This window comes from Ruminococcus sp. AF17-1AC (assembly GCF_003461385.1).
In the GTDB taxonomy this organism is placed as follows: Bacteria; Bacillota; Clostridia; order Oscillospirales; family Ruminococcaceae; genus Hominimerdicola; species Hominimerdicola aceti.
In genome coordinates this window covers 111,979-169,649 of the sequence record NZ_QTWZ01000004.1, presented here as the reverse complement: position 1 = coordinate 169,649, position 57,671 = coordinate 111,979, and the positions used below count along the sequence as shown (strand labels likewise).

The 57,671-nt window shown below is 43.8% G+C and carries 48 protein-coding genes, 2 tRNA genes and 1 other RNA gene (1 of these 51 running past the window's edge); 15 read left to right on the top strand and 36 right to left on the bottom strand.

Annotated elements, in window-relative coordinates; translation table 11 throughout:
* The 10 genes from DWW81_RS04585 to DWW81_RS04540 all read right to left on the bottom strand — a co-directional run.
* Positions 1 to 961: the beginning of a right-handed parallel beta-helix repeat-containing protein gene (locus tag DWW81_RS04585; protein ID WP_117896862.1), read on the bottom strand. The gene continues 1,823 nt to the left of window position 1, outside the view; 961 of the gene's 2,784 nt are visible here — the first part of the coding sequence; it begins with the start codon at positions 959 to 961; its stop codon lies off the left edge, out of view.
* 205 nt (positions 962 to 1,166) lie between these two features.
* Positions 1,167 to 1,976, bottom strand: a complete 810-nt coding sequence (locus tag DWW81_RS04580) for an RnfABCDGE type electron transport complex subunit B (RefSeq protein ID WP_117896861.1) — start codon at positions 1,974 to 1,976, stop codon at positions 1,167 to 1,169.
* 22 nt (positions 1,977 to 1,998) lie between these two features.
* Entirely contained in the window at positions 1,999 to 3,270 is a 1,272-nt protein-coding gene (locus tag DWW81_RS04575) for a 2-hydroxyacyl-CoA dehydratase (protein WP_117896860.1), read from the bottom strand.
* Positions 3,271 to 3,285: 15 nt separating this feature from the next.
* Positions 3,286 to 3,855: an RnfABCDGE type electron transport complex subunit A gene (locus tag DWW81_RS04570; protein WP_117896859.1), complete on the bottom strand. Its 570-nt coding sequence runs from the start codon at positions 3,853 to 3,855 to the stop codon at positions 3,286 to 3,288.
* A gap of 2 nt (positions 3,856 to 3,857) precedes the next feature.
* On the bottom strand, positions 3,858 to 4,541 hold the full coding sequence (locus DWW81_RS04565) for an electron transport complex subunit E (RefSeq protein WP_022288500.1): 684 nt from the start codon (positions 4,539 to 4,541) through the stop codon (positions 3,858 to 3,860).
* Positions 4,534 to 5,094 (bottom strand): FMN-binding protein, encoded by a 561-nt coding sequence (locus DWW81_RS04560; protein ID WP_022288501.1) that lies wholly within the window; start codon positions 5,092 to 5,094, stop codon positions 4,534 to 4,536. The genes DWW81_RS04565 and DWW81_RS04560 overlap by 8 nt, the downstream gene beginning before the upstream one ends.
* Positions 5,091 to 6,032, bottom strand: a complete 942-nt coding sequence (locus DWW81_RS04555) for an RnfABCDGE type electron transport complex subunit D (RefSeq protein ID WP_117896858.1) — start codon at positions 6,030 to 6,032, stop codon at positions 5,091 to 5,093. The genes DWW81_RS04560 and DWW81_RS04555 overlap by 4 nt, the downstream gene beginning before the upstream one ends.
* Positions 6,033 to 6,046: 14 nt before the next feature.
* Positions 6,047 to 7,351 (bottom strand): electron transport complex subunit RsxC, encoded by a 1,305-nt coding sequence (rsxC, locus tag DWW81_RS04550; protein ID WP_117896857.1) that lies wholly within the window; start codon positions 7,349 to 7,351, stop codon positions 6,047 to 6,049.
* A gap of 27 nt (positions 7,352 to 7,378) precedes the next feature.
* Entirely contained in the window at positions 7,379 to 8,377 is a 999-nt protein-coding gene (locus DWW81_RS04545; protein WP_117896856.1) for an FAD:protein FMN transferase, read from the bottom strand.
* Positions 8,378 to 8,452: 75 nt separating this feature from the next.
* The gene (locus DWW81_RS04540) at positions 8,453 to 9,046 is read right to left on the bottom strand and encodes a helix-turn-helix transcriptional regulator (protein ID WP_117896855.1); all 594 of its coding nucleotides are present in this window, start codon (positions 9,044 to 9,046) and stop codon (positions 8,453 to 8,455) included.
* 173 nt (positions 9,047 to 9,219) lie between these two features.
* On the opposite strand from DWW81_RS04540, the gene DWW81_RS04535 reads away from it, so the two are divergent.
* Genes DWW81_RS04535 through DWW81_RS04525 form a run of 3 tightly spaced genes read left to right on the top strand, consistent with a single transcriptional unit; the run spans position 9,220 to position 11,597 of the window.
* Entirely contained in the window at positions 9,220 to 9,891 is a 672-nt protein-coding gene (locus DWW81_RS04535; RefSeq protein ID WP_117896854.1) for a histidine phosphatase family protein, read from the top strand.
* 30 nt (positions 9,892 to 9,921) lie between these two features.
* Entirely contained in the window at positions 9,922 to 10,755 is an 834-nt protein-coding gene (locus tag DWW81_RS04530) for a hypothetical protein (RefSeq protein WP_117896853.1), read from the top strand.
* Entirely contained in the window at positions 10,752 to 11,597 is an 846-nt protein-coding gene (locus tag DWW81_RS04525) for an RluA family pseudouridine synthase (RefSeq protein ID WP_242989563.1), read from the top strand. The genes DWW81_RS04530 and DWW81_RS04525 overlap by 4 nt, the downstream gene beginning before the upstream one ends.
* Here DWW81_RS04525 and DWW81_RS04520 read toward each other — a convergent pair.
* From DWW81_RS04520 to DWW81_RS04510, 3 genes are read right to left on the bottom strand one after another with little or no spacing between them, the layout of a single operon-like run.
* A complete protein-coding gene (locus tag DWW81_RS04520; protein WP_117864908.1) occupies positions 11,578 to 12,723 on the bottom strand; it encodes a Ger(x)C family spore germination C-terminal domain-containing protein in 1,146 nt (381 codons plus the stop codon). The two genes, DWW81_RS04525 and DWW81_RS04520, sit on opposite strands and share 20 nt — an antisense overlap.
* Entirely contained in the window at positions 12,710 to 13,777 is a 1,068-nt protein-coding gene (locus DWW81_RS04515) for a GerAB/ArcD/ProY family transporter (protein WP_117896851.1), read from the bottom strand. Before DWW81_RS04515 ends, DWW81_RS04520 begins: the two co-directional genes overlap by 14 nt.
* The gene (locus DWW81_RS04510; protein WP_181982664.1) at positions 13,774 to 15,273 is read right to left on the bottom strand and encodes a spore germination protein; all 1,500 of its coding nucleotides are present in this window, start codon (positions 15,271 to 15,273) and stop codon (positions 13,774 to 13,776) included. The genes DWW81_RS04515 and DWW81_RS04510 overlap by 4 nt, the downstream gene beginning before the upstream one ends.
* Before the next feature lie 110 nt (positions 15,274 to 15,383).
* Between DWW81_RS04510 and DWW81_RS04505 the strand changes: the two genes are divergently transcribed.
* The 3 genes from DWW81_RS04505 to DWW81_RS04495 all read left to right on the top strand — a co-directional run bounded on the left by DWW81_RS04505 (position 15,384) and on the right by DWW81_RS04495 (position 18,701).
* The gene (locus DWW81_RS04505; RefSeq protein ID WP_117896849.1) at positions 15,384 to 16,070 is read left to right on the top strand and encodes a DUF421 domain-containing protein; all 687 of its coding nucleotides are present in this window, start codon (positions 15,384 to 15,386) and stop codon (positions 16,068 to 16,070) included.
* A 13-nt stretch (positions 16,071 to 16,083) separates the two neighbouring features.
* The gene (locus DWW81_RS04500; RefSeq protein WP_022288515.1) at positions 16,084 to 16,458 is read left to right on the top strand and encodes a DUF4363 family protein; all 375 of its coding nucleotides are present in this window, start codon (positions 16,084 to 16,086) and stop codon (positions 16,456 to 16,458) included.
* A gap of 203 nt (positions 16,459 to 16,661) precedes the next feature.
* A complete protein-coding gene (locus tag DWW81_RS04495; protein WP_117896848.1) occupies positions 16,662 to 18,701 on the top strand; it encodes a zinc ribbon domain-containing protein in 2,040 nt (679 codons plus the stop codon).
* 154 nt (positions 18,702 to 18,855) lie between these two features.
* Here DWW81_RS04495 and DWW81_RS04490 read toward each other — a convergent pair whose 3' ends face one another.
* Positions 18,856 to 19,275, bottom strand: a complete 420-nt coding sequence (locus tag DWW81_RS04490; RefSeq protein ID WP_051706344.1) for a hypothetical protein — start codon at positions 19,273 to 19,275, stop codon at positions 18,856 to 18,858.
* Between the two features lie 60 nt (positions 19,276 to 19,335).
* Between DWW81_RS04490 and DWW81_RS04485 the strand changes: the two genes are divergently transcribed.
* From DWW81_RS04485 to DWW81_RS04475, 3 genes are all read left to right on the top strand, one after another.
* Positions 19,336 to 20,085, top strand: coding sequence for a serine/threonine-protein kinase (locus DWW81_RS04485; RefSeq protein ID WP_181982663.1), 750 nt, complete (start codon positions 19,336 to 19,338; stop codon positions 20,083 to 20,085).
* Entirely contained in the window at positions 20,082 to 21,086 is a 1,005-nt protein-coding gene (locus tag DWW81_RS04480; RefSeq protein WP_117896846.1) for a hypothetical protein, read from the top strand. Before DWW81_RS04485 ends, DWW81_RS04480 begins: the two co-directional genes overlap by 4 nt.
* Positions 21,087 to 21,180: 94 nt before the next feature.
* Complete coding sequence (locus tag DWW81_RS04475) at positions 21,181 to 22,173, top strand: M15 family metallopeptidase (RefSeq protein WP_242989562.1); 993 nt, start codon at positions 21,181 to 21,183, stop codon at positions 22,171 to 22,173.
* 101 nt (positions 22,174 to 22,274) lie between these two features.
* Here the strand turns inward: DWW81_RS04475 and DWW81_RS04470 are convergent, their stop codons facing one another.
* Positions 22,275 to 23,309: a hypothetical protein gene (locus DWW81_RS04470; protein WP_117896845.1), complete on the bottom strand. Its 1,035-nt coding sequence runs from the start codon at positions 23,307 to 23,309 to the stop codon at positions 22,275 to 22,277.
* Between the two features lie 197 nt (positions 23,310 to 23,506).
* On the opposite strand from DWW81_RS04470, the gene pap reads away from it, so the two are divergent.
* Positions 23,507 to 25,018, top strand: coding sequence for a polyphosphate:AMP phosphotransferase (gene pap, locus DWW81_RS04465; protein WP_117896844.1), 1,512 nt, complete (start codon positions 23,507 to 23,509; stop codon positions 25,016 to 25,018).
* Positions 25,019 to 25,067: 49 nt separating this feature from the next.
* Here the strand turns inward: pap and DWW81_RS13195 are convergent, their stop codons facing one another.
* On the bottom strand, positions 25,068 to 25,223 hold the full coding sequence (locus tag DWW81_RS13195; protein ID WP_022288524.1) for a hypothetical protein: 156 nt from the start codon (positions 25,221 to 25,223) through the stop codon (positions 25,068 to 25,070).
* Between the two features lie 231 nt (positions 25,224 to 25,454).
* Here DWW81_RS13195 and DWW81_RS04460 point away from each other — a divergent pair, with 231 nt between their 5' ends.
* The gene (locus tag DWW81_RS04460; protein ID WP_117896843.1) at positions 25,455 to 27,809 is read left to right on the top strand and encodes an ATP-dependent Clp protease ATP-binding subunit; all 2,355 of its coding nucleotides are present in this window, start codon (positions 25,455 to 25,457) and stop codon (positions 27,807 to 27,809) included.
* A gap of 100 nt (positions 27,810 to 27,909) precedes the next feature.
* Positions 27,910 to 28,779, top strand: coding sequence for a DegV family protein (locus tag DWW81_RS04455; RefSeq protein ID WP_117896842.1), 870 nt, complete (start codon positions 27,910 to 27,912; stop codon positions 28,777 to 28,779).
* A gap of 60 nt (positions 28,780 to 28,839) precedes the next feature.
* Here the strand turns inward: DWW81_RS04455 and DWW81_RS04450 are convergent, their stop codons facing one another.
* The 3 genes from DWW81_RS04450 to rnpB form a co-directional block, all read right to left on the bottom strand.
* Positions 28,840 to 30,801: a cellulase family glycosylhydrolase gene (locus DWW81_RS04450; RefSeq protein WP_117896841.1), complete on the bottom strand. Its 1,962-nt coding sequence runs from the start codon at positions 30,799 to 30,801 to the stop codon at positions 28,840 to 28,842.
* 87 nt (positions 30,802 to 30,888) lie between these two features.
* On the bottom strand, positions 30,889 to 33,051 hold the full coding sequence (locus DWW81_RS04445; RefSeq protein WP_117896840.1) for a bifunctional diguanylate cyclase/phosphodiesterase: 2,163 nt from the start codon (positions 33,049 to 33,051) through the stop codon (positions 30,889 to 30,891).
* A gap of 179 nt (positions 33,052 to 33,230) precedes the next feature.
* An RNA gene (gene rnpB / locus DWW81_RS04440) (RNase P RNA component class A) lies at positions 33,231 to 33,577 on the bottom strand.
* A 224-nt stretch (positions 33,578 to 33,801) separates the two neighbouring features.
* On the opposite strand from rnpB, the gene DWW81_RS04435 reads away from it, so the two are divergent.
* The 3 genes from DWW81_RS04435 to DWW81_RS04425 all read left to right on the top strand — a co-directional run bounded on the left by DWW81_RS04435 (position 33,802) and on the right by DWW81_RS04425 (position 37,257).
* On the top strand, positions 33,802 to 34,104 hold the full coding sequence (locus tag DWW81_RS04435) for a hypothetical protein (RefSeq protein WP_147338960.1): 303 nt from the start codon (positions 33,802 to 33,804) through the stop codon (positions 34,102 to 34,104).
* 139 nt (positions 34,105 to 34,243) lie between these two features.
* A complete protein-coding gene (locus DWW81_RS04430; RefSeq protein ID WP_117896838.1) occupies positions 34,244 to 36,973 on the top strand; it encodes a glycosyl hydrolase in 2,730 nt (909 codons plus the stop codon).
* 104 nt (positions 36,974 to 37,077) lie between these two features.
* The gene (locus DWW81_RS04425; RefSeq protein ID WP_117896837.1) at positions 37,078 to 37,257 is read left to right on the top strand and encodes a hypothetical protein; all 180 of its coding nucleotides are present in this window, start codon (positions 37,078 to 37,080) and stop codon (positions 37,255 to 37,257) included.
* Between the two features lie 69 nt (positions 37,258 to 37,326).
* Here the strand turns inward: DWW81_RS04425 and DWW81_RS04420 are convergent, their stop codons facing one another.
* From DWW81_RS04420 to DWW81_RS04340, 17 genes are all read right to left on the bottom strand, one after another.
* Entirely contained in the window at positions 37,327 to 38,163 is an 837-nt protein-coding gene (locus DWW81_RS04420) for a MerR family transcriptional regulator (protein WP_117896836.1), read from the bottom strand.
* Between the two features lie 29 nt (positions 38,164 to 38,192).
* Complete coding sequence (locus tag DWW81_RS04415) at positions 38,193 to 39,854, bottom strand: ammonium transporter (protein WP_117896835.1); 1,662 nt, start codon at positions 39,852 to 39,854, stop codon at positions 38,193 to 38,195.
* A 78-nt stretch (positions 39,855 to 39,932) separates the two neighbouring features.
* Positions 39,933 to 41,555, bottom strand: a complete 1,623-nt coding sequence (locus DWW81_RS04410; RefSeq protein ID WP_117896834.1) for an ABC transporter substrate-binding protein — start codon at positions 41,553 to 41,555, stop codon at positions 39,933 to 39,935.
* A gap of 32 nt (positions 41,556 to 41,587) precedes the next feature.
* Positions 41,588 to 42,583, bottom strand: coding sequence for an ABC transporter ATP-binding protein (locus tag DWW81_RS04405; protein WP_117896833.1), 996 nt, complete (start codon positions 42,581 to 42,583; stop codon positions 41,588 to 41,590).
* Complete coding sequence (locus DWW81_RS04400) at positions 42,576 to 43,577, bottom strand: ABC transporter ATP-binding protein (protein ID WP_117859516.1); 1,002 nt, start codon at positions 43,575 to 43,577, stop codon at positions 42,576 to 42,578. Before DWW81_RS04400 ends, DWW81_RS04405 begins: the two co-directional genes overlap by 8 nt.
* Positions 43,578 to 43,596: 19 nt before the next feature.
* Positions 43,597 to 44,499, bottom strand: coding sequence for an ABC transporter permease (locus DWW81_RS04395; RefSeq protein WP_117896832.1), 903 nt, complete (start codon positions 44,497 to 44,499; stop codon positions 43,597 to 43,599).
* A gap of 13 nt (positions 44,500 to 44,512) precedes the next feature.
* Positions 44,513 to 45,436, bottom strand: a complete 924-nt coding sequence (locus DWW81_RS04390) for an ABC transporter permease (RefSeq protein WP_181982939.1) — start codon at positions 45,434 to 45,436, stop codon at positions 44,513 to 44,515.
* A 401-nt stretch (positions 45,437 to 45,837) separates the two neighbouring features.
* The gene (locus DWW81_RS04385) at positions 45,838 to 47,235 is read right to left on the bottom strand and encodes an MATE family efflux transporter (RefSeq protein ID WP_181982662.1); all 1,398 of its coding nucleotides are present in this window, start codon (positions 47,233 to 47,235) and stop codon (positions 45,838 to 45,840) included.
* Between the two features lie 32 nt (positions 47,236 to 47,267).
* Positions 47,268 to 48,182 (bottom strand): arginase family protein, encoded by a 915-nt coding sequence (locus DWW81_RS04380; RefSeq protein ID WP_117896829.1) that lies wholly within the window; start codon positions 48,180 to 48,182, stop codon positions 47,268 to 47,270.
* A 21-nt stretch (positions 48,183 to 48,203) separates the two neighbouring features.
* Positions 48,204 to 49,166, bottom strand: coding sequence for an agmatinase (gene speB, locus DWW81_RS04375; protein ID WP_117896828.1), 963 nt, complete (start codon positions 49,164 to 49,166; stop codon positions 48,204 to 48,206).
* Entirely contained in the window at positions 49,159 to 50,121 is a 963-nt protein-coding gene (gene speB, locus DWW81_RS04370; RefSeq protein WP_117896827.1) for an agmatinase, read from the bottom strand. The genes speB (DWW81_RS04375) and speB (DWW81_RS04370) overlap by 8 nt, the downstream gene beginning before the upstream one ends.
* A 246-nt stretch (positions 50,122 to 50,367) precedes the next feature.
* A complete protein-coding gene (gene ppdK / locus DWW81_RS04365) occupies positions 50,368 to 52,998 on the bottom strand; it encodes a pyruvate, phosphate dikinase (RefSeq protein WP_022288531.1) in 2,631 nt (876 codons plus the stop codon).
* Positions 52,999 to 53,766: 768 nt separating this feature from the next.
* Positions 53,767 to 54,993 (bottom strand): class I SAM-dependent rRNA methyltransferase, encoded by a 1,227-nt coding sequence (locus DWW81_RS04360; RefSeq protein WP_117896826.1) that lies wholly within the window; start codon positions 54,991 to 54,993, stop codon positions 53,767 to 53,769.
* 256 nt (positions 54,994 to 55,249) lie between these two features.
* The gene (locus DWW81_RS04355) at positions 55,250 to 55,918 is read right to left on the bottom strand and encodes a M23 family metallopeptidase (RefSeq protein ID WP_117857602.1); all 669 of its coding nucleotides are present in this window, start codon (positions 55,916 to 55,918) and stop codon (positions 55,250 to 55,252) included.
* 279 nt (positions 55,919 to 56,197) lie between these two features.
* Positions 56,198 to 57,211 carry a helix-turn-helix transcriptional regulator gene (locus DWW81_RS04350; RefSeq protein WP_117896825.1) on the bottom strand — a complete coding sequence of 338 codons (1,014 nt, stop codon included), beginning with the start codon at positions 57,209 to 57,211 and terminating at the stop codon, positions 56,198 to 56,200.
* A gap of 298 nt (positions 57,212 to 57,509) precedes the next feature.
* A tRNA-Gly gene (locus DWW81_RS04345) sits at positions 57,510 to 57,585 on the bottom strand.
* A gap of 3 nt (positions 57,586 to 57,588) precedes the next feature.
* Positions 57,589 to 57,664, bottom strand: a tRNA-Phe gene (locus DWW81_RS04340).
* Positions 57,665 to 57,671: the final 7 nt, after the last annotated feature.

Sequence of the window (57,671 nt, the reverse complement as noted above, 5' to 3'; positions counted from 1 at the left end):
CACAGTTTGTGATAGTGTTATTTGTTATGGTACAATTCTTGTAATTGTACATTATCATTGCCATATCGTCGAGATTCTCAAAAACATTGCCTTCGATAAGGATATCTGTGTAATAGATACCAAGAGTGGCGGAATGAGAACCAAAACCTCTGCAAATGCCTGAGAAAAGATTATTCTTTATGACCACATTTTCACATGATGTATCATCAAAAGGCGCATAGCCTGCAAAAACTCTGCTGTTGTTCATGCAATCAAGCTGAATGGCTTCTTTTTTCCTGTAGCCTGTATATCCTGTAAAAGTACAGCCCTCTATGGTGACGTCAGCCGCACCGCCTATCTCCATATGATGACCGTTCTCGTTATTTTTGACGTGCATATCTTTCAGGAGAATATTTCTGCAATGTGCAAATCTGATATTTGAAAAATCTGCGGTATTTGGCCACTGGTCTGTGTTTCCGTTCCAAAGCCCGCCCTCAACGATAACATTTTTAACGCCGTCATAGCCGCCGACACCATTATTATCGCACCTGAGCATGGGTCCATAGGAAATGCACCTTTTTATCTCGACGCCCTCTTCACAGTATATCCAAGTATCGCTGTATACCACAAGTGCAGAAGAAATAAGATACGTTCCCTTTGGTATCACGACCTTTGTGAAAATGCCCTGTCCTGAATTTTCCTGTGCAGCGTCAAGTGCCTGCTGTATCTGCTTTTCGGTCATAGCGTTTCCAGTGTTGTCTGCACCGAGATCATCAACCACGTTATAAGTGACGATTTCCATGCCGTCTGTATCAAAATACGCACCTGTCACAGCCGTATCTGCCGCTTCTGCCACCGATGTTATAGCCGTAGAGAAGCCCTCGGGGATCACTGTGATAACGAGCAAGAGCGTTGTCAAAAGTGCCGCTATCCGTCTGAAAACTTTTTTTTCACTGATAATTCTGTAGCCTTTAATGTTCATTCTTCTGTGTTCTCCTTAAAGTTCGGCTATATTTTTCTTGCCGCTGACAATTATTCGTACAAATAGTATTATAAATCATTTATAAGTATCTGTCAACAAATACTAAACTTTTCGTGAACACTGCACAAATTTGGCTGTGTATTTTTGGCACAAAAAAAGCTCCCCTGACGCATAAACGTCAAGAGAGCCTTTAAAGCAAAATATTTTACTGCACTTCCACTTTTTCGCCCATGATAGACCTGATAGCGTGGACACGGCACACCTCTGCACACTTTCCGCAGTTTGTACACTTGTCATAGTCGATAACAGCGTGGTTGTTCTGCACTGTAACGGCACCTGAAGGACAGTTTTTCTCGCAAAGCTTACAGCCTATACAGCCGTTAGGACAAACAGACCTTGTCACTCTGCCCACATCTCTTGATGAACAGCAGATATCCACAGCCTGAGAGATCCTTCTCACTGCGATAAGACCATTTGGACAGGCTTTTGCACAAAGCCCACAGCCCATGCACTTTGCTTTGTCGATAACGGCAATGCCGTCAACGATAGATATTGCCCCCTGAGAGCAGACCTTGATACAATCGCCGTAGCCTAAACAGCCGCTTGTGCAAAGCTTGCTTCCGTCATAAAACCTGTTGCACGCTGCACAGCTCTGAATGCCGTCAAAATCGTATTTATGCGGTGTATGAGAGCAATCTCCCGAACAGCGCACGAAAGCCACCTGTGGCTCTGTTACAGTCACTTCAACGCCCATTATCTCGGCTATCTTCTTTGCAGCAGCCTCGCCTCCCGGACGGCAAAGGTTACATTCCGCACCCTTGTTCACGATAGCGTCGGCATAGTCTGCACAGCCTGAAAAGCCACAAGCGCCACAGTTTGCCTGCGGAAGTGCTTCTGCGATAGCGTCAACACGCTCATCCACCTCAACGGCAAAAACTTTTGAAGCCACCGTCAGCAGAACGCCTGCCAATATGCCCAAAGCGGCAAATATAGCCAAAGGGATCAAATATTCCATATCATTCTCCTCTTTCAGAATTTCAGTTTTTGTTGTGTTTTATTATATTATTATCCATAAAATCAAGGGTCATCTTAATGCGGTTTTTGATATTAACGTCCGCTGTTCCCGAATCGTGATCTACCGCCGTTATGATGCTGTCTGGGTAGAGCTTTTTTATACGCTTTATTATGCCTCTTGCACAGGTGTGGCTCACAAGGCAGCCAAACGGCAACAGCATCACAACACCTTTGCAGCCGTTTTTCAACGCTGAACACATTTCTGCACCGATAAGCCAGCCGTCCCCCATTGTTTCGCCAAGGCAGCCAAAGTTTTCACCGTAGCTTTTCAAGGATCTATAGTCTTCCATAGGCTCGAAACCGTTTTGTACAAGTGCAGAATTCATTTTGCACCAAAGCGTTTTCATATAGGCAATAAGGACTTTTGCTCCCACACCTGCCAAGGTTTTTCTTCCGTAAATGTTATCATCATTTGTACAGGAATCGGCAAGGTACATTATGTATGGAACAAAGCCGCTCATATATATCTGACAACCGAGATCACGGAGGTATTTCTCCGTTTCGCCGTTGCCGAGAGCACAGAATTTTATGTAAAGCTCCCCTGTTACGGCGACCTTTTTGACCGATCTGCTTTTATCACAATTTATTGTAGCAAAGCTTTCGCATATCTTGCGGAATATGACGCACATTGAGATCGGATCGGCTGCTTTGCCATGTTCAAAGAGCCGTGACAGCCTGCTGTTCCATAGGCGGACTTTATCAAGCGTTTCACCCTTTTTTAGTTCATAGGGTGAAAGCTCATTATAAAGATACAAAAGCAAGTCACTGTAATAGATCGCTGCACAAGCCGTCAGCACCATTTTAGGCGTTATGGAAAATCCGCTGTGTTTCTCAACGCCGCTGACATTAAGTGACACCACAGGAACATTTTGCAGACCGGCTTTCAAAAGAGCTTTTCGCAGCAGCATAATGTAATTGCACGCTCTGCACCCTCCTCCTGTTTGAGGCAGCAACAGGGCTGTTTTTGCGGTGTCATATTTGCCGCTTTTCAATGCACATATGAACTGTCCTATTATGAGGTTGCAGGGAAAGCAGACATCATTATTTGAATATTCCCAGCCTGCGTTTATCATTTGTGACCGACTGTATTCGTTCACCCCGATAACGTCGCACTTATATCCGCCGCTAAGAAATGCATATTTAAGCAGCGGAAAGTGGAAGTCAAGCATTGATGGTATCAATATAGTGTGGGTCTTTTTCATCGGCTTTGTAAATTCAACCCTTGATCGTTTCATATCGATAAATTATTATCAGATTATTCCCGAAAAGCCCATAAAGCTTAGCGAAACGATAGACGCCGCAATGAGCGTTGCAGGCACGCCCTTGAAAGTTTCAGGAAAATCGCAGCTTTCTATCCTTGCTCTTACTCCGCTGAAAAGCAAGAGGGCAAGAGTAAACGCAAGTCCTGTTCCAAGTGCGTTTGTAAGGGACTGAAGAAAATTATAGCCGTTGTCTATGTTTCCGATAGTAACACCGAGAACTGCACAGTTGGTTGTGATAAGAGGCAGATAAACGCCCAGTGCCTTATAGAGAGGCGGCATCATCTTTTTCATGACTATCTCAACAAGCTGAACGAACATTGCTATAACAAGTATGAACGCCACTGTTTTAAGATACTCTATGCCAAAATGCTCAAGAAGTCTGTATACAGGATATGTGATAGCTGTTGCGCATATCATAACAAATATTACCGCCGCACCCATTCCCACAGATGATTTCATCTGCTTTGATACGCCAAGGAAAGGACATATTCCCATGAACTGAGAAAGCACAACGTTATTTACGAACACACAGCCGATAAGTATAAGTATGTAGCTCATTTTTATGCCTCCTCACTCTCTGTTCTGCACTGACCCTTGCACAAAGCCGCATTTGGGCAGCCTGAGCAGGAAATCTCCTTTGGCGGCTTCTTATTCGCTATCTTGTTCACAAGTGCGATAAGACAGCCAAGCACGAAAAATCCGCCTGCCGGCATGATGAACACTGTCATGGGATCGTCGCACAGGAAAGGTATCTTGAAACCGAACCATGAGCCTGTTCCTAGTATCTCTCTTATAGATCCCATTGTGAAAAGTGAAAGTGTAAATCCAAGACCCATTCCAAGTCCGTCAAGTATGGACGGGAATATCTTGTTCTTGCTGGCAAAAGCCTCCGCTCTGCCGAGGATAATGCAGTTTACCGTGATAAGGGACAGGAATACGCCTAAGGCACTGTAAAGCTCAGGTATATAGCCTTTCATAAGAAACTCGATAAGAGTAACGAAGCCTGCGATTATTACGATAAAGCAAGGCAGTCTTACAGCCTTTGGGATAACGTTTTTCAAAAGGGATATAACAAAGTTTGAGCAGACAAGCACGAACGTTGTGGCAAGTCCCATTCCGATACCGTTTTTCGCCATTGTTGTGACCGCAAGCGTCGGACACATACCAAGAAGCGTAACAAGCGTCGGGTTTTGCTTTATGATACCCTTTGTAAATTCATACAAATTAGAATTTTTCTCAGCCATTGAGTATCTCCTCCTTATGCTCGTCAAAAAGCTTCACAGCCTTTTTGCACGCAGATTTCATTCCCTTTGAAGAATAGGTGGCAGCAGTAACATTGTCGATAGAATTTTCATCAGTGTCGACACCAAAGCCCTTTAGTTTTGAAAGAAAACTATCGTCCTGCACCTTTGTGCCAAGACCCGGAGTTTCGCCTATAGAGAGAAATTCTATCCCCTCCACAGTTCCCTCGCTGTTTATACCGATAAGCAGATGAAGTCCACCCTTTGAATAGCCGTCCTCAGTTATCTCGATAACGCATCTGCCGTTATCTTTATCTGTGATAATGGAGTTCACGCCCTCTGTATCAAATGTGACAGGGGTCTTGCTGTCACCCTCGCCGTCAAGCATTATCTCATAATCGCCCTTGCCGAATATCTCCTCACAGCCCTTTTTCATATCGTCTGTAAGAACACCTGTATTGTCAACATATGTGGCATTATAGGCAAGCACCAAAAGTCCGCTGACAACTATACATATTATAGTCAGAACCAATGGAGGCATTATTTTATCTTTCATTCAGACTTCGCCTCCTTCTTATTTGTTATAGCCCCTAAAGGCTTTGTTTTTGTTACCATGTCTATGTATGGTGTAAGTATATTCATAAGCAGTATCGAGAATGAAACGCCCTCAGGATAAGAGCCGAAGAAACGTATCACACAAGTGATGATACCACAGCCGATACCGAATATCACCTTGCCTGTTTTTGTAACAGGAGTTGTAACATAGTCAGTTGCCATGAAGAATGCACCGAGCATTACGCCGCCTGCAAGTATCTGATAGATGCCGTCCTCGCCGCAAAGATATGAGAACACGAACACCGTGCCTATAAATGCCAGCGGTGTATGTACTGAGATTATCTTCATCATTATAAGGTATATGCCGCCAATGAGCAGTGCCGCCGCAGACACCTCGCCAAGACAGCCGCCTACTTTTCCAAGGAAAAGATCGAGATAATCGGCAGGGGCGGAATGTGCCGCTGCAAGAGGGGTCGCACCTGTTACGATATTGTCAGGGTCATAGAAAGGCACTACCCAATGGGTCATGTTGCCTGTGAAAGCAAGCATAAGAACTATTCTTCCCACGATAGCAGGGTTGGCAAAATTCTGTCCCAGACCGCCAAAAAGCTGCTTTACGATTACGATAGCAACGAATGTGCCGATAGCAGCCTGCCAGTAAGGCATTGTCACAGGGAGATTGAACGCTAAAAGCATACCGGTCACAAGTGCCGAAACGTCCTTTGTGGAATCAGGTCTTTTCATTATAAGATTGCAAAGTCTTTCCCATATGAGTGCCGTTATCATGCAGAAGCCTGTGAGCATGAGCGCACGTCCGCCGAAAACATAGGCAGACATTGCAAGTGCAGGGCAAAGTGCCACAAGCACATGGGTCATCACCTTAGAGGTAGAAATATTATCCCTTATCTGAGGTGAAGGGCTTACCAGCATTTTTTCCATATTTTCTTACCTCCTTACGTTCTTATGAAAGCTTTTGCAAGCTGATTTTTCTCTGCAAGATCTCTCTTTGCAGGACAGACGTATGAACACGAACCGCAGTTCATGCAAAGACCCACCTTGAGCTTCATAAGAGCCTCTTTGTCACGCCTGTCATAAGCCTTTTCAAGCTCTGTAGGCATAAGATTCAGCGGACAAGCTGAGATACATCTTCCGCACTTTATGCAGTTTGTCTGTGTGCACCTGTCCTCGATACCCTTTTTCTTATCGGTCTTTTCGCCAAATGCAAGAATGGCGTTTGTGGTCTTTGTCACAGGGGTGTCAAGCTCATAAAGGCACATTCCCATCATAGGACCGCCAAAAAGGGCTTTTCTAACCTTTTCTTTATCACAGTCACCGAATTTCAATATATCCTCCGCAGAAGTTCCTATAGGTACTTTCACATTGCATGGAGTAGATACCACGTCACCGTCAACAGTTATACGCTTTGATATGAGTGGCATACCTGTTTTGGAATACTCGCCGATAAAGCCTGCTGTGGTAACGTTCATTACAATAACGCCCTGATCTGACGGAAGCTGACCCTCGCCAACTACACGTCCCGTGGCGTTGAATATTATCACCTTTTCTGCGCCCTGAGGATAGCATGACTTCAGCACCTTTACTTCGATACTTTCATCATCAGCCGACTTTTCACGCATAAGCTTTATAGCCTGCGGCTTGTTGTCCTCGATACCGATAACGACCTTTTTAAGCCCCAGCATATCACGCACGAGCTTTATTCCGCACATAACATCGTCAGCGTTCTCCATCATCTCACGGTAGTCGCTTGTTATGTAAGGCTCACACTCAGCGGCGTTTATAACAAGGGTATCAACCTTGTATTTGTTCTCGTCAAAGTTGAGCTTTATGTGCGTCGGGAAGCCTGCGCCACCCATTCCGCAGCAGCCTGACTGCCTTACGGCTTCGCAAAGGCTCGCTTTGTCTGTTATAACAGGCGGCTTTACGTCAGGTGATACCTCCTGCTCTCCGTCGGTGTCGATCTCCACCATTTTGCACACCTTTCCGCCTGCTGTGAGCAGTTCGGATATCGCCGCCACTGTGCCTGACACAGACGAGTGAACAGGGCATGACATAAAAGCGTTGCTTTCGCCTATGACCTGTCCCACAAGCACTCTGTCACCCTTGGCAACTGTCGGCTCGCAAGGTGCTCCCATGTGCTGTGACATGGATATCTTCACTCTTGCAGGCAGCGGCATGGCGATAGTTTCGCTGTTTTCCGTCCCCTTTTTGTGGGAAAGAAAAATGCTGTTGAGTTTCATAATTTTCCCCCTTATCATACTTTATGACTATTCAAACCTGAATTTATCATCGCTTATACTTATCCTGCCCTTTATACTGTCTGAGCAGTAAACTATGCCATTCTCATCAACGGCAATAACTTCTATATCTTCATCACTGAGCCACCTGTCAAGCTCACCGCTTCCGCCAATAAAAATGCAGGTAGACAGAAAATCGGTTTCAATACCGCTTTGCCCCACAACAGTTACAGAAACAAGGTCTGTTTTACATGGATAACCTGTTGTCAGGTCAAAAATATGGCTCCACTTTTTGCCCTGCGCTTCAAAATAACGCTCATATCCCCCGGAAGTGGAAACAGAGCCGCCGCTGCTTGTGAAGCTAAGGCAGGTGTTATCGTTATCAAAAGGGTCTGTGACCGCAACCTTGAAATCTGTTTTATCCGGCTTCTGCCCGTAAAGAAGCGTTGACGAGCCAAAGCTCACCACCGCACAATCGGCTTTTTCACTATCCAAAAGCTTTTTCACTTCGTCAAGGGCAAAGCCCTTTCCGTCACAGCCCACGTCTATCTGTGTGCCGTTTTCAAGAACACATTCGCTCCCCGAAAGCTTTATATTCTCATATCCCACAGCGGAAAGAGCAGTCTGTATCTCACTTTGCTCTGGAACTCTCGGCTCATCTCCAGTGACGTTCCAAAGTTCCGTCACTGCCCCTGCGGAAATATCCGCTCCGCCGTATTTTTTTGTAAGCTCTATGCTCTTTTCTATAAGCTGTGCAGTTTCCTCAGAAAGCTCAAGCCTGCCGCTCTCATTGAGCCGTGATATCTCCGAGCCTTCCTCATAAGGCGAATAAAGCTTTTCCAAAGCCTTTATCCGCTCTTTCACCGCCTCAGCGTCGCCGCCGTAAACAGCGGCTGTGCATGGGCAATCCATGGCGAAAAATGTCGCTTCATCTGGCTTTTTATCTAAGTGCATCATCACCGCTCCGCACACCATAAGAGCCGCCGCACACGCTGCCGATACAAACAACCGCCTTTCAGGCTTTTTCATTTTTATACCTCACTTGAAATTAGTTTAAAAGTGTGTTATAATATCCGAAGTATGATAACATCGGTATCAAAATTCTTATGTGCAAGCGAGCAAAATGTGTTCGCACTCTTTGATAAACGCCCTCAGTTCAGGATTTTTCCCCACTGAAACCTCGAGCCTGTTCACCTTTTTTCCTGCCATGCCAAGGATCCTGTCAAGGTCTTTAGGCTGAGCGGAAAGATATTTTACACAGCGTTCCATGGTTTCCTCAGTGTCAAGCTCAAAAAGCTTGTGGGAGTTGTGAGGATTTTCAGAGTAAAGCTTTCTCAAAAGCATATAGGTGCATATTTTCACCGCCATGTCCGTCTGAGTTTCAAGACCCTTTATGCCGCTGTCTTTTATAATCTCCCTCAGCAACTCGCTTCCCTCGTCCGGACAGCCTAACGCAGAGTTTTTTTCTCTGACCTTGACTAAACCGAACACATCTTCATAGGAAGCACCGTAAAGCTTTATAAGAGCAATGATGATATTGACGTTCTGCTTTTTGCCGTGTTCAACGGCGGATATGCAAGACTGGCTGGTGCCGACTGCTCTGGCCGCACGGCTTTGTGTATAGCCGCTTTCTATCCTCGCGGCGGTAAGCTTCTCACCTATCCTGAGAGTCAGCTCATCTTTGCTGTCATTGCTCATGTAATATCTCCCATATATAAAATCATATTGGTTTTTCAACCATTATTCTATTATACTATAAATTTATGTATTTGTAAATATAAAATCTATAAAATGACGTATTTAAGTGAAAAAAATTTGTGCAGGTTTTAAAGCACTTATCATAAAAGAAAAAGAAAGCAGGTATTTTAAATATGAAAGGCTACAGAATAGCATTTATCCGTCACGGAATGACGCAGGCAAATCTTGACGGACGTTATATCGGTACTACCGACTTGCCGCTGTGCAGAGAGGGTGCTGACCAGCTTTATGAAAAGATAGAAAAGTATGATTACCCTTCGGTGCAGAAGGTCTACACCTCGCCTTTAAAAAGGTGCAAACAGACTATATCTATACTCCAGCCTAACAGGCTTGTGGCTGAGATGCCTGAGCTTCGTGAAATGGACTTCGGCAAGTTTGAGAACAAGACCGCTGATGAGCTTATGAACGACCCTGATTATGAGCAGTTCATAAAAGGAGGACTTGACAATCCTCCGCCGAACGGTGAGTCAACAAGAGAGGTAATAAACCGCTGTTATGAAGCTCTGAACATCATCATTTCCGATATGATGTACGAGGGTCTTACAAATGTTGCGGTATGCACCCACGGAGGTCTTATAATGAATATGCTGGCAGGCTTCGGCGTGCCGAAAAGGAAGCCTATGGACTACGCCTGCGATTTCGGTGAGGGCTTTGAAGTCATGGTGACAGCTTCCATGTGGCAGCGTTCAAACGCTTTCGAGGTAATAGGAACATATCCGCCAAAATATGAGGAAATGCCTGATTACACTGTTGAGGATTATTATACCGACGAGGAAGATAAGTAAGCAAAAAAAAGAAACGAGGGGGGAAAAGGCTTGACAAACAAAGAGATAAAACGATCGGCAAGAAAAAATATAAGCCAGAACATGGGAAACTGCGTATCGCTCACGGCATTTTTGTTTGCGGTATTTGTATTTCTTGGTCTGTGCGAGCTTGCCCTTTTTATGCTTTTCAAACGCATCGGCTGGGAGTACTTTTTCTCGTGGCAGGGAATAAAAGATCATGTTTCCGTAAGGCTATTCTGGTTTCTTGACCTCATTGTCATTATACCTTTTGCAGCTTTTGAAATGTGGACTGTCCGCAGATTTTTTGTTGATATTGCAAGAGCAGACAGCTATGTGGGATCGAGGCAGTATATAAACTCACATTCTTATGTATATTATTCCCACACCATGTTTTCTTCCATTATAATTAATTCACTGAAATTATTTTCCGCAGTACCTTTCGCTATTTCAACCTACAGCGTGTATTATTGGGGCTGGGTATGCAAGCTCAGCGAGCTTACCTCCGCAGGTCTTCTTTGTTTCATGTTCTCACTCGGTCTGTCTGTTGTGTTTTTCGGACTTATGGTGCATTACTGGATATCTCTTGCCCTTGCGCCATATATAATGACGCTAAACCCACGCACCAACATTTTTGACGCCTGCGATCTTTCTGTAAGGCTCATGGACGGTCAGCACGGCAGATACATCTCGTTCCTGCTGAGCTTTGTTATGTATATCCCCGCACTTCTGTTAGTATATCCTGTTTTTGTCATCTATCCATATTTCAGACTAAGCTATATAGTGTTTTTGCAGGATATAATGGGAAGCTACTGGCAGGACAAAATGCCGTCAATGATAAAACGCTGGAGGAAATACAGCAAATGACTGTGACAATAACAAAAGAAGAAAATGAAAAAGCCCTTGAATGTGTACTGCGTTCAAGGGGCTTTTCAAAAAGGCTCATAACAAGGCTCAAACGCACTGAAAACGGCATAACAAGAAAGGGCGTCCTTATCCGCACTGTTGACCTTGTGTATGAAAATGACATCATCATGATAAACGAGGGTGATGGTGAAGCTCTTGACCCTAATCCTGACCTGAAAGCTGATATCCTCTATGAGGACAGCGAGGTGGTGGTGTTCTCAAAGCCGCCTTTTATGCCCTGCCACCCGTCAATAAAGCATCGTGACGATACGCTGGGAAATCTTTTTGCCGCACTTTATCCAAGCCTCGCTTTTAGACCTGTCAACCGCCTTGACCGCAACACGAGCGGCTGTGTGCTTGTGGCAAAAAGTCAGCGAAGCGCCGCAATGCTCCAAAAAAGCTTTGAAAAGACCTATGTTGGAATAATAAAAGACCTGCCCCACTGCGGCGGGCGTATCTGTGCGCCTATCGCAAGGGAGCAGGAAACTATAATAAAACGCTGTGTGAGGGCTGACGGACAATATTCCGCAACGGATTATCTTGTACGCAAAAGGCTGGGAGATCTTTCTCTTGTGGACTTCTTTCTTGAAACCGGCAGAACGCACCAAATAAGAGTACACACGGCTTTTATGGGCTATCCTCTCCTGGGTGATGACCTTTATGGCGAGGCAAGCCCTCTTATAAGCCGTCAGGCTCTCCACTGCGAGAAAATGACTTTTCAAAGTCCTGAAAACGGCAGGATAGTGACTGTTACCGCACCGCTTCCCGAGGATATGCTTTGTCTTATGACACCCGACAGGTGATATCCGTTTCAAGCTCCACCGAGCCTAGCACTTCATCAAGGCGGTCGGCATACTTCAGATAGCTTTGCGGATATTTGTGACGGAAAAGCCGCCACACATCAAAAATATCCGTCCTGTTCTCATACAGGGCTTTGTTCCACACCCCTGTGATGTTTTCTTCAAGGCGCTGTTTCACAAGTGCCGCCACCTGGTCTGAGCTTTTCTCGTCACGGATATCAAGAGAAGTGTGTGCAAGAACAGTGAGCTTCAATCTGCATACGAGCCTGCCGTTCTCGTTATCAAGCTTCAGGCTGTGGCTGTCAGAGGTTATCCTAACGTCCATGGGGCTTCCATTATATTCGATAATATCAGAATACTGCTCTGCCTTTCCCGTGAGCCACAGACAGCCTGATGCGTCAGCGTGGGAAAGATAGCTCTCAAGTACCGTACCTTTTCGTATAAGGGCGGTCTTTTTTATTTCCAAAAGCGGCTCCTGCTGTTCCGCTGACTTTTCCTCATGGCTCTCCGCAAAATCTCCCAGCGGTTGTTTGATAGAGATAACCGGCATAGCGATATACTGCGGTGATCTTATGCAGGAAAGCAGATCGATAAGGCGGCACTCCACCGTTATGCCGTTTCTCACACCCATTTTTATGACCTGTGTGAAGTTTTCCGAGGACATCGTTCCCCTTGTTAGCTGAACGTTCATAAGCTCCTCTGCGGTATTTTCCGCCAAGCAAAGCTCCACTCCAAGAAAAACATTTTTGTCCTTTATAGCAAAAGAGAACAGCTCCTCCGGAGAGGAAAGATCTATATTTTTATTAAAGCATATTATTTGAAGATGGCCAAAAAAGATCTCCCTGCCTATCTGATACTGACAGCCCTCAATGGCGTCTCGGATACTCCTGCCTTTGCAATTGACAGTCTGTATATTGGACTGGCTCACATCGAGAGGAGTATCAGAACCCATACTCTGGGTCTTAAAGACCTGCAGTGACACATTGTATTCCCCGTTCTCATAGTCAACGCCCATGGCGTGGCAAAGAACACGCTCCTCGATATCCACCTGCCTGCCGAAAGAGGAAGACAACAGCGTCACTGCTGCGATAAAAAGCACAACAGCCACCTGTATCTTACGCTTTTTCATCAGATCTCGCCCCCTTTTTCACAAATATCAGGCATAGAAGCGGTATTACGCCTCCGAGAAATATGAGTGGGATAGGGCTGAGCCCTGCGTATGCGATGCTCTCCCACTTGTGAGGCAAAAGCCAAAAGAGCGTTGCCGCCGCAGGAATCGCCGCTGTTATTATCACGCCCGATCCAGAACCGAGCTTAGGAAAAACATATCTCAGGCATCTGCCTGAACAATGGAAATATACTCCCAGCTTATATACCGAGAGCATTACCCACACGCCCATAACAGCGGCGTCATAGCGTTCTATTATGGCAGTGCGTGAAAATGCCGCAAGTGCGAAGAATGGCAGTTTTGCAAGAAGAGTGTAATCTCCAAGTATCATTGTGATAAAACCTAAGACTATTTCAACAAGGGCAAGCCTTGTGAACAGAAAATACATAGACGTTTTTGCTGCATTGCCCTTTATTGAGGGTAAAAGAAAAGCTATCACTGCAAGATAAGAGCTTCTTGCAAGCTCGCTGACAGCAGAATGAAAAATGCCTTTTCCAACGTTTCTTTCCGCAAGGTGAAAATCAACGAATGTGAAATCTTCAAGAGAGCTTATAACAAGGATGGATGTCACAAAGAGAAAAAGTACAAAAAGCACTGTCCCCGTTTTTCCTATGACCCCAAGGCCTGACATTGCAACATATATCCCGCAGGCGGCAACGCTGAGAACTATCATGAGCCGTGGTATATAATCAGAAAAATAATAATCCATAAAATAGGTGAAGGTGCCGATAACATAAAATGACACTGTAAGAAAATATGCAAGATACATTGTACAAACTCCCCTGCCTGCCCACTTTGAACGGCTCACCACAAGTGTGCATGGGTCATCATTAGGAAAGCGCTTGTGGAAAGCCGCCATACAGCATATCATAGCTATCTGAAAAACTGTAGACAGCACTGTTCCAAGCATAAGCTCCAAAGCGTTTGCGGTGCTTTCAGGGAGAAATGTCATCATCGAAAAGGCTCTTGTACAGATAAGCATTGCAAAAAACTGCGATGGCGTAAGCTTTTTCATTGGCTTCCCCCCTTTTCGTCAAGCTTGTATTCTTTAATGGTGCTGTGAGTTTTCTCATATGACCGAAAGCTCCGCCTTGAAATAACGTCCTTTATACCCTTTGAGAAAAATGGCGTAACAGGAGCGGTGTAAGATACTGCAAGGTCGTCCATGGAGTTTATATTTATCATCAAAAGCACAGTGCAAAGTGCAATGCCATAAAGCCCCGAGCCGCCGCCCACAAGGATATACACTAGCCTTAATATAGCCGTCTGCTGATAAAGGCTCGGTATAACGAACGATGATGTTGTGGTTATCCCCACCACTATAAGCAGAGGTGCGGACACAAGTCCGCTTTTTACGGCAGCGTCGCCTATGATAAGACCGCCCACTATAGAAACAGTGCTTCCCACAGGCTTTGGAAGCCGCAAGCCTGCTTCTTTCATTATCTCAAATAGAAGCATTAGCACAAGCACCTCCACTGTCAAAGGATAAGGCGTTGACTCCTCTGAAACTGCAAGATTCAGAAGAAGCTTCAATGTGAAGACCTCAGGGTGAAAGCTCGCCAGTGCAACATACAGACCCGGAAAAGCCACCGCTAGAAAGAACGCAATATATTTCAGCCACCGCATAAAGGTGACGTAAAAAGGCTTTTCCGCAAAATCGTCCATGGTCTGAAAATTTTCCGCAAAAAGCGATGGGCAGATAAGCACAAATGGCGTGCCGTCCACAAAAACACATATCCTGCCCTGATTTAGCCTTGTGCATATCATATCAGGCCTTTCGGAATAAGCCATTTGTGAAAACACTGACGAACCGAAGCCTTCGTCGATAAAAGGTTCGATATATCCGCTTGTAAGAACAGTATCAAGCTTTATGCCTTTGAGCTGTTTTCTCAGCCTGTCCACAGCGTCTGAGCTTGCCCGGTCGCTCATGTAGACCATGCACACGTCGGTGGAAGAACGCTTTCCTATCTGCATCATCTCAAACCGCAGCGATGGTGTTTTCATTCGTCGGCGCACAAGAGAAATATTAGTTCTTATTGTTTCCGTAAAAGAATCCTGTGCGCACATTATAGTCTGCTCGCTTGCAGGCTCAGAAACCGACCGCTTGTCGTAACCCTGGATGCCGTAAACAACAGCCTTTGAAAGCCCCTCTACAAATATGACCGCAAAGCCCGAAAACAAAAACTGTATGACGTCACCATAATTAAAGACCGTTTTTCTCTCGGCGGCAAGCAGGCTTTCTTTTGTTAGGAAGTCGAATACCTGCTCTGCATTGCCCTTTGACTTTTGTGTAGAAAGCTCCATTATAGGTCTGAAAATAAGCTCTGACATTGCGCTCGTTGAGATCATTCCCTCTATGGATACCAACGCACAGCTTACGGAGCATATCTTCACATTCATTATGTTAAGATCCATTGAATTGCCTGTTATGGTGCGAAGTGAAGTCATGGCAGCGTCAATGGTCTTATCTATCTCAGCGTTTTTGTAGTTTCTGAAATCGGGTGTATTCATTTTGTTTCTCCTACATGAAATTTTGTTGTATTTATTATCTGCGGCTGTTATCAGAATATTCTGCATTAAAGCTGCAAAAAATAGCTTTGACCATATTGGAGGAAAACAAAATGCTGATAGTTTTTTTCAGAGCCGTTATACTTTATATACTCATTGTCATAAGCATACGCCTTATGGGCAAAAGGCAGATAGGCGAATTACAGCCCTCGGAGCTTGTTATAACGCTTCTGCTCTCAAACATCGCCACCCTGCCTATCGAGGATATGACTATACCGATGTCAATGGGCATAGTGCCTATATTCACGCTGGTGTGCCTTGACGTTATACTCTCTCACTGCTCGCTTAAATTCAGAGGACTTAGAAAGCTCATATGCGGCTCTCCGAAAATAGTCGTGTCCCGTGGGATCATAGATCAAAAGCAGCTCAAAGACCTGCGTTTTTCTGCAGACGATCTTTTGGAGTCCCTAAGAAGCATGGGTATATTCGATATAAACGAGGTACAGCTTGCGGTGGTGGAAACAACAGGCAAGATATCGGTCTATCAGAAAGCACAGTTTCGACCTGTGAACAATGGCGGAATGGGCGTAAAAGACTCTCAGACCGACCCTCCGCAGCTCGTTGTCGACAACGGCAGGATAATATACTCCGCCCTTGATCTTATCGGCAAAGACGAAAAGTGGCTCATGAAAAAGCTAGGAGAAAAGGGTATGCCCCTGAAAGATGTTTACATCTGCACCGCTGACCCCTCAGGGCAGATAGTTGCCATAAGAAAAGACAAGGGCAAGAAAAAAGTATAAAGGAGCAAGCTCAATGAAAAGATTGACCGCCTGCATTATTATCCTCACTGTCATAGCCGCCATGTCAGTGTTCTCCGTATTTGCGGTAAAAAAAGAAAACGATAAGTTCATAAGTCTTGTGAACGCCGCTGAAAACAGCTACAGAAATGATGACAGCGACACAGCCCAAAGGCTCGAAGAACTCGAAAATGCCTGGAATAAATATTATGTAAGAATATCATATATAGCACAATCCTGCACACTTGATGATATCTCCTATGCAGTGGCAAAGCTCCCAGCCCTATTGGAAAAGGGCTCTGAGGAATTTTTGTCAGAGTGCGAGAGCATACGCTCATGGACAGAGAAGATATACCACACTCAGTATCCCCATTTATATTCAGTTTTTTAATGTAGAAAAATTGTGTCTAAAACGTTATCAAAGTGTATGATTTTTTATTGCGTTATTGTACAAATCTACAAAAATCATACAGAACAAGGCGGTTTCAACGAGTTTTTCTTGACTTTTCTTTCTGCTAATATTATACTTAGAATGTATGAATAGGATAAAAAATTTTATCCTGTTTAGAAAAGAAGTATCAATGGAGGTATGAAATGAACACTATCAAGTTTTGTGCTAAGTGCGGAGCGCCAATAGGTCCGGAAGAAAAATTCTGTGGCGGCTGCGGTGCGTCTGTCGCCGAAATGGAAGCCGAAGCAGGCATTTCCACACAGCAGGCAGCACCTGCTCAGGCACCCGTTCAGCAGGCTCAGCCTGTACAGCAGCAGGCTCCTCAGTATGACCAGCAGTATGCACAACCAGCAAACAACTACGCTCAGGCAGCAGCTCCTGCGGCTGCAAAGCCAAATCCTTTCGCTAAGCTTGGCGAATGGGTAAAGGGTCACAAGAAAATAACACTTATTGCCGCTGCAGCTCTTATCGTTGTTATCGTTGCGATCATCATTCTGTGCAACATTCTTAAATATCAGGTGATCGACGCAAAGGATCTTTTCAAGTTTGAATTTAAGGGCATTGACGGCTGTGGCTATGTTGAGGCAGAGCTTAACTGCTATGACAAGAGCTACTATTCAATGGCAGACGCTACAAGCGCTCTCGGCGACCTTGCTGACGAAGCAGATCTTGACCTTGGCGATCTTGATGATCTTTCCGACTATGCAAGCTCATCTGACAAGTCATCAAAGGTAAGCAAGTATTTTGCACTTGACAAGAAAACTCTTACAAAAGCATTTAACAAAGCTGATGATTTTACAGAAGCTAAGAAGATGAGAAATGCCCTTCTCAAAACAAATAGCGATGGTGAGTATAAGCTGAAGATCACTTTTGATAAGAAAGCAAACAAGAATCTTAAAAACGGTGACAAGGTAAAATGCACAGTAAAGTACAACGAGGATTCTCTCAAGGACAAGAACATAAAGCTAAAGAACACTGAGTTTGAGGTAACTGTAAAGGATCTTAAAAACGGTGAGGAGATCGACTTCTTCAAGGGCGTTGAGGTCAAGTTCTCAGGCTTTGACGGCAACGGCTCTGCTGACGTTTCATATGACTCAGCATATCCATTTATCTACTATGATTATGACTACAAGTCAGATCTGAAAAACGGCGACAAGTACACTGTTACAGCTAACATAGACGTTTATGGCGCAGAAGAAAGCGGTGACATGACTTGGTTTGAATATGACGACAAGTATTATACATACAAGACAGCCGACGTTAAGGACGGCAAGGTAACAAAGGATTTCACTGTTGAGGGTCTTGAAAAAACTCAGGAGATCGACCCGTTCGAGGGACTTGAATTTGAATGCTCAGGCGGTGTTCCATTTGTAAAACCTTACTCAGTAAAGGACGAGTCTATCCCTGCTGCTCTTAAGGACAATGTTTCTTATTCAGTATCATGCGATGATTATATTGGCATCGGCGGCACATTCAAGGTAACTTGCAGCCCTTATTCCTCACTTGCAAGAAATGGTATCACACTTTCCGGCAAAACTGAAACAAACGATTGGGGCGACACTGTTTATGTTAAGGAAATAACAGTTGACGAAACATTCCCTGCATATGTAACAGCTGACAACGGTAAGGCTGCTATGGACAGCTATCAGTCATATCTCGACGACAAGATCGAAGACATGAGAAAGGATATAAAGGGTCATTACGCTCCATATCCTGCTGACTTTGACGGCAAGGTAACATCTATCGAGTCTTTTGATTACGTTGACACTTATGTTGCATTCACAAACAAGAAGAATTATGATTCTTGGGAGAACACAAATGCACTCTACAATCTTTACAAGATAACTGTAAAGACAGACAAGGAGAAAAAGGCAGTTTCATTCTATGCTTCAATCTACTGCTCAAATATCGTTGCAACAGGTGAAACATTTACTGAAGAGCCTTACTTCTCAACATCTTACTACAACAAAGAAGCAGATTTCAAGAAGAAGGTAATTGAAGCCGAGGGTTACACAACAACTAAGGCTGGTGCGGCTTCAAAGCCTGCAACTGACGATTCTTCATCGGCTGCAGCAAGCGAAGCAACAACCACCACAACTACAACGGCAAAGACCGATTCTTCTGTAGCTGAAACAACTACAACTGCAAAGGATAAGGCAACAACTACAACTCTCGTTCCATAAGAGTTAAATAGAGAGAAACACGCCGCGGAATTTTTCTGCGGCGTGTTTTTATGTCCTGACAACTCTTGAAAACCTTGTCAAAATGTGATATAATATTTGTTACGATAATAAAAAAGCAGCTCCGAAGAGCCGGAGCTGCTTTATGAAACGATCGTTATTTAAGGCACTGTGAACCATTTTCAAAAAGCACTTTGTTGAGCTTTGCCACATCATAGCCTTTGTTTATTGCATCAATGAGTATGCAATCACGGGTGTTTTTAGGATAAAGCTGAGCTTCACCCGCAAGGGTCAGAAGTCGCTGAACGGTATCAATATCGAGCTTCATAGCAAGTGCGATAGCGATTATCTTATCCTTGCTTGGAAGTCTTGCTCCTGCAAAAATCTGATATCCATATATTTGATTTAGCTGGGATATTCTTATGACCTCTATCTTTGTCATCTTTTTCTTTTTCACAAGCTCACAAAGATAACGTGCAAAATCCTGTCTGTCAAGAGAATCCTTATTGTTGCTTAGAAAACTGTTGATATCATCGCTTCCATTTAACTCCTCCATAAGCTGTGTTGTTTTTTTCATGTCACCAGTTCCTTCCTATAATAATTTATTTTTTACATTTTTACATTGGAGATGAGAAATATGTCACAAAAAAGCTTATATGATTTTGAAACAGAACAGATCGACAAAATGTTCGACTGCAAAAACTATCTATTTAAAAACAGCAAGCACGAAAAAGTCATTTTAGAGAGTGACACAGGTGTAAAAATGGTGCGGCACATTATCTATAAGCCTGCTGACGTTTCTGTATATCAAAGGCTCGCATTGATAAATAATCCATATCTTTGCCGTATCTACGAGATCTCCGAAAGCACTGAAGCGTATACTATCTATGAAGAATTCTGCGACGGCATGACTCTTACGGATTATGCAAACGGCGAAACACTAGCAGAACACGACGCCCTGAACATTACCTGCTCCATATGCCAGGGATTGTATGCTCTTCACAACAGCGGCATCGTTCACCGTGATATAAAGCCTGATAATATTATAATATGTGACGACAATAATGTCAAGATTATAGATTTTGATATTTCTAAAATTTACAAATCTAATCAACGCTCTGACACCCAGACTTTGGGAACTGTAGGCTTTGCCGCACCTGAACAATTCGGTATGCAGCAATCTGACGCAAGAACAGATCTCTATTCTCTGGCAGTGCTTCTGAACGTTCTTTTGACAGGTGAACACCCGTCGGTCAAAATGTGCGAAAACAAAAAGCTGTTGAAGATCATCAAAAAGTCACTTTCCATAAATCCGTCTGACAGATACAGCTCGGCTGAGGAAATGTTCAAAGCGCTTGACAAAGTCAGGAGGCATTTGAAAAAATGAAAAAATGTCCTAATTGCGGAAGAATTCTTCATGACGATTCCATTTTTTGCTTTGGCTGCATGAGCGAAATAAACAAGAGGCAAGAAATAGTTCTCGCTACCCCCAAAAAAGTGTTTTTAAAAGCAAAAATAGCCACACCAATAATCGCTGTGGCATTAGTATCCGCAACTGTTTTCGGGGTGTATACTTATAATAACAATAGTGATAAGACCACGGCTGTGAAAAAAAACACACCTCAATCTGCTTCCACTGTCACCACAAATACACCTGTGACAACTACTCTGCCTCCCGTCACCACTGTCATGACTACTACCACAGAAAAGCGTGAGCCTGACAAGTCCGCCCTTGCGTCAGATATTGCAGAAGGGGCGGCATTAGCAGAGTCAAAAGCCGCCGCAGTCACCACCACTACCACTACAGAAAAAGTGACTGAGCCTGTGACTGAGCCTGAGATACAGCAGGATATACCCCAGGAAAACACAGAAGATACCCAGCAGAACGAGCCTGTCGAGCCTGAATATTACTCCCCTGATGGTGCAAGTCAGATGACCCTTGACCTGCTCGATTATGTAAATCCTCTCCGTGAGAAATATGGTCTGAAACCACTCCGTGCAAGCGGACAGCTTGATGAATGTCTGCAAAAGAGCCTGTATCAAATGGACGACTACTGCCAAGGCATTGGCAACGTATACGAACATCTCTCTGAGGTTGGTCTGCCTAACAACAGCAAAATACGACAATTCACAGCAAACAACAGCTGTGTTTCAGACTATGACGAGGCATACACAGAGCTTTTTACTTGGTTAAAAAATAATGCAAGCTTTGGTCTCTCTTACGGTGACAATCTGATCAACGGCTTGGAAGATTACACATATCTTGGTGTTTGCTTTTTCCATGATGATATAGTTCAGGAAAGAAAAGACCATATGTGGAATGACCCGGATAATGATGAATACGAATCTATGCCGCTATATCAATGCTATGTTTATGTTATGAAATAAGACGACAATATCCGACTTGAATATTTTATGCGATTGTGATATAATAAAGGCAACACAAAACGTAAAAAACAAATTACAAAAAAAGAGGATATTTATGAATAATCAGACTAATAACGAGAATTTATCCCAAGGCACTAATGGCCAGCCTGACGAATACAGCGCTTATCGTGATGAAGAATACGAAAGAATGCGCATTGAAATGGAAAAACGACGTGCCGAAAGGCGTGCAAGAGAACACAGGCGTGTTATGAAAAACCGTATCATTGCCATAGCAATTCTTTTGGTGATAATTTTTGTGATAGTGAAAGCCTGTGGTGGAAAGTCAGACAACAAGCCTGTTGCTGATTCATCATCACAGACCGAAAGCACAAAGCAGGCGGAAGCAAAGACCACCACCAAAAAGAAAACCTCCGACAACAGCAAAGCAGAGGAAACAAAGCATAAGATAGAGCAGTCAAACGGCATGACCTTTGTTGACGGTATTCTTATCGTAAACAAGACCTACTCCCTGCCATCAGATTATGCACCGGGCGTAAGCACAATTGCACAGAACGCCTTTGACGAAATGGCAGCTGCAGCGGCTCAGGACGGCATAACACTCTTTGTAAATTCAAGCTATCGCTCATATCAGGATCAGGAATCTCTTTATAACTCCTATGCCGCAGAGCGTGGCACAGAAGCTGCAGACGAGGTATCTTCCCGTCCGGGACATTCAGAACATCAGACAGGTCTGACCTTTGATGTTAACACCACCGAGAACAGCTTTGCAGGCACTCCCGAAGCCAACTGGCTGGCTGAACATTGTGCAGAGTACGGCTTTATTATCCGATACCCTGAGGGAAAAGAGGACAAAACAGGATATGTGTATGAGCCGTGGCATATTCGCTATCTTGGCAAGGAAAAAGCCGAAGCTGTCACAAAAAGCGGACTTTGCCTTGAAGAATATCTTGGTGTCACCTCTGATTACAAATATGCCGAAGATCAGAACTGTTCAAGCCTGAACACTTCCGACACCCAGTCAAATCAGCCTGACGGCTACACAGACGGCTATTATCAGGACAACACAAATTACGATTATCAATACTGATACAAATACAAAGCGGACAGCCACAGGAAAGTGGTTGTCCGCTATTCTTTACTTTGTCATAGGGGAAGTCGAGTACGCTGTCCCCTACAGCCTAATATCCGTTACTTATTTTCTGAGCTTTCTGTGCTATCAGAGCTTTCCAAACTGCTGTCATCATAGTGGACAGGCTCAGTTGTAAGACCCTTATCTCCTGCCTCTGCGGCTTTCTCAGTCATATCGTCAACTATGCGTTTGAAAACTTTGAACGCCTTATCATAATTCTCCTGCATAGTTTCCTTAGAGTCGCCCAAAGTCTTAACCGGTGTTCTCATTGAAAGGTGGATATCATTCGGCATATTCTCGAAGTTAAGCTCCTTTGCCATGACCTCCATATTCCAGCTCATGCCCATATCGTCAACATACTTGTTGTTTGGAAATTCCTTTGGCAACTCAGGAGTCATTATTGACTTGAACTCCTCGTCAGTGTTTGAGTCTGTTATAACAAGTATAGACTCGCCCCCCTGAAGCTGTGCCAAGAACTTAGTGCTGTTCACGTTCTGCTGCTGATAATCGTCGCTGTGAGAATTTAGCGGAATCATAATGACCTCAACATGGACATAACCATTGCCGTCAAGATCGTCCGTGTATTTTTCAAAGAACTCCTCCAGTTCCTCCTGACGTGTTTCCAAGCCGTTGTTTGCGATCATAAGCACTGTCAGGTCAGCCTTTTCACGCCTTGCAGCGTCAATAAAAATAAATGCCGCCACCGCTATGATAAATATTGCAAAGATTATCCACACCTTGTTGTGATAAAAGAAATTCTGCACCTTTTCAAAGCCGTGAAGCTCTCTTATCTGGTCATGCTCTTCCTTTATGTAAGACTCGCTTTCGTCGATAATTCCGCTTTTGAGCTTCATAAGCTCGATACGCTCCTGAGCAAGCCTGCGTTCACGTTCCTTTTCTTCCTGACGTTCACGCTCACGTCTTTCAGCTTCCGCCTGCTCTAAAACCTGCCTTTCACGCTCCTCAGCCTCACGCCTTTGCTGAGCCAGCGTGCGCTCATACTCTGCGTCATCAGCGTCCTCCAACAGACCCTGACCCTCCAGACTTTTGTCGAGCTTTGATATATTAATGTCCTTTTCGTCTTTTTTTGACATATCACTGCCGTCCTTTGCGAGATATTTTATATCATATTAGTATAAACCAATAATATTAACTCCGTATTAACAAAAAAGAGACAGCATTTTCATGAAAAATGTCTATATACAAATAAAAATAAAATGTGTATAATATACATAAATCAAATAAATTAGGTTGTGATAATAACAATTTAGTGAAAAGAGGAGAGATAGCAATGCTTGAAAAGAACATACAGAAAAACACAGAAAAATCAGAGATATCCGAACAGCTAAAAGGGCTGAGAGAACAGCTCACCCTGCTTGAAAACAAAATAAAGACCGCAGGAGTGCCTGTTATAATCACATTTGACGGCTGGTCTGCCGCAGGAAAAGGCTCGATGATAGCAAAGCTAATACGCTCTCTTGACCCACGTTTTTACAAGGTGGTGTCATTTCGTGCGCCAAACGAGCAGGAAAAGCGTATGCCATGGCTGTGGCGTTATTGGCAAAGCCTGCCGAAAAAAGGCGAGTTTCTTATCCTTGACCGAAGCTGGTATCGTGACACTGTGAACGCCTTTATGTACGGTGAGATAGACAAGGAAACAAGGGACACACGCCTTGAAGATATCTGCACCTTTGAAAGGCAGCTTACAGATGACGGATATGTTATCGTGAAAATTTTCCTGCACATTACCGAAGACGAGCAGAAAAAGCGTATCGAAAAGCTGGAGAACTCCTCTGTTACAAGCTGGCGTGTGGAAAGCCACGATATAAAGAACATGGAAAAATACGATAAGTTTTTCCGCAGATATGACAAAATGCTTGAAAGCACAAACACGGCATTTGCTCCGTGGACTTGCATTGGGGCAAATGAACGTGCCTCTGCTGAGCTTGAAGTGCTGACAGCGGTCACAAAGGCAGTAAGCACTGCAGTTTCCGCCAAGGAGAAGGGCGAACATTATATTCCCGAACCACAGTTCGACACCTGCGGATACAATTATCCTGAATATAAAACTATTGAAATGCCTGCTCTTGCAGAAGTGGATATGAACAAGTCCCTTGACGAAGCGGAATATGAGAAAAAGCTGAAAAAATATCAGGACAAGCTTTTCAAACTGCAAAATCTCTGCTATCAGAAGAAGATACCTGTTATAATATGCTATGAAGGCTGGGATGCAGCAGGAAAAGGCGGAAATATCAAGCGCATTGCGGCTGCCCTTGATCCAAGGGGCTATGAAGTTCACCCTATCGCTGCACCTGAGCCGTCAGAGCTTGCAAGGCACTATCTATGGCGTTTCTGGACACGTCTTGAAAAGAATGGTCACTTTACTATCTTTGACCGCACATGGTATGGCAGAGTAATGGTCGAGCCTATCGAAAAGCTCACCCCAGAAGAACGTGTGAACATGGCTTATCGTGAGATAAACGAGTTTGAAAGCCAGCTTCATGATTGGGGCGCAGAGATAATAAAATTCTGGGTGAATGTTGATAAAGACGAACAGCTCCGCCGTTTTAACGAGCGTGAGAACACACCTGAAAAGCGTTGGAAGATAACCGATGAGGATTGGCGCAACCGTGAAAAGTGGGACACCTATGAGAAATATGTTGACCGCATGATAACACTTACCTCCACAGATATAGCACCATGGACGATACTTGAGGGCAACGATAAAAAATACGCCCGCATAAAAGCACTGAAAACTATTGTGAAACGCCTTGAAAAGCGTTTGGAAAAAGAAGATAAATAAAAAAAAGCGGCGAAGCGTAATGCTCCGCCGTCTTTTATTTGCCGTCAGATCAGCATCCGCAGCCACCGCAACCATTGTCGCAGCCACAACCACCGCAGCCGTTTCCGCAACCGCCACAGCCATTTCCGCAACCGCCGCAGCCACAGCAGAATATGAGAATAAGGATAATGATCCACCAACAACCGCCAAATCCACAACCGTTCATAAATGAAATCTCCTTTTTTATTAAGATTTATAAAGCTGAAGCTTTGCTCCGTTGCTTTATATTACAGTTTATGACGCAGAGAAAAATGTGTTACAAAAAAATCTGCAAGGAGAATTTGTCCTGTGCATAAGAATATAAAAGCGATAAAAATGCGAGAATAACAAGACGCAAAACTGTCAAGAATGTAGCTAAGACAAAGCTTTGTCTTAAACATTTTAAGGGGTGAATTTTATGAACGAACAGTTTTTTGATAACGACAGCTTTACACCAAGGGCAAGAGAGCTTGTGAAAAATGCCGTCACTCTGGCAGGAAGCTGGGGGCATACTTATATCGGCACTGAACATATCCTGCTCTCTGCCGCCTATGAGGAGGACTCCACAGCCTGTGCAGTGCTTCTGCGCCACGAGGTCACGGCTCAAAGGATAGAGGAGCAGATAGAATACATCATAGGCAGAGGCACGCCATGCCGTCTTACGAAAAATGACATCACTCCTAACGCTGCCGCTGTTTTAAAAGGCGCAAAAAGGCTGTGCGAGAGCATGGGTGGCGGTATCGCAGGAACTGAATACATTCTTGCTATGATACTCCGCCGCAGTGATTGCTGTGCCTTTGAGATATTGCAGCAGTTAGGGGTGAACTGCAACAAGATGTACAACGATTGCTCATTGTCAGGCAACGAGCCTAATATTTTTTCAGACAGAAATTATCCCAAGCTAAAGACCCTTGAACGCTACGGCAGAGAGCTTACACGCAAAAGCGAGTGCGAAAAATTCGACCCCTGCATAGGCAGAGAAGCTGAAACAGAACGTATCATGGAGATACTCTGCCGCCGCACAAAGAACAATCCCTGCCTTGTAGGTGAGGCAGGTGTGGGAAAGACCGCTGTTGTGGAGGGGCTTGCGAGAAAGATCATGCTTGGAGAAGTGCCGTCTGCGTTGTCCTCAAAGCGGATCTTCTCCCTTGATATAACTGCCCTCCTTGCAGGAGCAAAATATCGTGGTGACTTTGAGGAGCGATTGAAAAGCTGTATGGACGAAGCCGCAAAGGCTGGAAATGTGATACTTTTCATTGATGAGCTTCACAACATAATGGGTGCAGGAGCGGCAGAGGGTGCAATAGACGCTGCAAATATCCTGAAGCCACAGCTTGCAAGGGGCGGTCTACAGCTCATAGGCGCAACGACTTTTGAGGAATACCGCAAAAATATTGAAAAAGACTCAGCTATGGAGCGACGCTTTCAGAAAGTGAAGATAGATGAGCCTGATCAAAGCCAGACCTGCCGTATCCTCAGCGGTCTTATAGACAAATATGAACAGCACCACAGCGTTGACATCTCACCTGATCTTATCCCATACGCAGTTAAGCTTGCTGCAAGGTATGTCACCGACAGATTTTTTCCTGACAAAGCAATTGATATCCTTGACGAAGCCTGTGCCTGTGCGGTCATAGAGCAAAGCGAAAATAATTCTGGTGAGAAAATATCAGACGCTTTCAACGATTATGTGAAAGGCAAGCTCACCCGTGACGAATATCTCACCACCATAACAGAGTGCCGCCCAAAGCGCATACCACTTGAAAAAAGGCACATTGACAGCGTTATTTCATCGCTCACAGGCATAAACTGCGCTGATATCGGACAGGACGAAGCCACAAGGCTCACAGGGCTTGAAGATAAGCTAAGCAAAAGCATTGTGGGACAGCAGACGGCTATAAAGTCACTCTGCTCTGCCGTCCGCCGCTGTCGTGCAGGACTAAAGGGCAGCGACCGCCCCATGGGAAGCTTTATTTTCTTAGGGTCAACGGGAGTGGGCAAGAGCCAGCTTGCAAAAGATCTTGCCAAAACGCTTTTTGGCAGAGATAATGCCATTGTAAAGCTTGATATGTCAGAATACATGGAACGCCACAGCGTTTCAAAGCTCATAGGTTCGCCCCCTGGATATGTAGGCTTTGACGAGGGTGGCAGGCTTACCGAACAAATTCGCCGCAAGCCCTACTGTGTGCTTCTTCTTGACGAAATAGAAAAGGCTCACCCTGACATCTACAATCTGCTTTTGCAGATACTAGAGGACGGCTGTCTTACCGACTCTGCTGGCAGGACAGTTTCTTTCTCCAATGTCCTTATAATAATGACCTCGAATATCGGCGTGAAAAAGCTTGCCGAAACCAAGACCGTGGGCTTTTCAAACAGCAAGTCAAATGGCGAAGCCAAGAAAAAAGCCATGCTCTCAGAGCTTAAAAGCTTTATGTCTCCCGAGCTTTTAGGCAGGATAGATGAGGTGATTGTTTTTAACGACCTTACCCTTTCCGATATGGAAAACATTACACGCCTTGAAATATCTGCTCTTGAAAAAAGGCTCTCCGAACTTGGCTGTACACTCGCCTGTCAGCCAGAGGTCTACCCTTTTATCGCAAAGCAGGCACTTTCAAAAAGCGGCTCTGCAAGAGAAATACGCCATATAATCACCGCCCTCATAGAAAATCGCATAAGCGATATGCTTATCTCCTCCGCCTGCCGTGACTTTTCTGTTTGCGTATCTGAAAACACCTTAACTGTCGCACAGCACCGCAGACAACTGTGTTCATAGAAATTTTACAAAGTATAGTTGAGGGATATTTTACAAAAGCCCGCCCATATGTTATAATATTTTTATATATTGTTGTCCAAACGGCAAAAGGAGGATAAAAATGTCTGACAGAAAATACAAGCTATATTCCGACTCCACCTGCGATCTGTCGGAGGATATATTAAAAAATATGGACGTGACGCTTCTGGAATTATCTTTTGAAGTAAACGGTGTTGTAAAGAGCAAGAATGACATGACGCTGCCTGAATTTTATTCCCAAATGCGAAACGGAGCAGTAACGAAAACATCGCAAATAGGGATCTCCGACTATGAACAGGCTTTTGAAAAGGAACTTGCCGCAGGCTATGATGTGCTTTATCTTGGATTTTCATCAGGTCTGAGCGGCAGCTTCAACACTTCCTGCATTGCAAGAGATAGCGTAATGGAAAAATACCCAGAAGGCAAGATAATCTGCATAGACTCCCTCTGTGCTTCAACAGGCGAAGGTCTTTTGCTCATAAAGGCTGACGAAAAGAAAAAGCAGGGTCTTTCCATTGACGAGCTTGCCCAGTGGATCACTGACAACAGGCTTCACCTATGCCATGTTTTCACAGTTGACGACCTGAAATATCTCCACCGAGGTGGCAGAGTATCAAAGACCGCCGCCATAGCAGGCTCTATTCTTGGCATTAAACCACTTCTCCACGTTGACAATGAGGGACATCTTATCCCAGTTGGAAAGATACGAGGCAGAAAGCAATCCATTGAAAAGCTTGTGGATATGATGTGCGAACGCATGGGAAATTGGGATAATTCCACAGTAGCCGTCTGCCATGGCGACTGCCTTTCAGACGCTGAATATGCAGCCGACCTTATGCGAAAAAAGCTTGGCAAGAAGACCACTGTGCATATCTGCTACACAGGTGCTGTTATAGGCTCACACTCAGGACCCGGAACTCTCGCTATGTTCTTTATGGGCGACCAGCGATAAAAATACAATACAAAAGCGGACGAAGCCCGAAAACTTCGTCCGCTATTTTTATATGTGATATCAAAGACCCTTTGCCTTTTTCAAAGTTATACCATTATCTCCAAGCGGGATAGCGTGGTCAAGTCCAACGAACTTGCCTCCCTCCTGCCAAAGAACTTCCTTGACAAAATCATACTTTTCTTCATCCCATGTAACAAAATCGTCCTTTACAAGTCCGTCCGTGTCACCTGAGTTTGCATTGAAGCACCAGAAAGTGTGATTTACATGATTGTCCTTTATTAGCTTTCTCATGTAGGTCATCCAAGTTAGGTTAGGCTCTGTCATAAAGCCGCCCCACTCGCCTATGAGAAGCGGTGCGATATCCTGCTTCTGAATGTAGAACCAGTTGTCTTTCCAGCAATCTTTCATAAGGCTCTTGTATGTGTAATCGCCCTCGAACCAAGGCTGCTGATAAACTGTCGGACCATAGTCGTGCGGCGAGTAAACAAGCTTATCCTGATATTTGCCAAGGTCGATAGGATAGTCCTTTACGCCCCTGAGATTTCCGCCCCACCAGTTGAAATAGTAATCATCACTGTTGGTGGAGGAATAATCCCCGTTTTTCTTGATGTTCTTAGGGTATATTTCGATACCCTCGACCATTATAAGCACATTAGGATTTTTCGCAAGCACCTTGCTCGCTGCCGTTTCAGCCACATACTTCCAGTTGTTTGCGTCCTTTGAATCATTCCATATTGCCGCAGCGTCACCCTCGTTAGGCTTGCCGTGAGGCTCGTTTTTCAGGTCAAATGCAATGATAGTGTCATTGTCCTTATATCTGTCGGCAAGCCACTCCAAAGCATGGTAATAGTCCTTTACAGTGACCTTGTCAGTATACCACAGATTTACAGTATGACCGCTGGCATTGGTTTCCGCTGAATGGATATCAGGCATTACTTTAAGACCGTTTTCCTCCGCAAGCTTGAGAAAATAATCAAATATCTCAAGGCTGTTCATAGAGTTCAGCTCTTCATTGTATGCGTTATTGTAGTTCGCCTTTGGATATTCGTCCTCCGACCACTGGTTGATAAGCTCCGCCGACATAGGCACTCTTATAAGATTGAAGCCATGGTCTGCAATAGCCTCCACCGATGTCACAAGCTCGCTGTTCCAAAGTCCGTCAAAGGTGTTAGTGCCTGTGTTGTAGCCAAACCAGTTCACGCCCGTGAGCCAAACCTCTTTGCCGTCCTTATCAAGTATCTTGCTTCCGTCTGTGTGGAGCCAATCATCACCCTGTTTAGCCTTTGAGGTACGCTTTAGAAGCTTTTTAACGTCCTTTTCCGTGACCTTTTTGTCATTATTCTGATTATTGTTGTTATTGTTATTATTCTGTGATACCTTGCCCTTTTTAACAGTACACTCCACACCGTTTAGCTTTGCAGACTTAACATTGAGCTTTGTTCCAGTTCCGATATTACAGCCGATAGAGGTCGAACCGCCCTTTGCGATCTCGCCATTGTAATCAACATTCGTGACCGTGAGTTTGTTGCCCTTGACCTTAAAGTTGCCGTTCCAGCCGTCACAGCTTTTGAGCTGGTCTATTTCAAGCTCCAGCGTCCACTCCTTGAGGGCTTCATCGGAGTTGTTCTCAATTCCTATCTCCATGCCCGTCATGACCTTGTCGCCGTCCTGCCAACTATTGTCACCTGAATAGGAGATGATAAAGCCCTTTTCCTTTTTATCGTCCTTGCTTTCCTGAGAGCTTTCCTCCTCATCAGCATCAGACTCGTCCTCGCTTTCATCAGCCACAGAGTCCTCCTCACTGGTGTCATCGGTTTCCGAAGCCACCGCAGAACTGCTCTCCGCCCTTGAAGCCGAGCTGTCAACGTCTTTTTTACCTGACGTTGCCACCAGTATCAGTGCAATAACAAGCCCCACTATAACAGCGCCCATGCCTGCAAAAGCGATAATAAGCTTTTTGTTTATGCCCTTTTTGCCCACATTTTCCTGCTGACTGTTTACGTCTTTTTTCTCATCACTCATAAGTTTTCCCCTTTATTTTTGATTTTTACATATTTATAAGACCGCCGAGTATTACGCCCGACGGTCGAACTTTCTTTTTTTGGCGACTTATTTTACTGACTGGAGTTTCTCGCTAAGGAACTTCTCCTCAAACTTGTCTGACGGCATAGGTCTGCCGAAATAATAGCCTTGTATAACGTCAGTTTCCAGATCTCTCAGGATATCGAACTGCACCTGTTCCTCAACGCCCTCTGCGCAAACTGCTATATGCAGGTCGTGAGAAAGATTAACTATCATTTTAACAAACACCGCAGTGTCAGGATTTTTTGCAATATCATCAATAAACGACTTGTCTATTTTAATGGTATTCAGTGGCATTTCCTTTATGCAGTTAAGAGAAGAATATCCCGTTCCGAAATCGTCCAGTGCTATCTTCACGCCCTTGTCTGTTATATGCCTCAAAAGCTCCTTCATCTTTTCCATATCATGGATAGCAAGACTTTCTGTGACCTCAAAACATATCTTCTCAGGGGGTGCGCCTGTTTCGTCAAAAAGTGCGTCTATCTTGTCAAGAAAATCAGGCTCAATTATCTGACCTACAGACAGATTGATGTTCATTCTCAAATCAAGCCCTGCGTCAGCCCACTTTTTGCACTGTCTGCCTGCGATCCTTATCATGTTCTCGCCCAAGAGATTGATATAGCCAAGTCTTTCCGCCATAGGGATAAATTCGGCAGGGGAAACCTGACCGAACTCAGGTGGATTCCACCTCATAAGCGCTTCACAGCCCACAAGCTTCTTTTCAGAGCTGCTGAATATAGGCTGATAGTACGCCGTGAAATGTGCAAAGCCGTTTGTGATATCCTTGTGCATGAGCCTTTCAAGTTCGATCTGCCTTGAAAGTATCCTGCCGATAGTTTCATTATAATTTATAGTACAATTCTTGCCCTGCTTTTTCGCATATGAAATGGCAAGGTCGATTCTTTTAAGTACCGTATTTACAGTATCATCGGGCTTTGGAAACTTCGCCACGCCCATTGAACAAGTGCAATAGCAACTGCTGTTAGCTATCTGCCACTCTGTGTTGAACTTATCATGTATGATCTTGCATATTTCGTCGATCTCAGCCTGATCCTGATCTCTCAGAAGTACAACGAACTCATCGCTGCCAAATCTAAAAACGCTCAGCTTTTTATTCTTCCAGGCAAAATTCTCAAAGAATTTACCTATCTCTTTGAGAAGCCGGTCACCATTATTATGACCATAGCTGTCATTTATGTTCTTGAAATTATCAAGGTCAATGAGCATAACAGTGCTGTTCTCATCGCTTTCAATAATGCCCTGTATACTCTTATCAAGACTTAATCTGTTAGGAAGGCCTGTGAGATTATCGTAAAAGACCTGCTTTTCGATGACCCTCTCATAATTTATCTTTTCTGAGATATCATTAAGTGTGCAAAGTCTGATAGTTCTGCCGTCATGCCATTTTATGAGCTTTTCCGACACATTGAACCATTTGTCCATGATCTCGGAATAATAATCTCCTCCAAAAAGCATTCCTTCCTTGTGAGCAGGAAGCTCACACCAAGTCTTGCTGAAAACGTCACTTTCCTTTTTGCCGACCAGTTTCCCCAAATACTGTTCAAAGCTCTTGCTGGCAAAAACTATCTCACCACTGTCCTGTGCCACTGCAAGCACATAGGAATTCATATTATCCATAACATCAGTAAGCGTGCGAGTAGTGCTTTCAGCATGTTCAGCCGCTCTCCTAGTATGGAGCATACCAGAAAGTATGTATGTCAGACGTGAGGCTAGCTGTATCTCCTCAGGTGACCATACTCTCTCAGGATCAGAGGACAAAAGATTGAAATATGCAACATACTTATTTGCGTCCTTGACAGCACAAGTGAGTGAACAAGGATACACCGCTCCACGCAGGGTTATTTCCTCATTATCTCCATTCGGGTGAGCCTTATCCGCAACGTGGATACCAGTTTGCATAAGTGCTTTTTTCATTGCATTGTATCTATTTCTGTTAAATTCTTTATCAAAAGCAAATACAGTATATTTATGTGTATCAGCGATCAATTCATAACTCAAAGGTTCTGAGTTTTCATAGCCTGAAACAGTTACCGTAGCCGCATTGACATAAAGCGCAGAGCAAATACTTTCGAGAAAATTCTTGCACACATTATCAAATCTGTCATCGCTTTCAAGTATTTTCAAAAAGCTCTCGAACTTTTCGTTATAGGTCTTATCTGGTATGTCCATACAAACAGCCCTCCTCTGCTTATATAAATACGTCTAGCGTTATTATAACATATTCTCCGTAAAATCACAAGGGGAATTATAGAAATTTATTTATAATATACAAAACAAATGAGTAAATTTATATATTATTAAAAAGCAAGCCCCGTAGTTAAGCTTAAAAAAGTTTAACTGACGGAGCAAATGTGACCGAACCGATAAGCCGAGTTTTGTCGAGTGCGATAATCTATCTGGACTGTACGTCGCCGCACAGCTCTAGCCACCTATAGCCCCAAGTCTGACGAGCAGCCATTGACTTGCAAGCTACCATTGGTGTTGCATCGGATAAGGTTTACATAGCAATGACGTCTCCGCCATTCTGGTGGGCTTTTACCCCGCCTTTCCACCCTTACCAACAAAAGTTGGCGGTATATTTCTGTTGCACTGGCTCTAAGGTCACCCTCGGCTGACGTTATCAGCTATCCTGCTCTATGATGCTCGGACTTTCCTCATAAACCTAGAACGTTTACGCTATCGCATAGCTCGCTCACACTATGATTATATCACATGAATGACGAAATGTCAAATAAAAGCCTGCATAGACAGTGAGCATTCTTTTATAAAAGAAAATCATGCAAAACGTCTCACACATATTTACAATTTACAGAAAATGTGATAGAATTAAAATAACCAAATCAAGGGAGCGTAAAAAAATGAGAACTTGTCCTCTATGTGGAAAGTGAGGGCGAGATTGACACTTGGAATGAAATAACATTGAATAAGCTTAACAGCAATCTTAATGAAGTTGACCTCCCATCAGATAGAGAATTAATACTTGCAGGCGTTCTTACTGACAATCTTAAAAGCTATGATGAAGCACTTGAATTTGCCAAAAAAACGGATCTCTCATGTTTACTTTTCACTGATGACGAAGGTGACCTTACAGTTTATTCACAAAGACTGGATTACAAATATCTCGGCTGCACAATATATGATAGATGTGAGAGTCAGCAAAAGCTTAATGGTGATATTTCATACACGACCGAATACGTCTGCGAGATCTGGCTTATGAAATAAGCAAAATTAAAGTTTACAAATCATCTTATAATTAGCCTTGATATATTGTTTACAATTCACAAAAATTATGCTAAAATAAACGTATGCTTTTAAGCTCTTAGCTTTATCAGTAAATAATATAACAAGGAAAAAAACATCTATGAAGTTCAATATCAAAAAGGTCGCAGCCGCATTTTTAAGTGTGGCAATGCTCACCACAGGCTCGGCTCAGCTTTCTGTTTTTGCACAGCAGACGCTGAAATATGAAGCCGAAAACGGCACTTTAGGTGGCTCTGCCTATATCCAAACAGACAGCTCCGCATCAGGCTCTAGGTCAGTTCGTTTTTCAGACTCAAGCTGCACATGGTCACAGACTGTTACAGTCAGCGAAAGCAGATACTACAAAATAAAGCTTTACAGCCGCGGAGAAGGCTCGAATAAGATAAACAACCTTTCTGTAAACGGCTCAAATGCAGGCACTTTCAGCAGTGCAAACAGCTCTGCCTATAAAGCGTCCACAGTGAATGGTATTTATCTCAAAAAGGGTCAGAACACTGTCAAAATAACAATGTCGTGGGGATATTTTTCTCTTGACTACATAACCATAGAAAAAATGAGCTCTTCAAATGCCTACACTGCAGCTGAAAATCTCGTTGACCCATACGCTTCACAAAGCACACAGCGCCTTTACAGCTATATGAAGGACGTTTACGGCAAAAAGGTCATAACAGGGCAGTATTGCGACGGTGGTCTTAACGGCGCTGAGTTCAAAGCTATAAAGTCCGCCACTGGTCAGACTCCTGCTATGTTGGGTCTTGACTTTATGCGCTATACTCCATGCCGTGTCCAGAACGGCGACACCTCCGACGCTGTCGAAAAGGCTATCGAGTTCTCACGGGCAGGCGGAATAGTAACATTCTGCTGGCATTGGAACGTCCCTGACAAATATCTTCTCTCAGGTACAGACGGCGGAAATCCACGTTGGTGGGGTGGTTTTTACACCAAAAACGTTGACCGCTCAAAGTTCTCGCTTACCAAAATAATGAACGGCTCAGACCCTGAGGGCTACAACACTCTTATGAGCGACGTTGACGAGATCGCCAAACAACTCAAACGTCTTTCTGACGCAGACGTTCCGGTACTGTTCAGACCGCTCCACGAGGCAAGCGGTGGTTGGTTCTGGTGGGGTGCAGACGGCTCGGAAGCCTACAAAAAGCTTTGGCAGGCAATATATAACAAGCTCACGAATGAATACAAGCTTGACAATATTATATGGGTATGGAATGGTCAGGCGGCAAATTGGTATCCTGGCGACGAATATGTTGACATAATCGGAGAGGATATCTACCCAGGCACAAGAGATTATTCAGCACAAAGCTCAAAATATCTTGAAGCCACAGACTGTTCACCAAACGGAAAAATAGTTGCCCTTACAGAAAACGGCTGTCTTTTCGACCTTGACAAAGCCTTTGAAGCAAACACCGCATGGTCATATTTCGGCACATGGAGCGGTGAGTTTTGTATATCAAGCTCTGAGAAATATACCGAGAAAAGTATGTGGCAAAAGGTCTATAACAGCGACTATGCCGTGACACTTTCAAGTCTGCCCGACCTGAAAAGCTATCCTATCAGCAGTGACAATACACAGATAACTCTTGACTCCACGTCAAAAGAAATCACATACGGCGACAGCATTACCCTAAAAGCCAGCGTGACCTCAGACACTCCTCAGACAGTAACATGGAAAAGCTCCAACACAGCCGTTGCCATAGTAAAAGACGGTGTTGTGACCGCCACGGGCAAAGGCACAGCAAAGATAACAGCCTCCCTGCCTAACGGAAGGTCTGCCGTCTGCACTGTAAAGGTCACCACAAAAAAGCTTCCAACATCAGGCTGTTCCTATGCAAGCACTGCACAGTACACAGGCAGTGCAATTATTCCGACAGTCACTGTTAAGGACGAAAGCAAAGTTCTCCGTCAGAACATCGACTATCGTGTGATAGTCACGAACAATGTTAAAATCGGTCGCGCTAACATCACTATCTCAGGCATGGGCAACTACTACGGCAGTTATACCGCAGACTTTGACATTATCCCTGCCAAGCAGACCATACAAAAGCTTGAAACAAGATACAAAGGCTTCTTTGTGGATTGGGCGCAGAAAGGCTCTGCAACGGGCTATGACATTCAGTATTCCACCAGCGCAAACATGAGCGGTGCGGCTTCCAAACACCTCACTGCCAACAAGCCAGATAAACTGACAATAAGCGGTCTGACAGCCGATAAGACCTACTACGTCCGTGTGCGTTCCTACACAAACGTCGGAAGCAAGACTTATTATGGCCCATGGTCTGATATAAAAAACATAAAGACCGCAAAATATGATATCACAAAAGCTTCCGTTTCTGGCATTTCCACCAAGGCATACACAGGCAAGGCTATAACGCAGAACATTACTGTGAAATACAACGGCACTGCCCTGAAAAACGGAACTGATTACACAACTTCCTACTCAAACAACAAAAAAATCGGCAAGGCAATTGTCAAGATAACAGGCAAAGGCAAATATGGCGGCGTTATCACAAAGACATTTACAATAAATCCTGCCAAGCAGGAGATACAAAAGCTTACGTCTAAATCCAAAGCATTTTTCGTGGATTGGGCGCAGAAAGGCTCTGCAACGGGCTATGAGATACAGTATGCAACTAATTCCAAGTTTACAAACGCAAAGAAAGTCACCATAAAAAACAACAAGACCGACAAGACCACAATTTCCAAACTTAGCGGCAAAAAGAAATATTACGTTCGTGTCCGTTCCTACACGACAGTGAACGGCACAAAATATTACGGTGCATGGTCGGTTTCAAAGAGCGTGACTACAAAAAAATAAACACAAAAGCACTCCGAGCGAAATTGAAATGCCCCCCTTTTGTTAGACAATGTGGTATAATAGAAATATACCAATAAAAAATCTAACGAAAGGGGGCATTTTTTATGCCAAAAGGAAAGCCGAACAAAAGATACACACCGGAATTCAAAATCAAAGTAGTGGAAACAATGCACAGAGAAAAGCTAATAAAATATGTGTGTCTGACGTTTCGTGCTTCACTGCCTGCGATATTAAGGAAGACTGATGATAAGGCAGATAAAATAGCAGAAAACAAAGCCCCCTGAGCCACAATGCTCAGAAGGCTTTGTTTTATATTTGGCCGAAACAGCTATCAAGAACATCTTCAGACAAATTCAAACAAGTGCCTGAAATTCAATGATCGTCTCTTTCGGATCGTCAGTAACAGTTACATCTATTTTAAATTGCTGTATCATTATTCCTTTCAATTTTATGTTGTTAAACTTGACGTATTCCAAAAACATTTTTATGAATAAATCCCTGTCAGCGGTATAATCCTTAAAAAATGCACATAGATATTTTCCCGCAGGGAGCACACAGAAATGTCTTGAATTCTTCATTTCTTCACTGCACATTATCATGGTGTGCCAATTATCCATATTTTCCATCTCGGAAATATCATCAAAATCCATATAAAAGCCTATTCGGTCTGAAGCCAAGATTGGCGCAGTTTCGTGAAGATGACTTTCAAGGTGCATAAATTCAAGTGCAACGGATTCACCACTTTTATCAGATTTATTGAGCTGTGATATGATAAATCGCTCTGGAAAATCCTCAAAAGAAAACTTCTCCAGCTCAATATTATTGTCGATAACCTTATCAATGAAATCTATTTTTTCTTTGATAGTCTCCGCCAGCCTTTGTTTGCTACGTATCTCCTCTTCAAGAAGCTTGTAATGTTCTTTCAGCATATCCACAGATTTTTTCATATTTCTCTCCGTGAAATATCCTTTTATCTCATTCAGCGAAAAATTTAGGCTGCGCAGTTCAAGTATCGTGCCAAGCTTCTCATATTGCTGTGGATCATAGTATCTGTACCCCGTCTCAGGGTCAACATAATCAGCCTTGAAGATCCCAATACTATCGTAATACCGCAGTGTTTTTGAAGAAACGCCTCGCTTTTGACCCATTTCTTTTATGGAAAGATATTTCTTTTTTTGTTCCTGGTTCATAATGAATACCCCTTTTCGTCAGCAAACTTCTATTCAAGCGCCATTTTGCCCTCTTCATCAGTTCTGATCTTTATTACATTTTCGACCTCATATACAAAGATCTTTCCGTCTCCGATATTTCCGCTGTACAGCACACGCTTTACCGTGTCTACCAAAAGCCCGAGTGGAACTGTACTGATAACGATCTCGACCTTTATCTTCGGGAGCAGATGTGACTTTGCTTCCGAGCCACGATAATAATCGGTACTGCCCTTTTGTATTCCGCAGCCATTGACATTTGTTACGGTCATACCGGTTATATCTATCTCGTCAAGTGCGTCTTTCAGCGACTCAAATTTCGAGCTGTTCATAAGTATAACTACCTTGCGTATCTTTCCGTCAGCTTTATACGCTGAACGATCTATAGGCTTTGAGAGGTCTATCTGTGTAACACTCTTGGCATTTCCGTCCGACAGATCTGAAATAAGATCATCAGTCACATTGCTCTGCCAACCATGCTCTGAGCGGTCAAGACCCATTATCTCAGCCTTTTCAGAAACTCTGATACCTACCGTATGCTTAAGTATAACGAAAAGTAGCGTCATTGCAGCTAATCCGTATACCGCAACAGACAAAACTCCAAGTAGCTGCACGCCAAGAAAGTTAAATCTACCTGTATAGATAACGCCCTTTTCTACAGAAAATACACCTGTCATTATTGTGCCAAAAGCTCCGCAAAGACCATGAACTGATATTGCGCCAACAGGGTCGTCCACTTTGCAGATATGGTCAATAAATTCAATTCCATAAATCATAACAAAAGCTGCACCTACGCCCACGAGAAGCGCCGCATAGTGCGGAAGCTGATCCGCACCGGCTGTGACGGCAACAAGACCTGCCACAATGCCGTTTAAGGTCATCGTTATGTCTGATTTTCCGTATCTTACCCATGTAATTATCATTGCAGATACGGCACATGCTGATGATGAAAGTATAGTGTTCATAAACACACTGCCGATAGCTGCAAGGTCAAATCCGCTTTCGGAAGTCACTACCGAGCCGCCGTTAAAGCCAAACCAGCTTACCCACAGGATAAACGCTCCAAGAGCCGCCAAAGGTATATTCTGTCCCAGTATAGCCCTTGACTTTTTCTTTTTGTCATATTTGCCTATTCGTGCGCCTAGCACGGCTGCGCCTGCAAAAGCAGCAGAACCTCCCAAGAGATGCACGGCAGTTCCGCCCGCAAAATCGTGGAATCCAAGCTGTGCGAGCCAGCCATTGGCGTTCCATATCCAACAGCCGCTTATAGGATAAACAACTGCACTCATAACTGCGGAATAAATAAGATATGACTTGAAAGCAGTTCTTTCGGCCATAGCACCTGAAACGATAGTAGCAGACGTTGCGCAGAAAACTAACTGCCACGCCATAAATACAGGCTGTGGAATAGTTTGTGAAGCAGCCGAATAATCGCCGTTAGAGAAAAGATCTATCACGCCCACAACGCCTGTTGTTGCACCAAACATTATGCCAAATCCCAAGATCCAATAAAAGATCGAGCCGACCGCAAAATCCATAATGTTTTTCATGATAACATTACAGGAATTTTTCTTTCTTGTAAAGCCTGTTTCAAGCATTGCAAATCCCGTCTGCATAAAAAACACAAGCACGGTGCATATGGCAATCCAGATCGTATCCGCTGACATAATCATAAGATCAATCCTTTCAGATAACATCACTGCGGCATAGTATTATAAATGCCGCAGCGTGTATTATTTTCATTGTTCAGATCATTTGTTTACCTGAAAATCAGTATAAGAGAAGTTCCAGAATGACTGAGGACTTGGAGTAAATGTAAACTTATCGCTGACAGCGTAAACCGACTCGGGCACATAAAGTGGGATATAAGCACAATCATCAGCAGCTATCTTTGAAGCTTCAATAAAGTATTCCACTCTCTTACTATCGTCAGTTGTTTCATAAGATTTATCAATAAGTGCGTCAAAGTCTGCATTCTTCCACATTGCCTGATTTGCACATCCCGGTACTGTATTTGAGCTGTGGAACATTGTTTTCAGATTGCCCACAGGGTCGAGATAGTCAGATACCCAGCTAGAGCCAAACGCCTGATATGGTCTGTTGCCGTTTTCATCTTCATTAAAGCCGTACAAATAGCTGAACATATCTGCTGAAAGTATCTCCTTGATATTCATTTTGATACCGACCTCACCAACCATAGATTGAATAAGCTCAGCTTCCGGAACATTAGCAGATAAAGTGTAAAAATCGAACTCAAATCCGTCAGGATACTTTGACTTAGCAAGATACTCCTTTGCCTTATCATAATCCTGAACTGTGTAATCCTCCATTTCGCCCACTGCAGTGTGCCACTTGTCAGGATCCATATAATACATATTATCGGATAAACAAGTAACATCAAGCTTTGCCGAATACTCTCCGCCAATGGATTGCTGAACAAGGGAAGAGTCTATACAGTAAGCAAGCGCCTTTCTTGCGTTAACATCATCAAACGGCGCAACCTGTGTGTTTAAGGCGACAAAAACCGTAGAAGTCTCAAAATCGTGAATGATATTATAATTGCTCAGCGACTCGTAAGTCGGAAGAACGTCATTTGTAATTCCAGGTGCAAAATCGATAGTTCCTGACTTTACTGCCAATGCGATAGTGCTGGCGTCTTTCATAACATAGAAGTTGATCTTGTCGATAGCAAGATTATCTGCACCGCCCCACCAATATTCATTCTTCTCAAGAACTATCTGTGAGTCAGCAGCCCATGATACAAACTTATATGGACCTGTACCCACTACTGAGCCTTCATTTGTTCCATAAGCGTCACCTTCAGCTTCCACAACAGACTTCTTCAAGATCTGACATGGCGTTGTTGCAGAAACATACTTCCATGTGCTGTCAGGCTGAGTAAGATGAACAGTGAGCGTTCTTGTTGCCTCATCTACCTCAAAGCTGTCAACGTGCTCAAAAAGATAGCTCATTCCATAAGCGTCCTCACGCACACGATTTAGAGAATACAACACATCGTCCATTGTAAGATCGGAGCCGTCGGAGAACTTTACACCCTCACGGATCTTATAAGTATATGTAAGATCGTCCACCTGTTCCCAGCTTTCTGCAAGTGCAGGTACAACATCTGTGCCGTCCTGATTAAAATCAAGGAGCGTATCGTAGCAATCATACTCTGTGTATTCATTTACAACAAGGTTTGCGTCAGCAGGATCAAAGGATACAGGCTGACCTGTTGACGCAACATTCAAAACAACAAGTCCGTCTTCATTTGCAACACCTGTTCCGCCTCCCGAAGTATTGCTACAGCCTGTGATACCTACAGCGAGAAACAACGCCAACGAACCTGCTAAAAGTTTCCTGTAGTTTTTCATGATAAATTCTCCTTTTCATATAAACTTCTATATCAATCCTCTTCATCAGAGTTATGACCTTTTGGATAATGGCAGGCAACAAAGTGTCCGTTGCCCATATCCTTGAGTTTTGGTGTTCTGTGGTCGCACAAACCATGCTTGTAACGGCTGCACCTTGAAGCAAACCGACAACCCTCAGGCACGTCTATGGCAGTAGAGATATCACCTTTAAGGATTATCTGCTCCTTTTGCTGAAGCGGATGTTCCTTTGGCTTTGCCGAAATAAGCGCCTGCGTATATGGGTGCATAACGTTTGAATACACCTCATCTATAGGGCCCATTTCAACGATAACGCCAAGATACACAACAGCTACTCTGTCGCAAAGATGACGGACAACATTCAAGTCATGTGAAATAAAAAGCATAGTCTGACCAAGATTTTCTTTAAGGTCTATCATCAGATTAAGTATCTGAGCTTGAACAGAAACATCAAGTGCCGAAACAGGCTCGTCAGCCAACACAAACTTTGGCTCTGACATCAGCGCCCTTGCAATGGCAAGACGCTGAAGCTGACCTCCAGAGAGTTCCTTTGGCAGTCTTGAAAGCACATCATCAGAAAGCTTGATATACTTTAAAAGCCCCTTTATCCTATTCTGATACTGTTCATCGGTCATGCCCAGAAACTTTCCATATTCCGCAAACGTCTTTCCAAGCCGCTTCTTTGGGTTGAAAGATGCAAGCGGATTTTGAAAGACCATTTGCATATCCTTTCGCAGGGGCTTCATTTTCTTCTGCGAATATCCGAAAATATCCTGTCCGTCGAAAATTATCTCACCAGAATCGCTGCTCTGCAGATTAAGAACGCATTTGCCTATCGTTGATTTTCCTGATCCGCTCTCTCCGATAATGCCAAATATCTCACCTTTTCTTATTTCAAAGCTGACATCATCGCAGGCATGGAGGTAGCTTACACCGACCTTTTTGATCGCAGGATTTCCAATCTTGAACCATTTCTTCAAGTGTCTTACCCCAAGAATATTTTCAGCCATTCTTTTCACCTCCGTCCGACAGGAAGCACGATGCTTCGTGACCTGCCCTGATAGTTTTCAGCGTTGGAAATTCTTTGCGGCATTTATCCATACATTTATCACATCTCTCCGCAAACGGACAATGAGTGAACTTGTTATACAAAAGCGGCGGCGCTCCAGGGATAGTTGCCATATACTTTCCTGTATCAGCCTCTTTAGGATTGCTGTTCAGAAGCGCCCTTGTGTATGGGTGAGCCGCATTATCAAAAATATCAAGCACAGAACCCGTTTCGCATATCCTTCCAGCATACATTACTGAAACGCTGTCACATATTTCAGCCACAACTCCAAGGTTATGAGTGATAAATATTACCGAGGTGTTATTTTCTGCGGCAAGTTCCTTGATAAGTTTGAGTATCTGTGCTTGTATCGTAACATCAAGAGCTGTTGTCGGTTCATCCGCTATAAGAAGTCTAGGTTTACAGGAGAGCGCCATTGCTATCATTACTCTTTGGAGCATTCCTCCACTCATTTCAAATGGATACTGTTCATACCGCTGTTCAGCAGGAAGTATTCCTACTTTTTCAAACAAAGTAAGCACATATTCCTTTGCCTCTGCCTTTTTCATTTTCAACTTTTTGCGCACAAGCTCAGCGATCTGCTCGCCTGCTTTCATTATTGGGTCAAGAGATGTCATAGGGTCCTGAAATATCATTGCAATATCTTTTCCCTGAATAGTCTGCATCTGCTTCTCCGACAGCGAAAGCACATCAACTTCTTTGCCCTCGCCGTTCTTGAAAAGGATCTGTCCCGAATATCTCGTATGCTTTTCATCATGGAGCCGCATAATAGATTTAGTGGAAACGCTCTTTCCGCAGCCGCTTTCACCCACAACGCCATGGATCTCGCCCTCCTTTACGCTAAGGTCTACTCCCTGAACAGCGTAAACTATACCTCTGACCGTCATAAAATCTACAGACAGATCTTTTATTTCAATTACATTATGCTCGTTCATAAGAACACCTACTTACTTTTTATATTGCTGCCTTTTGACGGCGCTGGATATGGATAAGTCTCTTTTCATACTGTTTGAATGTCGGAAGCTTTCTCTGTGACGGATCGATATACTCTTGAATACAGTCGCTGAAAATATTAACCGCTACGGTCACAAGCATTATAATTATTGCAGGGGCAGCAAGAAGCACATAATTGTTATAGAAATTCTGCATACCATTTTCAAGAAGAGTTCCCCAATCTGCGTCAGGTGGCTGAATACCAAGACCTAAATAGCTGAGCGTTGCCATCGCTACTATAGCCGCACCGATATCCATTGTGAACTGAGCGATCATTGTGGTGATAACATTTGGAAGAATGTGAAAAAAGATTATCTTCATATCTGAATATCCCATTGACTTGCAGGCTTCAACATAAACCGCTTTCTTTTCCGTTATGATAAGCGAACGCGCCATTTTTGCTGTCAGCGGTATAAATGCGATACCAATGGACATAACGCCTGTGAAATTTCCTCTGCCGAAAATTGCGATAAGTATGAATGAAAGAAGCAGAGACGGTATTGAACAGACAACGTCCCAGATTCTCATTATAACTGCGTCGATCTTTCCTCCGTAATATCCGCATATAAGACCGATAGGTACGCCGATGACCACCTCAAAGGCAACTATGAGGAAAGCATTGAGCATAGAGCTTTTTGCACCCATTATAAGCCTTGATAAAAGGTCACGTCCAAGCTTGTCCGTGCCTAAAATATGTCCTTTTGAGAAAGCAGGAAGAAAACAGGATCGTGGATCAACTTCATTTGGATCATAAGGAACAATGACATTTGCACCAATAGCAGCAGCTATTGCTATAAGTATCACTATGCCTGAAATAACCGTTTTTGGAGTAAAAAACTTTCCCACCTTTGAACGTTTAGCCATTATCCATTCCTCCCTACTTCATCTCAACACGAGGGTCAACCACTGCATAGAGAATATCTACAACAAAACTCATTATAAGATATGAAACAAGCATTACAAGCACAAGCACCTGTACTATCGGATAGTTGTTTTGCTGGATACCTGTTACCAGCATACCACCGATACCAGGAAGCGAGAATATCTGTTCAATAAGAACAGTTGAACCTATAGCTCCCGCAAACATATATCCTGCTACTGTAAGGACAGGTATCACAGCGTTATGAAAAGCATGTTTGAATGTTTTATTGACCTTGCCGAGACCCTTTGCCTTTGCGGTTATCATATATGGTGCTTGAAGTTGGGATATCATGCTGCTTCGTGTAACTCTTCCCAGTGTTGCAACAAGTCCAATCGCCATTATGATACCCGGAACAGATATTCTTGATATAAACTCTGCTGTATTAGAATATGTTCCTATGAAACTGTATCCAGGTACATATTTTGAAAGAAACAGAATAGCAAGAATGCTTAGCACAAACGTCGGTATACTCGAGATCACCAGCATAAGAGTCGACAACGCTGAATCTATCCATGTTCCTCGCTTCATCGCCGCCAGAACACCTATCAGAATAGCTATCACTGTTCCTAATATCGTTGAGAAAAGCACAAGACCTATTGTTATCGGTATCCTGTCTATTATCTGGTTGAGTATCGGCTGCTTTTGAACGTAATCAATTCCAAGATCACCATGTGCAATGCCTTTGAGCCAAATAATATACTGCTTCAGCAGCGGCTCATCAAGGTCGAACTGCTCTGTATACTGTTGCTGAAGTTCAGGTGTTGACTGCTTGTTACCTATGATAACAGTCAGCGGAGATGTTGGATTAAGTCTTAACGAAAAAAATACCAACAACGAAACCAGAAAGGTTATAACAACTATCTGTATCAATTTTTTCATAATGTATTTTACATAAGCCATAATAACACCCTTTTCTACAAAATGAATTTTTGAACTTTAAATCCTTCAAATTTATCTTGATTATATTATATACTTTACAGCTACTGTAATGTCAATATGCTAGCTGCAATTTTGTTTAAAACAACAAAATTCGCTGCGATATAAGCATCTTATCGTTGACTTTGTATATTATTTCATCTTAAAAATATGGCATTCGTCGCAAGTAATACACATGTAAAAGAATGCGACCATTTCTAAAATGCAATTTTGTTAATATAATATTGCAAAAAAGCAATAATAAGAAAGGACGTCTGATCTATCAAACGTCCTTGTATGACCCTATTTTCATCATCGATATTCTTTCAGGCATCTTTGCCCAAAAGAATATCAGACAGCTTTTATCAGTTGTTTTCAACGCTGCTTACAGCTTCCGTAACATTGTGATACCATTTGCGTGATCTCAGTCGTCTTTGACCGAGAGGAAGCTTAAACAGCTCTATAGCTATGTGGGCAGCATAAACATACCAAATATCGACCTTAAAGATAAGCCCGAGAATTAGCGTAAGCGGCATTCCTATCATCCATATGCTGCCTGCGTCCATGAGCGTAAGGTACTTTACATCTCCGCCGCTTCTAAAAATGCCCTCTACCTTAATACAGTTCACCGCATTAGGTATGCAGTATATAGCAAGTACGCACATGCAGTTTCTCACACATTCGCCCTCAAGGGTACCCTTTATTCCATAAACATGCTGAACAGGCAACATAAGAGCAACAATGATACTGCATGATACAAGACCAGCTATGATAGAAATCCTATTGAATCGATCAGCATAGCGATAAACTTTTGGCATATCGGCAGAACCCATCTCAATGCCCAGCATAATAGTACATGCCCCCGCAAAGCCCATTATCGCAAGCTTCGCAAACATCTCCATGGTGTTCAGTATACTCATTCCTGCATATACTTCCGTTCCTCTTGTTCCATATACCATATAGTAAAACGAAAGACCCAGAGACCAAAGCATATCATTCGCACACAACGGAAGCGAAGTTTTAAGATACTCCTTGTATAATCCAACATTTAATGTTTTCAATGCCTTAAAAAGGTTTTTCCTTATCGGATTATCTGAAAGAAAGAAATATATCAAAAGTCCTATCAACTCAACAATTCTTGCAGCAAGCGTTCCAAGCGCAGCTCCTGTCACTCCAAGCTTCGGCGAACCAAACTTTCCAAAAATAAACATATAGTTAAAAAGCATATTGAACATCATACTTCCTATGCCCTGTATCATCGGTATCTTGACATTGCCTATATTTCTAAAACAAAAGCTCACAGCATAGCATATGGCGTCAAGCAAATATGATACCGCCACGATACGCATATATGGCTTTGCCTTCTCTATAACAAGAGGGTCTCTGTTAAAAAGCCTTATTATGATATCAGGAAATATCATTGCCGCCAAACACATCACAAGACCAACAGTAAACGTGACCGTTACGGCTGTCCAAATTATGCGCTGAAAATCTTTGATATTTTTTTGCCCCCAATAACGTGTCAGATATATTCCTGCGCCAGTATTACAGCCATATAGGAAAGTAAAATAAACGCTGAAAAAATTTGTAGATACTCCTACCGCCGCAATAGCTGTGCTACCTAAGGTGCTGACCATCCACTGATCTATGAAAGTGAGACATTGGCTGAATATTGAAGAAACAAGCAGCGGCATTATGATACTGAGAAATTTCCTGTTAAACTCCTTCTTCTCAGCTTTAAGGTCAACGCTTTCCGACAGCATATGAATCACCCCTCTCATCATTTACAAAGCCGTTACAGTTCCCTTTCAGATGCTATGTTGTATGCCGCAACTGCATATAGCTTGCCCGCACATTCCGCAAGATTATTGAGCGAAGTCTCTCCAGGATCATTATAATCAAGCATACCGCATAATGAAATGCCCTTTATGTCAAGACCAACAAGCCCCGTTTCCATTATCTCAACGACCTCATGAGAAGCAAATCCTCCTGCATAAGGTCTTGCCGCAGATGTCACAAAAGCAGGATCATAAAAGTTCATATCAAAGATCACAAAAACAGGTTTTCCTGATACATTCTTTTTTATTGCAGAACCCACGTCTGAAAACTTCATATAATCCATGTCAGAAGCTGTCAACACATCTATACCCAGCTTTTCTAGCCTGCCACCGTATTGTGACATTCCGTTTCTTATTCCAACTTCAAGAGAAGAAGCATTGTCGCACATATCCTCTTCTGCTGCTCTAACAAGCGCAGAACTTACCGAACCGCCGAAGTGGATAACAGCCATTTTGCCATACTTTTCATAGCAAGCTTTTATCTGCCCATAAGATGTCTTATCATCTCCACCGATCATAAAGCTGCAAGCTCCCGTGGAAGCTATCGCTTTTTCAGCCGTATATATACATTTCTCAGCTGCTGCCTTTGAGGAATCGTCGATAATAAGATCACCGCAATCACCGCTCTTTACGCTATGTGCCATATCAATGTCAAGTCCCTGATCACAAAAACCGAAGCCAAAAATATCACGTCTGAAATATGCAGAACCTTTTCTTGAACCAGGCTTTGCAGTTTCATCATACTCATACGGTAATGCTGCAAAAAGAATATCATAACCATTTATATCATCGACCATAGGCGTTTCCAAAAAACCTGTTGGCCCCCGATCTTTCAGGTCATCAAAGTTTAGTTTAAATGGACATTTTACCATATCTAACACCGACCTTTCCTATTATTCCTGCTCCGCTTTTTTCTTTGAAAGCAAAATAACAAACTGCTTTAGTATCGCCACTGCATTTATCGCAGTTATGCCTGCGGGATCATAATTTTCCATTACCTCCACCAGATCAAAACCTACGATATCCAGCCCCGCAAGACCATTTCTGATTATCTCACAGGCTTCATATGTAGAAAAACCTCCCGGCATTGGAGTGCCTGTACCTGGCGCATAAACAGGGTCAAGAAAGTCAATATCGAAAGTGATGAAAACCTTAGCGTCTCCCACCTGTTCCTTTATTCTGCGGCAAGTTTCCTTTATTCCGATCTTATGAAGCTCTCTCGCCGTGATGACCTTCATTCCGTGATCCTGAGCGTACTTGATACGATAAGTATCTCCTCCGCTTCTTATGCCGACCTGAATAGAATGTTCAGTATCAAGAATATCGTCCTCAATAGCATTTCTGAAAGGCGTTCCATGATTATATTTTATCCTGTCGCCATAATCCCAAGTATCTTCGTGGGTATCGAAATGCACCATTGCGACCTTGCCATACTTTTCACTGTAAGCTTTAAGTTCAGCATACGCAATAAGGTGATCGCCGCCCAGAACGATAGGCACTGCACCTGCGTCAAGTACCTTTCTGACCGATTCCCTGATAAGCTCCATTGTCTCCTCAACATAACCAAGCACAACGCCGATATCGCCCATATCCATACCTTTTAAGTTAGCGACCTTATATGAGTTATCCTGTTCATATGACAATCTGCCTGCACCATAAGCATTTCTTATCGCTCTAGGGCCAAAACGACAGCCTGTCCTGTTTGTCACGCTGGTATCATAGGGCACGCCCAAAACAACAAAATCTTCGCCATCGATATCCTGCTTATATGGAAGCCCGAAAAGCGTCTTGATATTATTTTCTCTGCGCTTTGCAATGTTGTTTCGTGTCTCTTCTGAAATAATTTTATCAAACATTTTCGATCATTCCTTTCTTAGCATATTCTTTGATGCCCGCCTTTTTGCAAGCCACACAGGTAATAAATTCTTTTACGATACGGCTGGCAAGAATTGAAGTTATTCCCCCTGCGTCATAGTTCGGTGCGACTTCAACAAGGTCAAAGCCAACAATATCAAGACCGATAAGCGCATGACGAATAAGTTCAAGAGCTTGTCTTGAAGTAAATCCACAGGAAACGGGAGTGCCTGTACCGGGAGCAAAAGCAGGATCAACAAAATCTATATCAAATGTGACCATGACCTTATTGTTTCCGACCTTTTCACGGATAAGCTCCGCCGTTTTCTCAATGCCCATATGATGTATATCAACAGCATAGATATGCTCAAGGCCTGCATTATTCGCAAAATCAAAATCACTCTCTTCAAAAAGTCCGCCTCTCATACCAACCTGAATTGATGTTTTCGGGTCAATGCAGTCATATTCGATCGCTCTTCTGAAAGGAGTAGAGTGGTCGTGATGTTCTTTATCAGTATCGCTGCCCCATGTATCTGTATGCGAATCAAAGTGTATTATCGAAACAGGCCCGTAAACATCCTTATAAGCCAGCAGTTCAGGAAAAGTAATAGAATGATCACCGCCCAGAACGATTGGAATTGTACCTGTTTCCAAAATAGCTTTCATTTCCTGTGGTATCGAACCAAGATAAGCTTTCTCAGCGTTCCACATATCAAGATCTCCATAATCAACGCCCTTTACATATTTACTCGTATCAACGCCGACAGCCTCGTTCACGCTGTCTGTGGAAAAGGCTCTGCGAATCCCATCAGGACCAAACCTCGTTCCCGGACAATATGTTGTTCGGATATCAAATGGAATACCTATAATAGTGTAATCCGCCCCAGATGTGTCAGTTGAACTTTTCAAACCGCCATATGTAAGCTGCACCTTTTTATCAGTATTTATTGCGTTCATAGAATCACTTTCCTTTCTTAATTTGTTGATTTCATTTTACGCTATACAGTTACAGTAAAGTCAATGCTCATTTGTAAAGAAAAAATTAATTCTATGGCAAAAGATTATCCTAAAGCGTTCTTTATTTTCTGCAAACTAAACGTCTAAAGCACATTTCATATTATTAATGGCACAAAAACACCCCGTATCATAAGACACGGGGTGAAATTTTTGTTATCTATTCAGATATCCTAAACTTTGCAAGAATTACTTCTTCTGTGCAATAGCAGCCTGAGCAGCAGCAAGTCTAGCGATTGGAACTCTGAATGGTGAGCAAGATACATAGTCAAGACCGATCTTGTTGCAGAACTCAACAGATGTTGGGTCGCCGCCGTGCTCACCGCAGATACCGCAGTGGAGCTTTGGATTAACTGGCTTACCAAGCTCAAGAGCCATTTCCATGAGCTTGCCTACGCCGTTCTGGTCGAGCTTAGCAAATGGATCGTTCTCGTAGATCTTTGCATCATAGTAAGCATTGAGGAACTTACCAGCGTCATCTCTTGAGAAACCGAATGTCATCTGTGTAAGGTCGTTTGTACCGAAGCAGAAGAAGTCAGCTTCCTTAGCGATCTCGTCAGCTGTAAGAGCAGCTCTTGGGATCTCGATCATTGTACCAACCTCGTACTCAAGGTCAGAACCAGCAGCCTTGATCTCAGCGTCAGCAGTCTCAACAACGAACTTCTTAACATACTTAAGTTCCTTGATATCATTTACCAGTGGGATCATGATCTCAGGCTTAACTGTCCAGTCTGGATGATTCTTCTTAACGTTGATTGCAGCCTTGATAACAGCCTTTGTCTGCATCTTAGCGATCTCAGGATATGTTACTGCAAGACGGCAGCCACGGTGACCCATCATTGGGTTGAACTCGTGGAGTGAAGCGATGATAGCCTTGATAGTCTCAACAGGCTTGTTCTGTGCCTTAGCAAGAGCCTCGATATCAGCCTCTTCTGTTGGTACGAACTCGTGAAGTGGTGGGTCAAGGAATCTGATAGTAACAGGGTTACCCTCAAGTGCCTCATAAAGAGCCTCGAAGTCAGCCTGCTGCATTGGCTCGATCTTAGCAAGAGCAGCTTCTCTCTCTTCAACTGTGTCTGAGCAGATCATCTCTCTGAATGCAGCGATTCTCTCAGGATCAAAGAACATGTGCTCTGTACGGCAAAGACCGATACCCTCAGCACCCAGCTCTCTTGCCTTCTTAGCGTCAGCAGGAGTATCTGCGTTTGTTCTAACCTTCATTGTTCTGAACTTGTCAGCCCAGCCCATGATCCTGCCGAACTCGCCGGCGATCGTAGCGTCAACAGTTGGGATAATACCATCGTAGATGTTACCTGTTGAACCGTCGATTGAAATATAGTCACCCTCGTGGAACTCCTTGCCTGCGAGTGTGAACTTCTTGTTAGCCTCGTCCATAACGATATCTGAGCAGCCAGATACACAGCATGTACCCATACCACGAGCAACAACGGCAGCGTGTGATGTCATACCGCCTCTAACTGTAAGGATACCCTGTGAAGCCTTCATACCTGTGATGTCCTCAGGTGATGTCTCAAGTCTTACGAGAACGACCTTCTCGCCTCTCTCGTTCCAAGCCTCAGCGTCATCAGCTGTGAATACGATCTTACCACAAGCAGCTCCTGGAGAAGCGCCAAGACCCTTGCCCATAGGAGTAGCAGCCTTGAGTGCCTTTGCGTCAAACTGTGGGTGAAGAAGTGTATCGAGGTTTCTTGGGTCGATCATTGCAACAGCCTCTTCCTCAGTTCTCATGCCCTCATCAACGAGGTCACAAGCGATCTTAAGAGCAGCCTGTGCAGTTCTCTTACCATTTCTTGTCTGAAGCATATAAAGCTTACCGTGCTCAACAGTGAACTCCATATCCTGCATATCTCTGTAGTGATCTTCAAGTGTCTTACAAACCTTGTTGAACTCAGCGAATGCCTCTGGGAACTTCTGCTCCATTTCAGAGATGTGCATTGGTGTACGAACACCGGCAACAACGTCCTCGCCCTGTGCGTTTGTAAGGAACTCACCGAACAGACCCTTAGCACCTGTAGCTGGGTCTCTTGTGAATGCAACACCTGTACCGCAGTCGTCACCCATGTTACCGAATGCCATGGACTGAACGTTTACTGCTGTACCCCATGAATAAGGGATATCGTTATCTCTTCTGTATACGTTAGCTCTTGGGTTATCCCATGAACGGAATACAGCCTTGATAGCGCCCATGAGCTGCTCCTTAGGATCAGTTGGGAAGTCAGAACCGATCTTAGACTTGTACTCAGCCTTGAACTGGTTAGCCAGTTCCTTAAGATCCTCAGCGTTCAGCTCAACGTCCTGCTTAACGCCCTTCTTAGCCTTCATCTCGTCGATAAGCTCTTCAAAATACTTCTTACCAACTTCCATAACTACGTCAGAATACATCTGAATGAATCTTCTGTAGCAGTCCCAAGCCCATCTTGGGTTACCAGACTGAGCAGCGATAGTCTCAACAACTTCTTCGTTAAGACCGAGGTTAAGGATTGTATCCATCATACCAGGCATTGATGCTCTAGCACCTGAACGTACAGAAACGAGGAGTGGGTTCTCCTTGTCACCGAACTTCTTGCCTGTGATCTCTTCCATCTTTACAATGTACTCGTTGATCTCTGCCATGATCTCAGGATTGATCTCACGGTTGTCCTCATAATACTGAGTACAAGCTTCCGTTGTGATCGTAAAGCCCTGAGGAACAGGGAGACCGATATTTGTCATCTCAGCAAGGTTAGCACCCTTACCGCCGAGAAGCTCTCTCATGTTGGCATTACCCTCAGAGAAAAGATAACAATACTTCTTTGCCATTGGTTTTTTACCTCCAAAAATTTTTTGAATTCCGAAGCGTGCGGACACAATTATCCCGTCGCCCACGGTTACATATATATTATAACAGATTTAAAGCCAAATTACCATAGGTTTTTCTCACTTTTATACATAAAATCTTATACAATATTTGCTCACTTTTTATGTGCAATATGACAGTTTTTAAATATCAACACATAAAAAAGCCCTGCTGAAAATCAACAGGGCTGAAACGTCTATTTTGTCGGTGGAAGCAGCTGCCTCTGCAGAAAATACCTACTTATGTCCGATACCGCAGACAAACGGCAATATATCACAAGCCGTACATTTATAATGCGCTGAACGGGGTGCGCCACGCTTATTTCTAAGCCACCTATATTAAAGCATATCCGCAAGCATTTGTCAATAGCAAAAACGCAAAATAAAAAGCCCTGCTGAAATCAACAGGGCTGAAAAGTCTATTTCGTCGGCTGGAAGCCAAGATACCCAAGATACCTGTGACTTATGTCCGAACTCAGCAGACTCGCTGAAATATATTGGGTCTTTCGACAGCTATATTATAGCATATCCGCAAGCATTTGTCAACAGCAAAATGTAAAATAAAAAGCCCTGCTGAAAAAAGCAGGGCTAAAATGTCTATTCTGTCGGCTGGAAGCAGCCGCATTACTGCGGAAAAATAAGCTACTTATGTCCGAACTCAGCAGACTCGCTGAAATATATCTGGTTTATTAAACAACTATATTATAGCATATCCGCAAGCATTTGTCAACCCTATACCACCTGAAAAAGATAAAATTTCAGATAATCCGTTTCAGGCACATTGAGAAGTATCGGGTGGTCAGGGGCTTGCTGTCGTGCTTCAATAAGCTTGAGCTGAACGCCTGCGTCCCTTGCAGCACTCATTACCATTTTCACAAACAGCCTGTTCTCCATAAAATGCGAACATGAGCAAGTTGCAAGATATCCGCCCCTTGGCAGAAGTCTCATTGCCCTGTAGTTTATCTCCTTATATCCCCTCTCAGCGCTTCCAACTGTCTTTCTGCTCTTTGTGAAAGCAGGCGGGTCAAGGATTATCATGTCATAATCAGCCTTTTCTTCAAGAAGCTTCGGGAGCAGGTCGAAAACGTCAGCGCAAAGAAAATCCATTCTGTCCGTCAGACCGTTTCTCTCAGCATTCTCCCTAGCCGTATCAACAGCGAACTGTGAAACGTCCACCGCCGTAACGTGCCTTGCACCGCCCATTGCCGCATTGAGTGCGAACGAACCTGTGTGGGTAAAGCAGTCAAGGACTTTCTTGCCCTTTGCTATCTTCGACACCGCAAGGCGGTTATATTTCTGGTCAAGGAAAAATCCAGTTTTCTGACCGTTCTCAACATCGACCTCATAGCGTATGCCATTCTCCGTTATCTCAGTGATATTTGACGGTGGCTCAGGGAGAAATTCAGCCCTATACCAGCCCTTGTACTGCTCCAAGCCCTCCAGCTTTCTGATAGCGACATCGTTACGCTCCATTATGCCCGAAACTTTAACTCCGTCCTTTTCAAGCTCTTCAACAAGAAGCCTGAATATCATATCCTTTATCATATCCATGCCGTAGGAAAGCACCTGCGAAACAAGTATATCTCCATACTTGTCGACAGTAAGCCCCGGCATGCCGTCAGCCTCACCAAAAATAAGCCTGCAAGCCGAAAAATCGTCCCCCATAACAGTTTTTCTGTAATCTATAGCATAGCGGATACGTCTGCGGAAAAAGTTTTCCGAGAAATTTTCATTTGCGTTGTCAGATAAGATCCTTATCCTTATCTTGCTGTTAAGGCTGAGAAAACCAGTTCCAAGATAAGAGCCTTTTTCAGAGAAAACATCGCAAAGCTCGCCGTTTTTCAAGCCCTCAGGCTCGTTTCTCAGTTCGTCACAATACACCCATGGGTGACCGTTTTTCAGGGACATTTCCCCTTTTTTCGATATAGTGAACGCAGGATAGATTCTTTTGCTTTTCATTATTATACCTCACAATAATTTATACATTATCCACACAATATAAAACAGACCGTAGGGGACGGCGCCCTCGGCGTCCCACCACTCTATGTTCTGTGTAAAAACATCAGCAATATTGCCTTAAAGTATAATTATAGCACAATTCTCTCTATTCTGCAATACATATGTATCGCCGCACCCGAAAATTTTCAGATGCGGCGTTATATGGGGGATTATAACATCAGCACTTTGTATTACAAAGCACCAAAATGAAGAAAGCTTATTTGTCCGCAGGGTCAATAAACTCGATAGGGTCTATCCACTGACCGTTCTTTTTCAAGCCAAAGTGCAGATGAGAAAGCTCTGCCACTTCCGCCTGAGCAGTGTCGCCCACAGCACCTATGACCTCCCCTGCATTCACCTCGTCGCCCTCCTTGACGGACATTTCCTTTGACAGATTGTAGTAATGTCCTACAATGCCGTTTCCATGGTCGATAGTCATGCAGTTGCCCCACAGAGGGTCGTCCCATATCTTTGTAACAGTGCCCTTGTTCATCGCCTTGACAGGCTCGCCAAGGTCAGCTTTGATATCAACGCCATCATGGGTTTTCCAGTAGCCGAGAGTTTCCGACTTAACAAGCTCGCCATTAGAAAACGGCTCTAATATCTCACCGTTCACAGGCATAACATTTGGCTGCGTCTGAATGTCCACATCCGGCTTGGAGCTTTCGTCCTTTTTAACGTCCGTTTTCTTGTTATCAGCCTGCTTTGGTGCAGTGCTGTCAACGCTCGAAATAGTCAGATTGTCGGTGATATCCTCCATAGCCTTGTTATATGCAGCTATACCCGCACCGCCAAGAGCCAGCAGACACGCCGCAAGTGTAATGTAAACACCCTTCGCTCCCAGAGCCTTGCCTGCGTGTGAATTTCTGATACTGAATTTTTTCATACACACAAAACCTTTCTCCGATATGATTTCCGCAGCCACTGTTGCGCCCACGGCAGTCTTATGCTATCGGCGGCATAAGTCCTCTGGCATTATTTTTGACATATACGGGTAAAATATTCACAGCAAAATAAAAATACCGCACCTGAGTCTTCACTCAAGTGCAGTATTTCCTATTTCCAATCACATTTATGTAGGGGACGGCGCCCTCGACGTCCCAATATCTCTGTATAGTTGCAATTATCCCTATCCGTTTCGTATCTTTCTTTTATCTCCTCAGCACTACCTATCCCGCGACCTCTTTCTCGCAAACTTAAACACTGCCCCTGCAACAGCAAGCACCGCTGCAACGCCTATCAGACAAAGGCAGACTATACCATCATAGCGATTGTTATCAGCACCTTTCAGTGAAATTATGTCAGACAGTTCCATGCCGTTCCACGCATTGCTCAGCACAGTCATTGCCGCTACCCAAACCGCAGATGCCGCAAAGCAAAGCGCCCCCTTGAAAAAGCCATTCACTTTTAGATACCTTATAATAAGGAACACTGCCCACACCAACGCCACGCAAGCTACCGTAGCGGCCATGCCTTCACGAAGGTCTACCACGTCACCATATTTCAGCGTACCATAAATAACGCAAGCAAAGGTCAGCACAGAATCCGCTGCCATGCAGATAAGCCCCTTGCAGTTTCCTGCATACTTTTCAAACACATCACTCCTCAGTACAAAAGGCAGAAACACGATAGCCTCCCCAAGAAGCGTTCCAAGCACCGCCATAACAAACCAATCCCCGTGTGAATAAACGCACCCTGCGGCATAAAGAAGCATAAGCGAAACTGTTGAAGCCCCAAGCGTCCACAGCGCCCTATTCTCCTTCACAAGCACAGGCACATTGATGAAAGAAAACGTTAGCATCAGCGACGTGATAAGCACCATAAACCAGCCAATGCCCCCATGTGCCACATTATAAATGAAGCTCGGTATTATCGCCGCAAGATAGCCTATCACAGTTATGATAGTGTACCCACGAACGAAGCGTTTATAGCTTTTCACCATAAGGTCGGCTTCCCTCTGCTGACGATCCTCGCTTGCAGTGCAAAGCTCATGCTCAGAAATGTGCAAGACCTCGCATATGCCTGATATCATGGTTATGTCAGGATAAGAAATACCACGTTCCCACTTTGACACAGCCGACTCTGTAACATAAAGCGCCTTTGCAAGCTCTTTCTGTGATAAGCCAAGTTCTTTCCTTTTTGTCTGAATAAATTTTCCCAGTGTAGATTTATCTTCCATTTTCATCGTCACCTTTCAGCATAATTCAGAGTGCGCTCTCTATAGTCAACATTATAGCCCACGGCTTTGAAAAAGTCAACAAAATCGGGCTGGACTGTCAGTCAAGCCGCCTATTTACGCACTTTGCAGCACCTCCGCCAACACGCAGGCATAAAAAATCGCCCTGCTAAAAAGCAAGGCGTTACTGGAGCGGGTCAGAGGGGTCGCACCTCCATCTCCTTTCAGGAAGAAAAGTATTCTGGTAATTGAAATAAACCCGCAAAAAATATGAAGTCCTTACTCATCGTAAGGACTTTTTTGGAGCGGATTACGAGGCTCGAACTCGCTACCTCCACCTTGGCAAGGTGGCGCTCTACCAGATGAGCTAAATCCGCATTTGGTGCTTCCGGACGGAATCGAACCATCGACACGAGGATTTTCAGTCCTCTGCTCTACCGACTGAGCTACAGAAGCAAAACAA

Coding starts and splice junctions, on each gene's coding strand:
- DWW81_RS04515 (WP_117896851.1), bottom strand. CDS start 13,777: ATGAAAAAGCTTACGCCATCGCAGTTTTTTGCAATGCTTATCTGTACA.
- DWW81_RS04445 (WP_117896840.1), bottom strand. CDS start 33,051: ATGGACATACCAGATAAGACCTATAACGAAAAGTTCGAGAGCTTTTTG.
- DWW81_RS04455 (WP_117896842.1), top strand. CDS start 27,910: ATGTCTGACAGAAAATACAAGCTATATTCCGACTCCACCTGCGATCTG.
- DWW81_RS04475 (WP_242989562.1), top strand. CDS start 21,181: ATGAATAATCAGACTAATAACGAGAATTTATCCCAAGGCACTAATGGC.
- DWW81_RS04535 (WP_117896854.1), top strand. CDS start 9,220: ATGAAAGGCTACAGAATAGCATTTATCCGTCACGGAATGACGCAGGCA.
- DWW81_RS04565 (WP_022288500.1), bottom strand. CDS start 4,541: ATGGCTGAGAAAAATTCTAATTTGTATGAATTTACAAAGGGTATCATA.
- DWW81_RS04555 (WP_117896858.1), bottom strand. CDS start 6,032: ATGGAAAAAATGCTGGTAAGCCCTTCACCTCAGATAAGGGATAATATT.
- DWW81_RS04400 (WP_117859516.1), bottom strand. CDS start 43,577: ATGAACGAGCATAATGTAATTGAAATAAAAGATCTGTCTGTAGATTTT.
- DWW81_RS04545 (WP_117896856.1), bottom strand. CDS start 8,377: ATGAAAAAGCCTGAAAGGCGGTTGTTTGTATCGGCAGCGTGTGCGGCG.
- DWW81_RS04505 (WP_117896849.1), top strand. CDS start 15,384: ATGCTGATAGTTTTTTTCAGAGCCGTTATACTTTATATACTCATTGTC.
- DWW81_RS04540 (WP_117896855.1), bottom strand. CDS start 9,046: ATGAGCAATGACAGCAAAGATGAGCTGACTCTCAGGATAGGTGAGAAG.
- DWW81_RS04570 (WP_117896859.1), bottom strand. CDS start 3,855: ATGAGCTACATACTTATACTTATCGGCTGTGTGTTCGTAAATAACGTT.
- DWW81_RS04560 (WP_022288501.1), bottom strand. CDS start 5,094: ATGAAAGATAAAATAATGCCTCCATTGGTTCTGACTATAATATGTATA.
- DWW81_RS04430 (WP_117896838.1), top strand. CDS start 34,244: ATGAAGTTCAATATCAAAAAGGTCGCAGCCGCATTTTTAAGTGTGGCA.
- DWW81_RS04525 (WP_242989563.1), top strand. CDS start 10,752: ATGACTGTGACAATAACAAAAGAAGAAAATGAAAAAGCCCTTGAATGT.
- DWW81_RS04460 (WP_117896843.1), top strand. CDS start 25,455: ATGAACGAACAGTTTTTTGATAACGACAGCTTTACACCAAGGGCAAGA.
- DWW81_RS04415 (WP_117896835.1), bottom strand. CDS start 39,854: ATGATTATGTCAGCGGATACGATCTGGATTGCCATATGCACCGTGCTT.
- speB (WP_117896827.1), bottom strand. CDS start 50,121: ATGAACGCAATAAATACTGATAAAAAGGTGCAGCTTACATATGGCGGT.
- DWW81_RS04575 (WP_117896860.1), bottom strand. CDS start 3,270: ATGAAACGATCAAGGGTTGAATTTACAAAGCCGATGAAAAAGACCCAC.
- DWW81_RS04450 (WP_117896841.1), bottom strand. CDS start 30,801: ATGAGTGATGAGAAAAAAGACGTAAACAGTCAGCAGGAAAATGTGGGC.
- DWW81_RS04480 (WP_117896846.1), top strand. CDS start 20,082: ATGAAAAAATGTCCTAATTGCGGAAGAATTCTTCATGACGATTCCATT.
- DWW81_RS04520 (WP_117864908.1), bottom strand. CDS start 12,723: ATGAAAAAGCGTAAGATACAGGTGGCTGTTGTGCTTTTTATCGCAGCA.
- DWW81_RS04350 (WP_117896825.1), bottom strand. CDS start 57,211: ATGGAAGATAAATCTACACTGGGAAAATTTATTCAGACAAAAAGGAAA.
- DWW81_RS04495 (WP_117896848.1), top strand. CDS start 16,662: ATGAACACTATCAAGTTTTGTGCTAAGTGCGGAGCGCCAATAGGTCCG.
- DWW81_RS04355 (WP_117857602.1), bottom strand. CDS start 55,918: ATGAAAAAATTCAGTATCAGAAATTCACACGCAGGCAAGGCTCTGGGA.
- DWW81_RS04410 (WP_117896834.1), bottom strand. CDS start 41,555: ATGAAAAACTACAGGAAACTTTTAGCAGGTTCGTTGGCGTTGTTTCTC.
- DWW81_RS04500 (WP_022288515.1), top strand. CDS start 16,084: ATGAAAAGATTGACCGCCTGCATTATTATCCTCACTGTCATAGCCGCC.
- DWW81_RS04510 (WP_181982664.1), bottom strand. CDS start 15,273: ATGAATACACCCGATTTCAGAAACTACAAAAACGCTGAGATAGATAAG.
- DWW81_RS04485 (WP_181982663.1), top strand. CDS start 19,336: ATGTCACAAAAAAGCTTATATGATTTTGAAACAGAACAGATCGACAAA.
- DWW81_RS04420 (WP_117896836.1), bottom strand. CDS start 38,163: ATGAACCAGGAACAAAAAAAGAAATATCTTTCCATAAAAGAAATGGGT.
- DWW81_RS04390 (WP_181982939.1), bottom strand. CDS start 45,436: ATGAAAAAATTGATACAGATAGTTGTTATAACCTTTCTGGTTTCGTTG.
- speB (WP_117896828.1), bottom strand. CDS start 49,166: ATGTTTGATAAAATTATTTCAGAAGAGACACGAAACAACATTGCAAAG.
- DWW81_RS04395 (WP_117896832.1), bottom strand. CDS start 44,499: ATGGCTAAACGTTCAAAGGTGGGAAAGTTTTTTACTCCAAAAACGGTT.
- ppdK (WP_022288531.1), bottom strand. CDS start 52,998: ATGGCAAAGAAGTATTGTTATCTTTTCTCTGAGGGTAATGCCAACATG.
- DWW81_RS04385 (WP_181982662.1), bottom strand. CDS start 47,235: ATGCTGTCGGAAAGCGTTGACCTTAAAGCTGAGAAGAAGGAGTTTAAC.
- DWW81_RS13195 (WP_022288524.1), bottom strand. CDS start 25,223: ATGAACGGTTGTGGATTTGGCGGTTGTTGGTGGATCATTATCCTTATT.
- pap (WP_117896844.1), top strand. CDS start 23,507: ATGCTTGAAAAGAACATACAGAAAAACACAGAAAAATCAGAGATATCC.
- DWW81_RS04580 (WP_117896861.1), bottom strand. CDS start 1,976: ATGGAATATTTGATCCCTTTGGCTATATTTGCCGCTTTGGGCATATTG.
- DWW81_RS04425 (WP_117896837.1), top strand. CDS start 37,078: ATGCCAAAAGGAAAGCCGAACAAAAGATACACACCGGAATTCAAAATC.
- DWW81_RS04380 (WP_117896829.1), bottom strand. CDS start 48,182: ATGGTAAAATGTCCATTTAAACTAAACTTTGATGACCTGAAAGATCGG.
- DWW81_RS04470 (WP_117896845.1), bottom strand. CDS start 23,309: ATGTCAAAAAAAGACGAAAAGGACATTAATATATCAAAGCTCGACAAA.
- DWW81_RS04490 (WP_051706344.1), bottom strand. CDS start 19,275: ATGAAAAAAACAACACAGCTTATGGAGGAGTTAAATGGAAGCGATGAT.
- DWW81_RS04360 (WP_117896826.1), bottom strand. CDS start 54,993: ATGAAAAGCAAAAGAATCTATCCTGCGTTCACTATATCGAAAAAAGGG.
- rsxC (WP_117896857.1), bottom strand. CDS start 7,351: ATGAAACTCAACAGCATTTTTCTTTCCCACAAAAAGGGGACGGAAAAC.
- DWW81_RS04405 (WP_117896833.1), bottom strand. CDS start 42,583: ATGGCTGAAAATATTCTTGGGGTAAGACACTTGAAGAAATGGTTCAAG.